General features: G+C 73.6%; 51 protein-coding genes and 1 riboswitch (2 of these 52 cut by a window edge). Of the genes, 29 read left to right on the top strand and 22 right to left on the bottom strand.

Going from position 1 to position 55,591, the window contains the following annotated elements:
* The 5 genes in view from AC1RNL_RS09425 to AC1RNL_RS09405 are tightly spaced (at most 60 nt apart) and all read right to left on the bottom strand, a layout consistent with a single transcriptional unit that may run on beyond the window.
* Positions 1 to 441, bottom strand: partial view of a DsbA family oxidoreductase gene (locus AC1RNL_RS09425; RefSeq protein WP_492935063.1) — the 5' portion only. Its footprint begins 219 nt before the window's first position; only the first 441 of its 660 coding nucleotides appear in the window; it begins with the start codon at positions 439 to 441; its stop codon lies off the left edge, out of view.
* A gap of 49 nt (positions 442 to 490) precedes the next feature.
* The gene (locus AC1RNL_RS09420) at positions 491 to 973 is read right to left on the bottom strand and encodes a GyrI-like domain-containing protein (RefSeq protein WP_492935062.1); all 483 of its coding nucleotides are present in this window, start codon (positions 971 to 973) and stop codon (positions 491 to 493) included.
* Between the two features lie 58 nt (positions 974 to 1,031).
* Positions 1,032 to 1,487: a hypothetical protein gene (locus AC1RNL_RS09415; protein ID WP_246991772.1), complete on the bottom strand. Its 456-nt coding sequence runs from the start codon at positions 1,485 to 1,487 to the stop codon at positions 1,032 to 1,034.
* On the bottom strand, positions 1,484 to 2,137 hold the full coding sequence (locus tag AC1RNL_RS09410; protein WP_246991771.1) for a CDP-alcohol phosphatidyltransferase family protein: 654 nt from the start codon (positions 2,135 to 2,137) through the stop codon (positions 1,484 to 1,486). The genes AC1RNL_RS09415 and AC1RNL_RS09410 overlap by 4 nt, the downstream gene beginning before the upstream one ends.
* 60 nt (positions 2,138 to 2,197) lie before the next feature.
* Positions 2,198 to 2,845 (bottom strand): TetR/AcrR family transcriptional regulator, encoded by a 648-nt coding sequence (locus AC1RNL_RS09405; protein WP_246991769.1) that lies wholly within the window; start codon positions 2,843 to 2,845, stop codon positions 2,198 to 2,200.
* A 73-nt stretch (positions 2,846 to 2,918) separates the two neighbouring features.
* Between AC1RNL_RS09405 and AC1RNL_RS09400 the strand changes: the two genes are divergently transcribed.
* Both AC1RNL_RS09400 and AC1RNL_RS09395 read left to right on the top strand, forming a co-directional pair.
* A complete protein-coding gene (locus AC1RNL_RS09400; RefSeq protein WP_128188882.1) occupies positions 2,919 to 3,326 on the top strand; it encodes a VOC family protein in 408 nt (135 codons plus the stop codon).
* A gap of 81 nt (positions 3,327 to 3,407) precedes the next feature.
* Positions 3,408 to 4,991: an MDR family MFS transporter gene (locus AC1RNL_RS09395; protein ID WP_246991767.1), complete on the top strand. Its 1,584-nt coding sequence runs from the start codon at positions 3,408 to 3,410 to the stop codon at positions 4,989 to 4,991.
* On the opposite strand, the gene AC1RNL_RS09390 is transcribed toward AC1RNL_RS09395, so the two are convergent.
* The 4 genes from AC1RNL_RS09390 to AC1RNL_RS09375 form a co-directional block, all read right to left on the bottom strand.
* Positions 4,939 to 5,448: a YflT domain-containing protein gene (locus AC1RNL_RS09390; RefSeq protein ID WP_128188884.1), complete on the bottom strand. Its 510-nt coding sequence runs from the start codon at positions 5,446 to 5,448 to the stop codon at positions 4,939 to 4,941. The genes AC1RNL_RS09395 and AC1RNL_RS09390 overlap by 53 nt on opposite strands.
* 89 nt (positions 5,449 to 5,537) lie before the next feature.
* A complete protein-coding gene (locus tag AC1RNL_RS09385; RefSeq protein ID WP_310124208.1) occupies positions 5,538 to 6,698 on the bottom strand; it encodes an LOG family protein in 1,161 nt (386 codons plus the stop codon).
* 10 nt (positions 6,699 to 6,708) lie between these two features.
* Entirely contained in the window at positions 6,709 to 9,693 is a 2,985-nt protein-coding gene (locus tag AC1RNL_RS09380) for an AAA family ATPase (RefSeq protein ID WP_492935061.1), read from the bottom strand.
* On the bottom strand, positions 9,690 to 10,844 hold the full coding sequence (locus AC1RNL_RS09375; RefSeq protein WP_364196326.1) for an exonuclease SbcCD subunit D: 1,155 nt from the start codon (positions 10,842 to 10,844) through the stop codon (positions 9,690 to 9,692). Before AC1RNL_RS09375 ends, AC1RNL_RS09380 begins: the two co-directional genes overlap by 4 nt.
* Before the next feature lie 113 nt (positions 10,845 to 10,957).
* Between AC1RNL_RS09375 and AC1RNL_RS09370 the strand changes: the two genes are divergently transcribed.
* From AC1RNL_RS09370 to AC1RNL_RS09325, 10 genes are all read left to right on the top strand, one after another.
* Positions 10,958 to 13,795, top strand: coding sequence for a Na+/H+ antiporter subunit A (locus tag AC1RNL_RS09370; RefSeq protein ID WP_364196323.1), 2,838 nt, complete (start codon positions 10,958 to 10,960; stop codon positions 13,793 to 13,795).
* Positions 13,792 to 14,235 carry a Na(+)/H(+) antiporter subunit C gene (locus AC1RNL_RS09365; protein WP_364196320.1) on the top strand — a complete coding sequence of 148 codons (444 nt, stop codon included), beginning with the start codon at positions 13,792 to 13,794 and terminating at the stop codon, positions 14,233 to 14,235. Before AC1RNL_RS09370 ends, AC1RNL_RS09365 begins: the two co-directional genes overlap by 4 nt.
* Complete coding sequence (locus AC1RNL_RS09360) at positions 14,235 to 15,743, top strand: Na+/H+ antiporter subunit D (protein ID WP_128189788.1); 1,509 nt, start codon at positions 14,235 to 14,237, stop codon at positions 15,741 to 15,743. Before AC1RNL_RS09365 ends, AC1RNL_RS09360 begins: the two co-directional genes overlap by 1 nt.
* On the top strand, positions 15,740 to 16,270 hold the full coding sequence (locus AC1RNL_RS09355; RefSeq protein ID WP_128189789.1) for a Na+/H+ antiporter subunit E: 531 nt from the start codon (positions 15,740 to 15,742) through the stop codon (positions 16,268 to 16,270). The genes AC1RNL_RS09360 and AC1RNL_RS09355 overlap by 4 nt, the downstream gene beginning before the upstream one ends.
* Complete coding sequence (locus AC1RNL_RS09350) at positions 16,270 to 16,605, top strand: MrpF/PhaF family protein (RefSeq protein ID WP_128189790.1); 336 nt, start codon at positions 16,270 to 16,272, stop codon at positions 16,603 to 16,605. The genes AC1RNL_RS09355 and AC1RNL_RS09350 overlap by 1 nt, the downstream gene beginning before the upstream one ends.
* Positions 16,602 to 16,952 (top strand): monovalent cation/H(+) antiporter subunit G, encoded by a 351-nt coding sequence (mnhG, locus tag AC1RNL_RS09345; RefSeq protein WP_128189791.1) that lies wholly within the window; start codon positions 16,602 to 16,604, stop codon positions 16,950 to 16,952. The genes AC1RNL_RS09350 and mnhG overlap by 4 nt, the downstream gene beginning before the upstream one ends.
* Positions 16,953 to 16,981: 29 nt before the next feature.
* Positions 16,982 to 17,068, top strand: a riboswitch (glycine riboswitch).
* Positions 17,069 to 17,130: 62 nt separating this feature from the next.
* Complete coding sequence (gene gcvT / locus AC1RNL_RS09340; RefSeq protein ID WP_492935060.1) at positions 17,131 to 18,258, top strand: glycine cleavage system aminomethyltransferase GcvT; 1,128 nt, start codon at positions 17,131 to 17,133, stop codon at positions 18,256 to 18,258.
* Entirely contained in the window at positions 18,255 to 18,614 is a 360-nt protein-coding gene (gene gcvH, locus AC1RNL_RS09335) for a glycine cleavage system protein GcvH (protein ID WP_146356661.1), read from the top strand. The genes gcvT and gcvH overlap by 4 nt, the downstream gene beginning before the upstream one ends.
* Complete coding sequence (gene gcvP / locus AC1RNL_RS09330; protein ID WP_128189794.1) at positions 18,614 to 21,457, top strand: aminomethyl-transferring glycine dehydrogenase; 2,844 nt, start codon at positions 18,614 to 18,616, stop codon at positions 21,455 to 21,457. The genes gcvH and gcvP overlap by 1 nt, the downstream gene beginning before the upstream one ends.
* Positions 21,457 to 23,259, top strand: a complete 1,803-nt coding sequence (locus AC1RNL_RS09325) for an ABC transporter substrate-binding protein (protein WP_492935059.1) — start codon at positions 21,457 to 21,459, stop codon at positions 23,257 to 23,259. Before gcvP ends, AC1RNL_RS09325 begins: the two co-directional genes overlap by 1 nt.
* Before the next feature lie 18 nt (positions 23,260 to 23,277).
* Here the strand turns inward: AC1RNL_RS09325 and AC1RNL_RS09320 are convergent, their stop codons facing one another.
* Positions 23,278 to 24,087 carry a CPBP family intramembrane glutamic endopeptidase gene (locus AC1RNL_RS09320; RefSeq protein WP_492935058.1) on the bottom strand — a complete coding sequence of 270 codons (810 nt, stop codon included), beginning with the start codon at positions 24,085 to 24,087 and terminating at the stop codon, positions 23,278 to 23,280.
* Between the two features lie 217 nt (positions 24,088 to 24,304).
* On the opposite strand from AC1RNL_RS09320, the gene AC1RNL_RS09315 reads away from it, so the two are divergent.
* From AC1RNL_RS09315 to AC1RNL_RS09305, 3 genes are all read left to right on the top strand, one after another.
* The gene (locus AC1RNL_RS09315) at positions 24,305 to 26,137 is read left to right on the top strand and encodes an ABC transporter family substrate-binding protein (protein WP_240671356.1); all 1,833 of its coding nucleotides are present in this window, start codon (positions 24,305 to 24,307) and stop codon (positions 26,135 to 26,137) included.
* Between the two features lie 163 nt (positions 26,138 to 26,300).
* Positions 26,301 to 27,872, top strand: a complete 1,572-nt coding sequence (locus AC1RNL_RS09310; RefSeq protein ID WP_492935057.1) for an ABC transporter permease — start codon at positions 26,301 to 26,303, stop codon at positions 27,870 to 27,872.
* Positions 27,872 to 29,011, top strand: coding sequence for an ABC transporter permease (locus AC1RNL_RS09305; protein ID WP_128189798.1), 1,140 nt, complete (start codon positions 27,872 to 27,874; stop codon positions 29,009 to 29,011). Before AC1RNL_RS09310 ends, AC1RNL_RS09305 begins: the two co-directional genes overlap by 1 nt.
* Positions 29,012 to 29,021: 10 nt before the next feature.
* Here AC1RNL_RS09305 and AC1RNL_RS09300 read toward each other — a convergent pair whose 3' ends face one another.
* Complete coding sequence (locus AC1RNL_RS09300) at positions 29,022 to 29,606, bottom strand: PH domain-containing protein (RefSeq protein ID WP_492935056.1); 585 nt, start codon at positions 29,604 to 29,606, stop codon at positions 29,022 to 29,024.
* 74 nt (positions 29,607 to 29,680) lie between these two features.
* Here AC1RNL_RS09300 and AC1RNL_RS09295 point away from each other — a divergent pair, with 74 nt between their 5' ends.
* Entirely contained in the window at positions 29,681 to 31,381 is a 1,701-nt protein-coding gene (locus AC1RNL_RS09295; protein WP_128189800.1) for an ABC transporter ATP-binding protein, read from the top strand.
* Between the two features lie 90 nt (positions 31,382 to 31,471).
* Complete coding sequence (gene typA, locus AC1RNL_RS09290; RefSeq protein WP_128190585.1) at positions 31,472 to 33,376, top strand: translational GTPase TypA; 1,905 nt, start codon at positions 31,472 to 31,474, stop codon at positions 33,374 to 33,376.
* A gap of 107 nt (positions 33,377 to 33,483) precedes the next feature.
* On the opposite strand, the gene AC1RNL_RS09285 is transcribed toward typA, so the two are convergent.
* Together AC1RNL_RS09285 and AC1RNL_RS09280 are read right to left on the bottom strand one after the other, a co-directional pair.
* Positions 33,484 to 34,386, bottom strand: coding sequence for an endonuclease domain-containing protein (locus AC1RNL_RS09285; RefSeq protein ID WP_400529691.1), 903 nt, complete (start codon positions 34,384 to 34,386; stop codon positions 33,484 to 33,486).
* 161 nt (positions 34,387 to 34,547) lie between these two features.
* The gene (locus tag AC1RNL_RS09280) at positions 34,548 to 35,933 is read right to left on the bottom strand and encodes an LLM class flavin-dependent oxidoreductase (protein ID WP_492935055.1); all 1,386 of its coding nucleotides are present in this window, start codon (positions 35,931 to 35,933) and stop codon (positions 34,548 to 34,550) included.
* Between the two features lie 121 nt (positions 35,934 to 36,054).
* On the opposite strand from AC1RNL_RS09280, the gene msuE reads away from it, so the two are divergent.
* The 6 genes from msuE (at position 36,055) to AC1RNL_RS09250 (ending at position 42,100) form a co-directional block, all read left to right on the top strand.
* Positions 36,055 to 36,624, top strand: a complete 570-nt coding sequence (gene msuE, locus AC1RNL_RS09275; RefSeq protein WP_492935054.1) for an FMN reductase — start codon at positions 36,055 to 36,057, stop codon at positions 36,622 to 36,624.
* Positions 36,625 to 36,671: 47 nt separating this feature from the next.
* On the top strand, positions 36,672 to 37,793 hold the full coding sequence (locus AC1RNL_RS09270) for a PIG-L family deacetylase (RefSeq protein WP_492935053.1): 1,122 nt from the start codon (positions 36,672 to 36,674) through the stop codon (positions 37,791 to 37,793).
* A complete protein-coding gene (gene fdxA, locus AC1RNL_RS09265) occupies positions 37,790 to 38,107 on the top strand; it encodes a ferredoxin (protein WP_128189925.1) in 318 nt (105 codons plus the stop codon). Before AC1RNL_RS09270 ends, fdxA begins: the two co-directional genes overlap by 4 nt.
* Before the next feature lie 15 nt (positions 38,108 to 38,122).
* On the top strand, positions 38,123 to 39,199 hold the full coding sequence (gene dapC / locus AC1RNL_RS09260; protein ID WP_492935052.1) for a succinyldiaminopimelate transaminase: 1,077 nt from the start codon (positions 38,123 to 38,125) through the stop codon (positions 39,197 to 39,199).
* Positions 39,200 to 39,326: 127 nt separating this feature from the next.
* Positions 39,327 to 40,583: a citrate synthase gene (locus tag AC1RNL_RS09255; RefSeq protein ID WP_128189928.1), complete on the top strand. Its 1,257-nt coding sequence runs from the start codon at positions 39,327 to 39,329 to the stop codon at positions 40,581 to 40,583.
* Positions 40,584 to 40,648: 65 nt separating this feature from the next.
* Entirely contained in the window at positions 40,649 to 42,100 is a 1,452-nt protein-coding gene (locus AC1RNL_RS09250; RefSeq protein WP_128189923.1) for an NCS2 family permease, read from the top strand.
* An 18-nt stretch (positions 42,101 to 42,118) separates the two neighbouring features.
* On the opposite strand, the gene AC1RNL_RS09245 is transcribed toward AC1RNL_RS09250, so the two are convergent.
* The 3 genes from AC1RNL_RS09245 to AC1RNL_RS09235 are packed head-to-tail and all read right to left on the bottom strand — an operon-like array spanning position 42,119 to position 45,374.
* Positions 42,119 to 43,696 (bottom strand): hypothetical protein, encoded by a 1,578-nt coding sequence (locus AC1RNL_RS09245; protein WP_492935051.1) that lies wholly within the window; start codon positions 43,694 to 43,696, stop codon positions 42,119 to 42,121.
* The gene (locus AC1RNL_RS09240) at positions 43,672 to 44,463 is read right to left on the bottom strand and encodes an ABC transporter ATP-binding protein (protein ID WP_492935050.1); all 792 of its coding nucleotides are present in this window, start codon (positions 44,461 to 44,463) and stop codon (positions 43,672 to 43,674) included. Before AC1RNL_RS09240 ends, AC1RNL_RS09245 begins: the two co-directional genes overlap by 25 nt.
* The gene (locus tag AC1RNL_RS09235) at positions 44,463 to 45,374 is read right to left on the bottom strand and encodes a tetrahydrodipicolinate N-succinyltransferase N-terminal domain-containing protein (protein WP_492935049.1); all 912 of its coding nucleotides are present in this window, start codon (positions 45,372 to 45,374) and stop codon (positions 44,463 to 44,465) included. The genes AC1RNL_RS09240 and AC1RNL_RS09235 overlap by 1 nt, the downstream gene beginning before the upstream one ends.
* 23 nt (positions 45,375 to 45,397) lie before the next feature.
* On the opposite strand from AC1RNL_RS09235, the gene dapE reads away from it, so the two are divergent.
* The 3 genes from dapE to AC1RNL_RS09220 all read left to right on the top strand — a co-directional run bounded on the left by dapE (position 45,398) and on the right by AC1RNL_RS09220 (position 47,903).
* Positions 45,398 to 46,480, top strand: coding sequence for a succinyl-diaminopimelate desuccinylase (dapE, locus tag AC1RNL_RS09230; protein ID WP_492935048.1), 1,083 nt, complete (start codon positions 45,398 to 45,400; stop codon positions 46,478 to 46,480).
* Positions 46,462 to 47,646, top strand: coding sequence for a hypothetical protein (locus tag AC1RNL_RS09225; protein WP_492935047.1), 1,185 nt, complete (start codon positions 46,462 to 46,464; stop codon positions 47,644 to 47,646). Before dapE ends, AC1RNL_RS09225 begins: the two co-directional genes overlap by 19 nt.
* An 83-nt stretch (positions 47,647 to 47,729) precedes the next feature.
* Complete coding sequence (locus AC1RNL_RS09220) at positions 47,730 to 47,903, top strand: DUF3117 domain-containing protein (RefSeq protein ID WP_128189917.1); 174 nt, start codon at positions 47,730 to 47,732, stop codon at positions 47,901 to 47,903.
* Between the two features lie 81 nt (positions 47,904 to 47,984).
* Here the strand turns inward: AC1RNL_RS09220 and AC1RNL_RS09215 are convergent, their stop codons facing one another.
* Positions 47,985 to 48,626: an O-methyltransferase gene (locus AC1RNL_RS09215; RefSeq protein WP_128189916.1), complete on the bottom strand. Its 642-nt coding sequence runs from the start codon at positions 48,624 to 48,626 to the stop codon at positions 47,985 to 47,987.
* Positions 48,627 to 48,723: 97 nt separating this feature from the next.
* Between AC1RNL_RS09215 and AC1RNL_RS09210 the strand changes: the two genes are divergently transcribed.
* Entirely contained in the window at positions 48,724 to 49,086 is a 363-nt protein-coding gene (locus AC1RNL_RS09210; protein WP_246991717.1) for a twin-arginine translocase TatA/TatE family subunit, read from the top strand.
* Positions 49,087 to 49,099: 13 nt separating this feature from the next.
* Here the strand turns inward: AC1RNL_RS09210 and AC1RNL_RS09205 are convergent, their stop codons facing one another.
* The 3 genes from AC1RNL_RS09205 to AC1RNL_RS09195 are packed head-to-tail and all read right to left on the bottom strand — an operon-like array spanning position 49,100 to position 51,889.
* On the bottom strand, positions 49,100 to 50,185 hold the full coding sequence (locus tag AC1RNL_RS09205; RefSeq protein WP_492935046.1) for an Mrp/NBP35 family ATP-binding protein: 1,086 nt from the start codon (positions 50,183 to 50,185) through the stop codon (positions 49,100 to 49,102).
* Positions 50,182 to 50,613 carry a DUF1003 domain-containing protein gene (locus AC1RNL_RS09200; RefSeq protein WP_128189927.1) on the bottom strand — a complete coding sequence of 144 codons (432 nt, stop codon included), beginning with the start codon at positions 50,611 to 50,613 and terminating at the stop codon, positions 50,182 to 50,184. The genes AC1RNL_RS09205 and AC1RNL_RS09200 overlap by 4 nt, the downstream gene beginning before the upstream one ends.
* A 46-nt stretch (positions 50,614 to 50,659) precedes the next feature.
* Positions 50,660 to 51,889, bottom strand: a complete 1,230-nt coding sequence (locus AC1RNL_RS09195; protein WP_128189914.1) for a magnesium transporter MgtE N-terminal domain-containing protein — start codon at positions 51,887 to 51,889, stop codon at positions 50,660 to 50,662.
* Positions 51,890 to 51,975: 86 nt separating this feature from the next.
* Between AC1RNL_RS09195 and AC1RNL_RS09190 the strand changes: the two genes are divergently transcribed.
* The gene (locus AC1RNL_RS09190; protein ID WP_492935104.1) at positions 51,976 to 52,572 is read left to right on the top strand and encodes a YflT domain-containing protein; all 597 of its coding nucleotides are present in this window, start codon (positions 51,976 to 51,978) and stop codon (positions 52,570 to 52,572) included.
* On the opposite strand, the gene AC1RNL_RS09185 is transcribed toward AC1RNL_RS09190, so the two are convergent.
* Positions 52,555 to 53,436: a LysR family transcriptional regulator ArgP gene (locus tag AC1RNL_RS09185; RefSeq protein ID WP_492935045.1), complete on the bottom strand. Its 882-nt coding sequence runs from the start codon at positions 53,434 to 53,436 to the stop codon at positions 52,555 to 52,557. The genes AC1RNL_RS09190 and AC1RNL_RS09185 overlap by 18 nt on opposite strands.
* 85 nt (positions 53,437 to 53,521) lie before the next feature.
* Here AC1RNL_RS09185 and AC1RNL_RS09180 point away from each other — a divergent pair, with 85 nt between their 5' ends.
* Positions 53,522 to 54,190, top strand: coding sequence for a LysE/ArgO family amino acid transporter (locus AC1RNL_RS09180; RefSeq protein WP_492935044.1), 669 nt, complete (start codon positions 53,522 to 53,524; stop codon positions 54,188 to 54,190).
* A 3-nt stretch (positions 54,191 to 54,193) separates the two neighbouring features.
* On the opposite strand, the gene AC1RNL_RS09175 is transcribed toward AC1RNL_RS09180, so the two are convergent.
* Positions 54,194 to 55,591, bottom strand: partial view of an aminopeptidase P family protein gene (locus AC1RNL_RS09175; RefSeq protein WP_492935043.1) — the 3' portion only. The gene runs 54 nt beyond the window's last position; only the last 1,398 of its 1,452 coding nucleotides appear in the window; the start codon falls outside the window, past its right edge; the stop codon is at positions 54,194 to 54,196.

Raw genomic sequence — 55,591 nt, 5'->3', positions numbered from 1 at the left:
GAGGCCCGCCTCCGCGCCCAGCGCCGCGAGGGCGTCGACGTCGCCGATGTCGATGCCGCGCTCGAAGTGCGCCGAGAGCAGCGCCTCCTTCACGGCGTCGCCGCGCCCGTGCGCCTTCGCGAGGTGCAGCAGCTGGTGCGCGCGCAGGCTGTTGGCGACCACGAGCCGGTCGAAGTCGTAGCGCAGGCCCTCGCCGGCCGCCTGCTCGCCGACGTGCTCGATCATCTGACGCACCTGCTCGACGGGCATCCCCTTGCGGGTCGAGAGGTACTCGACCTCGGTGCCGTCGTAGCGCTCGGGGAGGCTCGGGTCGAGCTGGAACGAGTGCCACGTCACCTCCACCTCGTCGCGGTGCTCCCAGGCGGCGAGCGCCGCCTCGAACCTCCGCTTGCCGATGAAGCACCACGGGCACGCCACGTCTGACCAGATGTCGATCTGCATGCTGACGGCCAACGCGCGGCGGGCCGCCCGGATTCCGCATCCGCCCGGATCAGGATCCGGCGGGCTCCTGCAGCGGCCACGTGATCAGGGTGCGCATCGAGGCGGGGTCGACGTCGGGCCGCGGCTCCGTGAGGTACGTCTCCCACATCACCGGCCCGAGCGGCAGCCCCTGCTCCTCGGCCCAGGCCGCGAGCCGGTCGTACGACGCCCGCATCGTGCCGTAGGCGCCGGCATGCGTCAGCTGCACGGCGCGGCCGGCGGGCAGCCGCTCCGCCGCGACGCCCTCCTCGGACGCGTCGGCCGCGTCGGCGGGGAAGCCGGCGCTCATCTCGATCGTGTCGGTCGGCGCCGACCAGTAGACGCCGACCGGCGCGCCGGTGGGGTGGATGTCCTGGCTCGCCATCACGCGCACGACCGTCCGGTAGGCGCGGTCGAAGAAGTCGGTGATGCCCGCCATCGGGACGGTCTCGCGGATCGCCGCGATCGTCGTCGGCTGCAGCGTCACGAGCCGGGGGTCGGTGCTCTCGGTCATGCGGCCAGCGTCGCACCGAAGCGGCGCGACGGCCAGGGCCGGATCGCGCGGCGCCCGCTCAGGCGGGCAGCTCGTCGATGAGCGCGTCGGCCTCGGGGTCGTCCCAGTCGTCGAGGTCGAAGTCGTCGTCATCGTCGTCGTCGTCCGCCGCTGCGGAGGTGTCGACGGCCGCGTCGCCGTCGCCGTCGGCGTCGTCGCCGAGCCACGCGTCGGCGGCGGCCTCGAGGTCGTCGTCCTCGTCGTCGTCGAGGTCGTCGTCGTCGCGGTCGGCGTCCTCGGCCAGCTCGTCGCGCAGCCACTGCGCGAGCTCGCCCTCGGCCTCCGCGTCGACCATCTCCTCGACGCTCTCCTCGTCGAGCGGCAGGATCGCCGCCACCCGGTCGCCGTCGCGGGCGACGAGCGTGTCGGGCTCGCCGTCCTCGCCCGGCACGCGCTCGACCGACTCGTGCCAGCCCGCCAGCAGGTCCTCGACCTGCGCCGCGAGCCGCTCGCGGTCCTCGTGCCACTCGGTCATCGCGCCTCCTCGGTGTCGTCCTGCGCGTGCGCGTCGCCCGCAGCGGGCCGCGCCAGTGCACCAGTCTGCACCCGTCGCAGGCGACGCGCCTGCAGGATGTAGTCGACGCACGCGATCACGTGCAGGCCGAGCCCGAGCAGCATGAGCGTCATCGCGATCGGCGTCACCCATGGCAGCACCGTGTGGCCGACCAGCAGCAGCACGACGGCCGTGAGCATGAGCGCGGTGCGCACCTTCCCGAGCCACGACACGTGGATGCTGCCGTCGCGCGCCGCGCGCCCGGCGAAGGCGACCGCGATGACGTCGACGCCCGCGATGACGGCGAGGATCCACCAGTCGACGGCGCCCGCGATCGCGAGCGACAGCGTCACGCCGATGATGCCGATGCGGTCGGCGACCGGGTCCATCACCTCGCCGACGCGCGACGTCTGGTCCATGGCGCGCGCGAGCACCCCGTCGATCCAGTCGGTCGACGCCCAGAGCGCCAGCAGCACGACCGGCAGCCACGACCCATCCGCACCCGCGACGATCAGCCAGCAGACGGGGGCCAGCAGGAGCAGCCGCGCGAGCGTGATGACGTTCGGCAGCGTGAGGACCCGCGTGAAGTACGGGTCGTCCGGGTCGCGCTCACGTGCCGGGGCGGGGGCCATGCCCTCTTGATAGCACAGCGCGCGGGCGCAGTCAGGAGGCGGCGGGGGAGCCGGCTCCGCTCACGCCGGCCCCGGCTCCGGCGCCGTGGCCGAGAGGCCGAGCCGCACCATCTCGACGATCCGCCACGACAGCGCCTCGCGCGTGCGCTCGTCGAGCGAGCGCAGCGGGCCCTCCACGGTCAGCGTCGCGAAGCCGTGCACGGCCGACCACGCGAGCGCCTCGGCGCCGGGCCGCTGCTCGCGGGGCAGCTCGCCGACGGCCTCGAGCGCATCGAGCGCGCGCTCGAGCTGCTCGTAGGGCGTGCGCCCGCTCGCGCCGCGCGCCGCCTCGTCGTGCGCCGCCTCGAGGTCGCCGTGCGCGCGGAAGGCGAGGCGGAAGAGCCCGGGCTCCCGCCACGCGAACCGCACGTACCCGAGCCCGACCGCGGCGATCGCGCCGTCGGCCCACGCGGTCGCGTCGCCGGTCGGCACGCGCGCGAGCTCGTCCTCCATCGCATCCGCGACCATCGCGAGCGAGCGGCGCGCGATCGCGCCGATGAGCTGCTCGTGGCTCGCGAAGTGCCGGTACACCGCCGAGGGCGCGACGCCCACCGTGCGCGCGAGCTCCCGCAGGCTCACCGCCTCCGGGCCGCCCGCGCGCGCGGCATCGAGGCCCGCGTCGAGGAGGGCGCGGCGCAGGTCGCCGTGGAAGTAGCCGGATCGTGCCACCCCTTGACGCTACCCGGCCGCCGGGCCTAATGTGAACGCCGTTCACACGATGGGCGAGGTGTCAGGAGCGACCATGGCGGTCCGGATGGTGTTCCCCAACTACGCGGTCGAGGAGATCGCGCGGTCGACGGCGTTCTACGAGGCGCTCGGCTTCACGCGCAACCCCGACTTCAGCGACGAGACGACGAGCTGCATGACGGTCAGCGACGAGGTCGCGATCATGCTGCTCGAGCGCGACCGCTTCGACGGGTTCCTCGTCGGCGACCAGCAGCGCGCCCCGCGCGGCTCCCTCGAGAACCTGCTCGCGATGCTGCTCGGCAGCCGCGAGGAGGTCGACGCGTTCGGCGCCGCCGGCGCGGCGGCGGGCGGTACGCTCTCCAAGCCGGTCGAGGAGAACGAGTGGGGCATGTACGGCGGCCAGCTCACGGATCCCGACGGCCACATCATCGACTTCTTCCACATGGAGGGCCCGCCGGCCTGACCGGCCCTCCGACTTCCCACGCAGCGACGCGAACCCCGCGGGAATGCTCCGGCCGGGTTCGCGTTGCCATGACGGAGCACCATGCAGACCCACACCGAACCCGCCGGCAGCAGCGACACGCGCCCGGCACGCGCCGCATCCGATCGCCTCGCCCCCGGCGGGGCGATCATCATCGCCACCCTCCTCGTCTCGGCCTTCGTCGTGATCCTCAACGAGACGGCGATGAACGTCGCCATCTCGGCCCTCGTCGAGGATCCCCAGCTCGGCATCGACGAGCGCGCCGCGCAGTGGCTCACCACCGCGTTCATGCTCACGATGGCCGTCGTCATCCCCACGACCGGCTGGCTCATGGCCCGCTTCTCGACCCGCACGCTCTACATCGCGGCGATGGGCTCGTTCGTGCTCGGCACGCTCATCGCCGGCATCGCGCCGTCGTTCGCGCTGCTGCTGCTCGGCCGCGTCGTGCAGGCCTCCGGCACCGCGATCGTCTTCCCGCTCCTCATGACCACCGTGATGCAGCTCGTGCCGCCCGCCCGCCGCGGCGCGTTCATGGGCACCATCTCGCTCGTCATGTCGGTCGCGCCCGCGCTCGGCCCGACGCTCTCAGGCGCGATCCTGCAGATCGCCTCGTGGCGCTGGATCTTCCTCGGCGTCGCGCCGCTCGCCGTCGTCATGCTGCTCGTCGGCTGGCGCACCCTGCGCCGCGGCGACGCGCAGACGCCCCCGCGCCTCGACGTGCTCTCCATCCCGCTCGCGGCGCTGGGCTTCGGCGGCCTCGTCTACGGGCTCTCGCTCATGGGCGCGGAGGGCCTGCCTGCCTGGCAGCTGCCGGTGGCGCTCGGCGTCGGGGTCGTCGGCCTCGTGGCGTTCGTGCTCCGCCAGGTGCGCCTGCAGCGCAGCGACGCGGCCCTGCTCGACCTGCGCACGTTCCGCCACCCGCTCTTCACCGCATCCGTCGTCGTCATGATGATCGCGATGGCGGCGATGTTCGGCACGCTCATCCTGCTGCCGCTCATCCTGCAGGACGCGCTCGGGCTCGAGCCGCTGCAGGTCGGCCTCATCACGCTGCCGGGCGCGCTGCTCACGGGCCTGCTCGGCCCCGTCGTGGGCAACCTCTACGACCGGTGGGGGCCGCGCCCGCTCGTGATCCCCGGCGCGCTCGTCGTGCTCACCGCGCTCGTGCTCTACTCGCAGCTGCAGGTGACGACGCCGTGGTGGGTCGTGCTGCTCATGCAGATGGTGCTGAGCCTCGGCTTCGCGTTCACGTTCCCGCCGCTGTTCACCGTGTCGCTCGGCTCGCTGCCGCACCACCTGTACGGGCACGGCTCGGCGGTGGTCGGCACCGTGCAGCAGGTCGCGGGCGCCGCGGGCACGGCCGCGTTCGTGACGATCATGGCGACCCGGCAGGCGCAGCTCGTCGCCGAGGGCGTCGCGCGCGGCGACGCGCTGCTCGAGGGCGCGCGCATCGCGTTCACGGGCGCCGCGGCGCTGTGGGTGTTGGGCGTGATCGCCACGCTCTGGCTGCGGAAGCCCGCCGACGCGGTGCCCGCCGAGCCCGACCACCGCGACCCGGCGACGGGTCCGCTGCCCGCGGGGCCCGAGCCTGCGGCGGCTACGCCTGCGGAGCCGGCGGCGCGGTCGGTGCCTGCGGAGCCCGCCCCATGACGCGCACCGCCTCGGCGGCGTGCTCGTTCGTGACCTGCACCCCGTAGCGCTCGGCCTGCAGGCCGCGGATGCTCGTGAAGTCGCGCTTGCCGCCGGTCATGGCGTGCTGCACGACGGCCGCGATCATGCCGAACGCGGCGCCCATGAGCACGGCCCAGATCACCCACGCCCACGAGTCGGCGATGATCAGGCCGAAGAGCAGGCCGATGAAGAGGCCGAACCAGGCGCCGCCGAGCGCGCCCGAGAGCGCGGCGCGGCCGTAGGTCATGCGGCCGAGCACCTGCTCGACCGTGGTGAGCCCGGTGCCGACGATGCGCACGTGCTGCACGGGGAACTGCGCGTCGCTCAAGCGGTCGACGAGGGCCTGCGCCTCCTCGTACGTGTCGAACTCGGCGATCGTGGTCGACGGCGGCGTCGGCTCGGTGCGGCCCCGCAGCGGGTCCTGGATGTCGGTCATGATGCCTCCTCGCGGCCACTCCGGGCCTCTCCGTGCATCCTCGCACCCGTTGCTGAGTGCGCGCCCGGAGCGATTCGGGCGGCTGGGGCCTACCGCCGGTCCTCGGGTGCCGGGCGGTGCATGGCCGCCGACCCCGGGGCCGGATCGAACGCCGCGATCGCGGCCACGGCATCCGCCACGTCGTCGACGAGCGCGATGCCGGCCTCGCCCGGCTTGCCGCGCATGACCGCCTGCAGCAGCGGCCAGGCGGGCAGCTGCTCGGTCCAGTAGCGCTCGCCCAGCAGCACGAGCGGCGCCCACGCGCCCTCCTCGGCGTAGGAGTTCTCGCACGCGTCCTGGAAGATCTCCTGCACCGTGCCGCCGCTGCCGGGCAGCACCACGATGCCGGCGTTCGCGACGCGCAGCAGGATGTCCTCGCGCACGGAGTTCTGGAAGTACTTCGCGATGGAGGTGGCGAACGAGTTGGGCGGCTCGTGGCCGTAGTGCCAGGTCGGGATGCCGAGCGAGACGCCGTCGCCGACGCGCTCGGCCACGCGACGGGCGGAGGCGATCCACTCGGGGATGGAGCCGTGGAACGACGGCACGGCCGCGAGCTCGTCGATCGCCTCGTCGAGCTCGGCGGGCGAGAGGGCGACCGCGCGGGCGCCGAGGTTGCCGGCCTCCATCGCACCCGGCCCGCCACCGGTGGCGACGATGCGGCCGGCGCGGGCGAGCCCGTGCGCGAGGTGCGCGGCCTGCCGGTAGGCCTCGGAGTCGCGCGCCAGGGCGTGGCCGCCCATGATGCCGACGATCGCCCTGCCCTGCACCCACTCTGTGAGCGCGTCGTCGATGGAGTGGTCGTGGAGCGCCGCGGCGAGGGTGTGCGCGATGTCGTGGTGGCGCGTGCGCGACCAGGCGTAGACGCGGGCGTCGAAGCTCTCGGCGTAGCCGTGCTCGAGGCCGTCGACGAGGTCGTCGGGGGAGTAGAGCGTCGACCGGTAGGCGTTGAACGGCACCTCGGGCACGTCGTCGAACACGAGCGCCCCCTGCCCGGTGAGGCGCTCCTTCGCGCCCTCGGGGAGGTCGGAGCCGAGCACGAGCGCGCCGTAGCCGTCGAGCCGCGCGAGCACGTCGCCGCGCTCGCGCAGGTCGACGTCCTGGATGCGCCAGCCGTACATGCTGTGCGCCCGCGCGGCGAAGCGGTCGAACGCCTCGAGGGTGCCGATGTCGAGCAGTCGGCCGTGCTGCGGTCGCTCGTCGGAGTCGTGCATGCCGGGGAGCCTACCGAGCGGGCTCCGCGATGCCCTGAGCGCTCGGCGGCGACACCTCGATGCGGCTGCCGCCGCCGGGCAGCGGCACCACCCGGATGCGCGACGGGATGCGCTCCTGCATCTGCTGCACGTGGCTGATGACGCCCACCGTGCGTCCGCCCGCGCGCAGCTCGTCGAGGGTCGCCATCGCCGACTCGAGCGTGTCCTGGTCGAGCGACCCGAAGCCCTCGTCGACGAAGAGCGTCTCGAGCGACACCCCGCCTGCCTCCGCCTGCACGACGTCGGCGAGGCCCAGCGCGAGCGAGAGCGAGGCGAGGAACGTCTCTCCGCCCGACAGCGAGCGGGTCGGCCGGGCGAGGCCCGTGTGCGCGTCGAGCACCGCGATGCCGAGCCCGCTCGCGCGGCCGTGCGAGGCGCGCGCCTCGTCGAGCACGAGCGTGAACCGCCCGTCGGTCATCGCCGCGAGGCGCAGGTTCGCCGCGTCGATGATGGTCGCGAGGCGCGTCGCGAGCACGTAGGTCTCGATGTCCTGCGCGCGCTCGTTGCGGCCGTCGAGGGCGCGCGCGAGCCCGCGCACGGCGTCGGCGTGCTCGGCGCCCTCGGCGAGGGAGCGGATGGCCTCCCTCGCGGCGGCGAGGTCGGCGGCGGCGAGGTCGCGGGTCGTCTCGGCGGCCGCTGCCGCCCGGTTCGCGCGCGCCGCGGCCGCGCTCGCCTCACCGAGCGCCGCCTCGAGCGGCTCGAGCTCCGGCGGCTCGCCGAGGCCGTCGAGGTCGGGCTGCGCGAGCACGCCGCGCGCGCTCGCGACGGCAGCGTCGTGGGTCGTGATGCGCGCGAGCAGCGCCTTCCTCGCGGCGGGCTCGAGCCGCATCGCGGCCGTCGCCTCGCGATCGGGCAGCGCGTGCTCGGCGAGCGCTGCGGCACCGGCGCTCGCGGCCGCATCGTGCTCGGCGCGGGCGGCGCCGGCGTGCGCGTCGGCGTCGAGCCAGCGGCGCAGCGCATCGCGCCGACCGGTCGCGGCGGCGAGCAGCGCGCCGGCGTCGGGGTGCTCCCCGAGCTCCTCCGCGAGCCGATCGCGCGCGTCGTCCCGTCGGGCGGCCGCGGTCGCCGCCTCGGCGGCGCTCGCGGCAGCGACCTGCTCGAGCTCGGCGACCTCGGCGTCGAGCCGCTCGGCGGCCGCGTCGTGCTCGGCGAGCCGCCGCTCGGCCTCGTCGCGCTCGACCGCGGCGTCGGCGGCGACGCGCACCGCCGCCCGCGCATCCTCGAGCGCGCGCTCGATCGACGCCCGATCGTCGCTCCCCGCGCGGGCCTCGGCGGCCGCGAGCCGCTGCTCGAGCGCGGCGAGCGCCTCGTGCGCCGCGCTCGCCCCGGCAAGCGCGCGGTGGCTCCGCTCGAGCGCGGCCGCGACGTCGTCGGCCGTGACCGCCTCGCTCGCCGGCGCGTGCGGCACCGGGTGCTCGATCGAGCCGCACACCGGGCACGGCTCGCCGTCCGCGAGCTCGCTCGCGAGCTCGCCCGCCATGCCATCGATGCGCGCGGCCTGCAGCCGGTGCAGCTCGTCGGCCGCGGTGTGCTGCGCTGCGGCGCTGCGCACCGCCTCCGCCCGAGCGGCGGCGAGAGGCTCGGCGAGCGCGTCGGCGGCGTCGCGCGCCGCGAGCCGCTCGAGGACGGCGTCGACCTGCCGGGCTGCCGCGTCGGCGCCGGCGGCGAGCGCGGTCGCGGCCTCGCGCGCGTCGCTCAGCAGCCGGCGGGCGGCCGGCGCGTCGGCGCGGCGCCGCTTCGCCGCGTCGACCGCGGCCTGCGCCTGCGCCGCCGCCTCCTCGGCCGCCGTCGCCTGGCGGTCGAGCCCCGGCAGCGACGCCTCGAGCGCTCGCGTCTCGGTCGCGCGGGACGCGACGCGCACCGCGGCCTCGTGCTCGGCCTCGACGATCGGGCGCTCGGCCGCGACGTCGGCGGGGAGCGCGGCGGTCGCCGCGTCGAGCTCGACGACCGAGCGCTCCACGCCGGTGTCGGCGCGCGCCCAGCGGTCGAGCTCCGCCGCGACCCCGGCGGCGCGATCGGCGTCGGCGAGCCGCTCGCGGTCGGCGTCGATCCCCGCGGCGGCCTCGGCGAGGTCGGCGAGCGCCGACAGTGCCGCGTCGCGCCGCGCGATGCGCTCGAGGAGCGCCTTCGCCTCGTCGCGCGCCGCCCGCGCCTCGCGCTCGGTGGCTGCGGCTGCCGTCGCGACCTCGGCCGCCTGCGCGACCCGGTCGTCGATCACCGCCTCGAGCGCAGCGAGCGCCGCCTCGTCGGCGCCGTCGGGCAGCGCCTCCTCGTCGTCGTCGCGCAGCGACGTGGCCGCGTCGCGCACGCGGGCGGCGCGGTCGTCGCGCTCGCGCTCCAGCGCCTCGCGCTCGGCCGTGATCGCCTTCGCGTCGGCGACGAGCAGCTCGCGCAGCCGCCGCATGCTCCCGGTGCCGAAGAGCCGCTCGAGCAGCGCCTTGCGCTCGTCGCTCGAGGCCGCGAGGAACTCGGCGAACCCGCCCTGCGCGAGCAGGATGACCTTGAGGAACTCGTCCTTGCGCAGGCCCAGGCTCCGCACGACCTCGGTGCTCGCGTCGTCGACGCTCGTCGCGAGGGTGCGCCACCCGTCGCCGTCGCGCTCCCACAGCGTCGCCGTCGCGCGCTCCTTCGTCAGCCCCGTGCCCCGCAGCTTGGGCCGCTCGTACTCGGGCGTGCGCCGCACCCGCAGGACGCGGTCGCCGACCGCCACGTCGAGCTCGACCCAGGTGAGGTCGGCGGGGCCGGCGAGGTCGCTCCGCAGGTGCGCGGCGCCCTTCGCGTAGCGCGGGGCGCCGCCGTAGAGCGCGTACGTGATGGCGTCGAGGATCGTCGACTTGCCCGCGCCCGTCGGGCCCGCGATGAGGTAGAGGCCGTCGGCGTCGAACGCCGCGAAGTCGATCTCGAACCGGTCGCGGTACGGGCCGAAGCCGGCGAGCTCGAGCCGCAGCAGCCTCACTGCGCGGACTCCGCGGCGACCGCGCGCGCGAGGCCGTCGCGCACGAGCTCAGCCTCGGCGTCGGTCGCGCCGGCCCCGGCGCGCACGTGCTCGAGGAAGTCGCCGACGACCTCCGCCTCCGAGCGGCGGGCGAGCCGCGCGCGCACCTCGATCGCGGGCAGGTCGTCGCCGCCGAGCCACTGCACCTCGGCCGCGTGCGGCCAGCGGGCGCGGAGGCGCCGCATCGCGTCCATGGGCCGCACGCGGTCGGTGAGCCGGGCCCGGATCCAGTGCTCCTCGGTGCCCTCGAGGCGCGCATCCGCGAGCAGCGCGTCGAGCTCGCCCTCGATCGTCGTGAGCTGCCGCGGCACGGGCAGGTCGACCCACTCGACCTCGGCGAGGCCATCGGCGTCGAGGTCGACGAGCCAGCCGCCGCGCAGCGGCGAGCGCTCCTTGAAGGAGTAGTGGAGCGGGGCGCCCGAGTAGCGCACCGAGCGGGAGAGCTCCTGCCGCGAGTGCAGGTGGCCGAGCGCGACGTAGTCGACGCCCTCGAACCGCGAGGCGGGCACGACGTCGAGGCCGCCCGCGGTGATGTCGCGCGGGGCGTCGTCCTCCGGCGCGGCGACACCCGCGGCGAAGCAGTGCGCGAGCACGACCGAGCGCGCGGGAGACTCGGCGAGCGACGCCCGCACCGCGGCCATCGCCCACGCGATCGCGTCGTCCTGGCTCGCGATCCCGGCCTCGGGCAGCGACGAGCGCAGCGCCACCGGCTCGAGGTACGGCACGGCGAAGACGTGCACCGGCCCGTGCTCGTCGGCGAGCTCGACGCGCCACGACTCGGGCTCGAGCGCGAGGGTGCTCAGGTGCAGTCCGCCCGCCCGCGCGAAGCCGGCGTTCGCGCCCAGCCGCGCGGCCGAGTCGTGGTTGCCGCTCGCGAGCACGATCTCGGCCCCCGCGGCGCGGATCTCGCCGAGCGCGAGCGTCAGCGCCTCGACGTGGCGGCCGGCGGGCATCGCCGAGTCGTAGACGTCGCCCGCGACGAGCACGGCGTCGACCCCGCGGTCGCGGACGATGCCCGCGATCGCGCCCAGCGCATCCGCGAGCGCGTCGAGCGTGTCGGCCCCGTGGAACGTGCGCCCGACGTGCCAGTCGGAGGTGTGGAGCAGCCGCATGCACCCACGCTACGGGCGGCCGCCGACGTCGGGTCGCACCGGCGCGCGCCGGTAGGCTGGATCCAAGCCCCTGCCCGCGCGCTCGAAAGGGACTGCACCACGTGCTGCTCACTGTGACGACACTCGCCGTTCTCGGCGTCGTCGCGAGCGCCCTGAGCAGCCGCATGGGCCGCTGGGTGTTCCTGCTGCCCGCCGCGGCGAGCCTCGCCGCCGCCGTCTGGTTCGGCCTGCAGGGCCCGGCCGTCGCGGCCGGAGCGGTGCTGCAGGAGCGGGTGGAGTGGATGCCGTCGCTCGGCATCGCGATCGACCTGCGGCTCGGCGCGCTCCAGTGGCTGCTCGCGATGGTCGTGCTCGGCGTCGGCGGCCTGATCTTCGTCTACTGCGCGTGGTACTTCGAGTCGCGCACGCTCGCGGCGCGGACGGTGGGGCTCCTCACCGGCTTCGCCGCCTCGATGCTCCTGCTCGTGCTCGCCGACGACCTCATCGTGCTGACGATCGGGTGGGAGCTCACGACGATCTTCAGCTACCTGCTCGTCGGCCTCAACCACCGCTCGTCGAGCAACCGCCGGGCCGCGCAGACGGCGCTCATCGTCACGACCGTCGGCGGGCTCACGATGCTCACGGGCATCATGCTGCTCGAGGCCGAGACCGGCACGTTCTCGCTCGCGGCGACCCTCGCCGACCCGCCGCGCACCGCCGCCGCGGCGTGGGCGGCGGCGCTCATGCTCGTCGGCGCGCTGTCGAAGTCGGCGATCGTGCCCTTCCAGTACTGGCTGCCGGGCGCGATGGCGGCGCCCACCCCCGTGTCGGCGTTCCTCCACGCCGCGGCGATGGTGAAGGCGGGCGTCTTCCTCATCGCGGCGCTCACCCCCGCCTTCGTCGAGCTGCCCTGGTGGCGTTGGGGGCTGGTGACGCTCGGCATCGCGACGATGCTGCTCGGCGCGGTGCGGGCGATGCGGCAGCTCGACATCAAGGTGCTGCTCGCGCACGGCACCGTCAGCCAGCTGGGGCTGCTCGTGACGGTGCTCGGCATCGGCACGCAGGCGTCGATGCAGGCGGGCCTCGCGCTGCTCGCAGCCCACGCGGTCTTCAAGGCGGCGCTGTTCATGGTCGTCGGCGTCGTCGACCGCGGCACCGGCACCCGCGACCTGCGCGAGCTCGGCGGGCTGGGGCGGCGGATGCCGGTGGCGGCCGGGGCCGCGATCCTCGCGGCCGCGTCGATGGCGGGCATCCCGCCGATGATCGGCTTCCTCGGGAAGGAGGCCGCGCTCGACGCCGCGCTCGCCGACGCCCAGGGCTCCCTCGTCGCGATCGGCTGGGTCGCCTTCATCGGCATCGCGGCGGGTGCGGCGCTCACCGTCGCCTACTCGCTGCGGCTCATCGTCGGCGTCTTCTTCGGCCGCCCCGGCGCCGAGGTCGCGAAGCGCTCGCCCATGCTCGTCGCGGCGCCCGCGGCGCTCGCGCTCCTGGGGCTCGCGCTCGGCTTCGCCGGCGACGCGATCTCCGCGGCGCTGCTGCCGCACGCCGCGACCGTGCCTGCGGGCGAGGAGGCGCCGCACCTCGCGCTCTGGCACGGGCTCACCCCGGCGCTCGGCGCGTCGGCGCTCGCGTGGCTCGCGGGCGCCGGGCTGCACGTCGCGCTCGGCGGCCGGCGGCGCGCGCCCCACGGCCAGGACCCGTTCGAGCGCGGCTACCACGCGAGCATGCGCGGCCTCGACCGCCTCGCGGTCGAGGTCACCGGCCGCCTGCAGTCGGGCTCGCTGCCGCTGCACCTGACGACCATCCTGCTCGTCGTCGTCGCGGGCCCCGGCGTCGCGCTGCTGCTCGCGGGCGCCCTCACCGCCGACCTGCGCGCCTACGACACGCTCGGGCAGGTCGGCACCGCGATCGTCATCGTCGTCGCCGCGGTCTTCGCCACCACGACGCGCGGGCGCCTCAAGGCCTTCATGCTGCTGTCGGTCGTCGGCTACGGCGTCGCGTTCATGTTCCTCCTGCACGGCGCGCCCGACCTCGCGCTCACGCAGGCGCTCAGCGAGACGGTGTTCCTCGTCATCCTGGTGCTGGTCCTCCGGCGCCTGCCGAAGTACTTCACCGACCGGCCGCTGCGCGCCGCCCGCTACCTGCGGGCGCTGCTCGGCATCGCGGTCGGCACGTTCGCGGCGCTCGCGGCGCTCGCGGCCCTGCAGGCGCGCACGGCGACGCCCAGCTCCGCCGCGTTCTACGAGTGGGCGTACGACTTCGGGCACGGCTCCAACATCGTCAACGTCACGCTCGTCGACATCCGCGCGTGGGACACGCTCGGCGAGGTGTCGGTGCTGCTGGCCGCCGCGACGGGCGTCGCGAGCCTCATCTTCGTGCGGCGCCCGGTCGCGGGCGGCTCGGGCGTGCTGCGGCAGCCGTCGAAGGCGTCGCGCAGCCGCGGCTTCCTCGCGGGCTCCTTCGGCGACGCGTCCATGGACTCGCCGGTGCTCGAGATGATCACGCGCCTGCTGTTCCCGATCATGATGCTCGTCTCCATCTACCTGCTGGCGGTGGGCCACAACGAGCCCGGCGGCGGCTTCGCGGGCGGGCTCGTCGCGGGCATCGCGCTCGCGGTGCGCTACCTCGCCGGCGGCCGGGAGGAGCTCACCGAGGCCGTGCCGTTCGACGCGGGCAAGCTGCTCGGCGGCGGCATGGCGGTCGTCATCGCGAGCGTCGTCTGGCCCATCCTCATCGGCGGCAGGATCGGGGAGTCGTACGCGATCGAGGCGACGCTGCCGCTGCTCGGCGACCAGAAGCTCGTCACGACGCTCTTCTTCGACATCGGCGTCTGGCTCATCGTGATCGGCGCGATGCTCGACTTCGTCCGCTCCCTCGGCGCCGGCATCGACCTGCACGGCGAGCAGGACCTCGCGCCCCGCCCGGCATGGCGCTCCGACCGCTCCCTGCCCGGCCGGGAGGTCGCACGATGACCCCCACGCTCATCCTCGCCGTCGCGGGCGGCGCGCTCATCGCCGCGGGCGTCTACCTGCTGCTCGAGCGCAGCCTCATGCGCATCCTCGCCGGCCTCATGCTCGCCTCCAACGGCGTCAACCTGCTCTTCCTCGTGGCGGCGGGCCCCGCGGGCCTCGCCCCGATCGTCGGCCAGGACCCGGAGCAGATCACCGACCCGCTGCCCCAGGCGATGGTGCTCACGGCGATCGTGATCACGCTCGCCGCGAGCGCGCTGCTGCTCGCGATGTCGTACCGCTCGTTCCAGCTCGAGGGCCACGACGAGGTCGCCGACGACGTCGAGGACGCCATCGTGCGCCGCCGCGCCGAGGCCGACCTCTCGAGCGAGGCCTACGTCGAGCTCACGCCCGAGGCGCAGCCCGACACCGAGTCCGGCGGCCGGGCGGGGGACGCCCGCTGATGGATCTCGCGAACCTCGTCCCCATCCCGGTGCTGCTGCCGCTGCTCGCGGCCGGCATCACGCTCACGCTGGCGCGGCGGCCCGCGCTGCAGCGCATCGTCTCGGGCACGACGCTCGGCCTCGTCGCGGTGCTCGCGCTCATCCTGTGCCTCGGGGCGGATGCGCAGGGGCCGATCGTGCTGTGGGTCGGGGCCTGGCCGGAGGGGCTCGGCATCGTGCTCGTCGCCGACCGGCTGTCGTCGCTGCTCGTGCTCGTGTCGAGCATCGTCACCGCGATCGTCGTGATCTTCCCGTCCCGCCGCGACATCGCCGACAGTGCCGACGGGGCACCGGTGTCGGTCTTCCACCCGACGTTCCTCGTGCTCACGGCGGGCGTCTCGCACGCGTTCCTCGCCGGCGACCTCTTCAACCTGTTCGTCGGCTTCGAGATGCTGCTGTTCTCCTCGTACGTGCTGATCATGCTCGGCGCGACGAAGGAGCGCGTGCGCGCAGGGTCGACGTACGTGACGGTGAGCCTGCTGTCGTCGACGCTCTTCCTGCTGGCGATCGCGATCGTCTACGCTGCGACCGGCACCGTGTCGTTCGCGCAGCTGCCCGAGCGGCTCGCGGCCCTCGACCCGGGCCTGCAGCTCGTCATCCAGCTGCTGCTGCTCGTCGTCTTCGGCATCAAGGCCGCCATCTTCCCGCTGCAGTCGTGGCTGCCCGACTCGTACCCGACGGCCCCCGCGAGCGTCACCGCCGTCTTCGCGGGCCTGCTCACGAAGGTCGGCGTCTTCGCGATCATCCGCCTGCAGACGCTGCTGTTCCCGCACAGCCCGCTCACCGAGCTGCTGCTCGCGGTCGCCATCCTCACGCTCGTGCTCGGCATCCTCGGCGCGCTCGCGCAGGGCGAGATCAAGCGACTGCTGTCGTTCACGCTCGTCAGCCACATCGGCTACATGCTGCTGGGGGTCGCGCTCGGCACCGAGGCGGGGCTCGCGGGCGCGATCTTCTACATCGTCCACCACATCCTCGTGCAGACGGCGCTCTTCATCGTCGTCGGGCTCATCGAGCGCGTGGGCGGCTCGACGAGCCTCGCGCGCCTCGGCGGGCTCGCGTCGGTGCCGCTGCTCGCGGCGCTCTACCTCATCCCGGCGCTCAACCTCGGCGGCATCCCGCCGTTGTCCGGCTTCCTCGGCAAGGTGGCGCTCATGGATGCGGCGCTCGAGGTGCCGACGCCGCTCGCGGTCGCGGCCGTGGTCGCGGGCGTCGCGACGAGCCTGCTCACGCTGCTGGCGGTCGTGCGGGTCTGGCAGCGCGCGTTCTGGCAGGACCGCGGCGAGGACGACGACCGCGTGCACTCGCTGCGCGTGCTCCCGCGCGTGTGGGTCTTCGCGTCGACGGCGCTCGTGCTCATCACCGTCTCGCTCACCGCGCTCGCCGGGCCGCTCACCGACTACGCGCAGCGCGCGTCGGTCGACATCCGCGGCGGCGCCTACCAGGTCGCGGTCGAGGAGGCGACGCCATGAGCCGGCCCGAGCTGCGCACGCGCGTCTCGATCTTCGCGACGATCGGCCTCGCCCTCATCTGGATGCTGCTGTGGGGCGACCTGTCGCTCGGCGCGGCGCTCTGGGGGGTCGCGATCGCGCTCCTCATCCAGGTGCTGTTCCCGCTGCCCGACGTGCCGGAGCTCGAGTCGTTCCGCCCGCTCGGCTTCCTGCGGCTCGTGGTCGTCACGATGTGGGGCCTGCTCGTCTCCTCGTTCCAGGTGGCCGCGAAGGTGCTGGCGTTCTGGCGCCCCACCCGCAACGCGATCATCCTGGTGCGCCTGCGCAGCGACTCCGAGTTCATCACCGCCATCACCGCCGAGCTCGTGACGCTCGTGCCCGGCTCGGTCGCGATCGACGCGCGCGACGGCGAGCTGCTCGTGCACGTGTTCGACGCGGGCTCCGAGGCGGCGATCGCCCACGCGCGCGAGCGCGTGCGCTCGACCGAGGCGACCGTGCTGCTCGCCTTCGGCACCCCCGAGGACCGCGCGCTGCTGGAGGAGGACTGATGGATGCCGTGCTCAGCGTCGCGGGGCTCATGCTGTTCGCGGCCGCGGTGCTCACGCTCGTGCGGATCGTGCGCGGTCCGGGGCCGAGCGACCGGGTCGTCGCGACCGACGTGCTCATCGCCGTGGTCGCGGGGGCGCTCGTCGTCGAGGCCGCGATCAACCGCCATCCGCACACGATCGCCGTGATCCTGGTGCTGTCGCTGCTCGCCTTCGCGGGCACGGTGTCGATGGCGCGGTTCGTCGCCGGCAGGGAGGGCGTCGTCGGCACCGGTCCGGCCTCGGCGAGCGGGCTCGAGGGCGATGCGCCGACGGACGAGGACGGGGGCACGCGATGAGCTGGGAGCCCGTGCTCGACGTCGTCGGCAGCGTGCTGATCCTGATCGGCGCGGCGCTCGCGCTCACCGCCGCGATCGGGCTCGTGCGGCTGCCCGACGTGCTCAACCGCATGCACGCGGCGTCGAAGCCGCAGACGCTCGGCTTCCTGCTGCTGTGCGTCGGGCTGTCGCTCATCCTGCGCGACGGCGCCGCCTCGGCGCTCCTCGCCCTGGCGTGCGGCCTGCAGCTGGTGACCGCGCCGGTCGCGACGCAGATGATGGGCAGGGCGGCGTACCGCACGGGGCAGTTCCGCCGCGACCTGCTGGTGGAGGACGCGGGTCGCGATCGCGACGACGAGACCCGATAGGATCGCACCGATAGCACAGCCGGCCGCTGCACGCCCGTGCGGGAGAGCCCCTCCGGGGGCACCGAAGGAGCAAGCCTCCCCGCCAAACTCTCAGGTCCTCGAACCGCACGGGAAGGCCACACTGGAGCCGTTCGAGACGATCGGCGACAGTGGGGGAGTCCAGACCACAGGAGGACTCATGACCGCGCAGGGATCCATCGATCGCACGGCCCCGGTGACGCCGCTGCTCGCCGTGCACGAGGCGGCCGGCGCCCAGCTGATCGACTTCGCCGGCTGGCAGATGCCGGTGCGCTACGGCTCCGACCTCGCCGAGCACCAGGCGGTGCGCGAGCGCGCGGGCCTGTTCGACCTCAGCCACATGGCCGAGCTGCGCGTGAGCGGCCCCGACGCGGGCGCGATGCTCGACCACGCGCTCGCCGGCCGCCTCTCGGCGCTCGAGCTGTGGCAGGCGAAGTACTCGCTGCTGCTCGCCGAGCACGGCGGCATCGTCGACGACCTCATCGTGTACCGCACCGGCGACGCCGAGTTCCTCGTCGTCGCCAACGCATCCAACCGCCACGCCGCGCTCGACGCGCTCGTCGAGCGCGCCGCGGGCTTCGACGCGACGGTCGTCGACGAGACCGAGCAGACCGCGCTCATCGCCGTGCAGGGACCGGCGGCCGCGGCGATCGTCGGTGCGATCGGGCTCGAGTCCGAGCCGCTCGACGCGCTGCGCTACTACCGCAGCCTGCCGGCCGTCTTCGAGGGCGAGGACGTGCTCGTCGCCCGCACCGGCTACACGGGCGAGGACGGCTTCGAGCTGTACATCGCCGCGCACGCCGCGGAGGACCTCTGGCGCGCCATCGAGCTCGCGGGGGAGGGCCACGGGCTCGCCCGCTGCGGCCTCGCCGCGCGCGACACGCTCCGGCTCGAGGCGGGCATGCCCCTCTACGGCCACGAGCTGTCGCTCGACGTGCTGCCCGCGCAGGTCGGCCTCGGCCGGGTCGTGGCGCTCAAGACGAAGGGCGACTTCGTCGGCCGCGCCGCCGTCGAGGCGGGGCCCGCGGCCGACGCGCCCGTGCTGGTCGGCCTCACGGCCGAGGGCCGACGCGCGCCTCGCGCCGGCTACCCCGTGCTCGACGGCGACCGCGTCGTCGGCTCGGTCACGAGCGGCGCGCTGTCGCCGACCCTCGGCCACCCGATCGCGATGGCCCTCGTCGAGCCGGGCTCGGCGACCTCCGACTCCCTGTCCGTCGAAGTCCGGGGCACGCAGCTGCCGGCGTCCGTCACCGCGCTGCCGTTCTACACCCGAGAGGCCCGAGCATGAGCGAGACCAAGTACACCGCAGACCACGAGTGGATCCGCGTCGAGGGCGACACCGCCACGATCGGCATCACCGACTACGCGCAGGCCGCGCTCGGCGACGTGGTGTTCGTCGACCTGCCGGGCGTGGGCCGCAGCTTCGCCGCCGGCGAGGCGATCGGCGAGATCGAGTCGACGAAGTCGGTGGGGGAGCTGCTCGCCCCCGCCGCCGGCGAGGTGCTCGAGGTCAACGACGAGGTCGCGGGCGACCCGACGCTCGTGAACTCCGCCGCCGAGGGTGCCGGCTGGCTCGTCAAGGTGCGCTTCTCGGAGGAGCCCGAGCTGCTGGACGAGGCCGCCTACCGCGAGCTCACCGCCTGATGCGCCCGTTCGTCGACCGCCACATCGGCATCGATGCGGCGGCCGAGGAGCGCATGCTCTCGGCCGTCGGCTTCGAGTCGCTCGAGGCGCTCATGGACGCCGCCGTGCCCGCGGGCATCCGCAGCGCCGGCACGGGCATCGGCGAGGCCGCCACCGAGACGAAGGCGCTCGCCGAGCTGCGCGCCCTCGCCGCCCGCAACCGGGTGCGCCACAGCGCGATCGGCCTCGGCTACCACGGCACCGTCACGCCGCCGCCCATCAAGCGCCTCATCCTCGAGAACCCGTCCTGGTACACCGCCTACACGCCGTACCAGCCCGAGATCAGCCAGGGCCGCCTCGAGGCGCTCATCAACTTCCAGACGATGGTCGCCGACCTCGCGGGCCTCGACATCGCCAACGCGTCGATGCTCGACGAGGGCACTGCCGTCGTCGAGGCGATGCTGCTCGCGCGCCGAGCCTCGAAGGCGTCGTCGTCGGTCTTCGTCGTCGACACCGACCTGCTGCCGCAGTCGAAGGCGCTGCTGCGCCACCGCGCGCACGCGACCGGCATCGAGCTCGTCGAGCTGCCGCTGGCGGAGACCGACCCGGCCGACCTGCCCGACGCCTTCGGCCTCATCGCGCAGCTGCCCGGCGCATCCGGCCGCGTGTGGGACGCGAGCGGCGCCTTCGCCGCGGCGACCGAGATGGGCGGCGTCCCGGTGGCGGCCGCCGACCTGCTGTCGCTCGCGCTCATCGAGGCGCCCGGCAGCCAGGGCGCCCGCATCGTCGTCGGCTCCTCGCAGCGCTTCGGCGTGCCGATGGGCTTCGGCGGGCCGCACGCGGGCTTCATGGCCGTCGCCGAGTCGCTCACCCGCCAGATGCCGGGCCGGCTCGTGGGCGTCTCCGTCGACGCCGACGGCTACCCCGCCTACCGGCTCACGCTCCAGACCCGCGAGCAGCACATCCGCCGCGAGAAGGCCACGAGCAACATCTGCACCGCGCAGGTGCTGCTGGCCGTCATGGCGTCGATGTACGGCGTCTACCACGGCCCCGACGGCATCCGCGCGATCGCCGAGGGCGTCCACGCGGTCGCGACCCGCTTCGCGCGCGCTGCCCGCGACGCCGGCGTCGAGCTCGTGCACGACGCGTTCTTCGACACCGTGCGGATGCGCGTGCCCGGCCGGGCGGCCGAGCTGCGGTCGGCGGCGGCCGAGGCCGGCATCCTCGTGCACGCGGTCGACGACGACGTGCTGCACGTCTCGTTCGACGAGACGTGGGCCGAGGAGGGCACGGGCGTGCTGCTCGACGTGCTGCTGCCCGCGCTCGGCCTCGCCGACGCGGGCGAGGGGGAGCGCGCGATCCCGTCGACGCTCGCCCGCCGCGGCGAGTTCATGACGCACGAGGTCTTCCACGCGCACCGCTCCGAGACGCAGCTCATGCGCTACGCGAAGCGGCTCGCCGATCGCGACTACGCGCTCGACCGCGGCATGATCCCGCTCGGCTCCTGCACGATGAAGCTCAACGCCGCGGCCGAGATGGAGGCCATCACGTGGCCCGAGTTCTCGCAGCTGCACCCCTACGCGCCGCTCGAGGACGCCGAGGGCTCGCTCGCGCTCATCGACCAGCTGGGCGACTGGCTCGCGCGCATCACCGGCTACGACACCGTCTCGCTGCAGCCGAACGCGGGCGCGCAGGGCGAGCTCGCGGGGCTCATGGCGATCCGCGGGTACCACGACTCGCGCGGCGATCGGCACCGCGACGTCGTGCTCATCCCCGCCTCGGCGCACGGCACCAACGCGGCGAGCGCCGTGCTGGCGGGCATGCGCGTCGTGGTGGTGGCGACGAGCCAGAACGGCGACGTCGACGTGGCCGACCTCGAGGCCAAGATCGGCACCCACGCGGGGCAGCTCGCGGCGCTCATGGTCACGTACCCGTCGACGCACGGCGTCTACGAGTCCGAGATCCGGCGCGTGACCGACCTCGTGCACGAGGCCGGCGGGCAGGTCTACATCGACGGCGCCAACCTCAACGCGCTGCTCGGCCACGCCACCTTCGGCGACATGGGCGGCGACGTCTCGCACCTCAACCTGCACAAGACGTTCTGCATCCCGCACGGCGGCGGCGGTCCGGGCGTCGGTCCGGTGGCGGCGAAGGCGCACCTCGCGCCCTTCCTGCCGCGCGACCCGCGCGAGGAGTCCGAGCTCATCGACGGCCTGCGCGTCGGCGCCAACCCGATCTCGTCGGCGCCGTGGGGCTCCGCGTCGATCCTGCCGATCTCGTGGGCGTACGTGCGCATGATGGGGCTCGACGGCCTGACGAAGGCGACCGCGAGCGCCGTGCTCGCGGCCAACTACGTCGCCGCGCGCCTGCGCGAGCACTTCCCGGTGCTCTACACGGGCGAGCACGGCCTCGTGGCGCACGAGTGCATCCTCGACCTGCGGCCGCTCAAGGAGGCGACCGGCGTCTCGAACGACGACGTCGCCAAGCGCCTCGTCGACTACGGATTCCACGCGCCGACGATGTCGTTCCCCGTCGCGGGCACGCTCATGGTCGAGCCGACGGAGTCGGAGGACCTCGGCGAGCTCGACCGCTTCGTCGACGCGATGATCGCGATCAAGGCCGAGGCGGATGCGATCGGTCGCGGCGAGACGCCGCTGGCCGAGAGCGCGCTGCGGCGCGCGCCGCACACGGCGGGCTCGATCGTGCACGGCGACTGGGACCGCCCGTACACGCGCGAGCAGGCGGTCTTCCCCGTCGCGGGCGTCGAGCGGGCGAAGTACTGGCCGCCGGTCGCGCGCGTCGACCAGGCCTACGGCGACCGCAACATCGTCTGCAGCTGCCCGCCGGTGGAGGCGTTCGCCTGATGCTCCGCGGCCGTCGCTCGATCGCCGCCCGCACCGCGTCCGCGGTGGCCGGGGCGGCGGTCGTCGCGATGGCGCTGAGCGCGTGCGGGCCGCAGGTCGAGGCGCGCGTCGTGCCCGGCTCGAGCGTCGACGTGGCGTGGGAGGGCGAGCTCACGGCGGCGAGCGCGGCGAGCGTGCCGGCCGCCACCGCCGGCAACCGCGACGTCGCCGCGCTGACGCGCGCGGCGTTCGCGACGGTCGGCGCCGACGGCGAGCTGCGCGAGGACCCCTCCTTCGGCACCGCGACCGTGGTCTCCGAGGCGCCCTTCACCGTGCGCTACGACCTGGCCGACGGGGTGCGCTGGTCCGACGGCGTGCCGATCGACGCCGCCGATCTCGCGCTCGCGTGGGCCGCGTCGTCGAACGCGCTGTCGACGCCCGACCTCGATCTCGCGGCGCTGCGGGGCGAGGACGGCCGCCTCGACCTGCCCGAGGACGCGGTGTGGTTCGACGTCGCCGATCCCGGCGGGCTCGTGCACGCGGTGGAGGCGCCGGTGCGCGACGACTGGGGGCGCGCGATCGACGTGGCGTTCGCGCAGCCGGTGCCCGACTGGCGCGAGGCGCTCGAGGTCGCGGTGCCGGCCCACGTGCTCGGGCAGCAGGTGCTCGGCGTCGCGGACCCGATGGAGGCGAAGCAGCGCGTGCTCGACGCGATCGACCGCGCCGACCCGCTCGCGCTCGCGCCGATCGCCGAGGCCTGGAGCGCCGGGCTGCCGATCAGCGCCGCCGACCCCGCGCCCGGGGCGCTCGTGGCGAGCGGCCCGTACCGCCTCGAGCAGCTGCGCGACGGCCGCGTCGAGCTCGTCGCGAACGACCGGTACGTGGGCGCCCAGCTGCCGCAGGTCGAGCGGCTCGTGCTGCACGACGTCGCCGACGACGCGGCGGCGCTGCAGGGGCTGACCTCCGGCGCGCTCGACGTGGCCGCCGTGCAGCCGGCCGACGGCGACCGCACCACCATCCGCGACCTCGAGCGCGACGACGCGACGCTCATCGCGGGGGCCACCGGGCTCCGCTGGGAGCTCGCGCTGCGCGCCGACCGCGCACCGCTGCGCTCGGCCGAGGCGCGCCACTCGCTGCTGCAGTCGATCGACCGGCAGGCGCTCGTCGAGGCGGCGCTGGGGGAGCGGGCCGACGAGGCCGACCGCGTCGACGCGCTGCTGTTCCGCCCCGGCACGCGCGTCTACGAGTACGCGCTCGAGGACGCCGGCCTGCCGCAGGCCTTCGGCGGCGCCGAGCCCGAGGCCGCCGCCGCCGAGCGCGACCGGCTCGGCATCCCCGCAGGCACCGAGGTGTGCGTGCGCTACGACCGGTCGGATGCGTTCGCGGCGGCCGCGCTCCCTGCCATGGCCGCGCAGGCGGCCGAGGCCGGCTGGCAGGTGCGCGACTGCGGCGTCGACGACCTCGCCGCCGGGCTCGCGGGGGACGACTGGCACGCGGTGCTGCGCGTCGTCGCGGCGCCGGCCGACGCCGAGGCGGTCGCCGACCGCTGGCGCGGCGGCGGCATCACGGGCGCCGAGAGCCCCGCGCGCGAGGCGCTGCTCGACGAGGCGCTCTCGACGGCCGACCCCGACGCGCTCGAGCAGACGCTGCTCGAGGTCGAGACGTCGCTCGTCGCTGACGCGCTCGCGCTGCCGATCGCCGAGCCCATCCGCCTCACCGTGAGCGCCGCGGGACTCCAGGGCGTCGCGCCCCGCCCGGCCCCCGCATCCCTCACCTGGAACGCGTGGGAGTGGAGCCTCGAGAGCGCGACGCCCGCACCCTGAGGCGGCCCGGTCCGGCGGCTACCGCGCGAACAGCTGCGGGAACGCGCCGTACGCCCACGGGTAGCCGATGAAGACGGCCACGTCGATGAGCGTGTGGGCGACGATGAGCGGCACGAGCCTGCCGGTGCGGGTGTAGAGCCAGCCGAAGAGCACGCCCATCGCGACGTTCCCGAAGAGCGCCGGCACGCCCTGGTAGAGGTGGTAGACGCCCCGCAGCACCGCCGCGGCGACGATGATCGGCCAGGCGCCGAGCCTGCCCGCGCCCCACCCGAGCCGCCGCAGCCGCTCGAAGACGTAGCCGATCACGATCACCTCCTCGGTGAGGCCGGCGCGCAGCGCCGACAGCAGCAGCACGGGCACGGTGAACCACTGCGCGTCGAGCGGCGACGGCACGACGTCGACGGTGAGCCCCATCGCCCGCCCCGCGAGGTAGAGGGCGAGGCCGGGGACGCCGATCACGAGCACGAGGGCCGCGCCCGAGACGGTGTCGCGCACCGGCCGCGTCACGTCGATGCCGAGCGCGCCCAGGTGCGGTCGCCGCGAGCGCCAGAGCAGCCAGCACACGAGCGCCACCGGCACGAGGTCGAGCGCGATGCCGGTGAGCTGGTACGAGAGGTCGAGCCACGCGCGGTCGGAGCGCGCCGGGTTGAGGGCCACCTGCTGCTCGCCGATGGGCGTCGCGCGCGTCGAGACGTCGAGGAACTGCAGCACCGACCAGAGCGCGCTGGCGCCGAGCGACAGCAGCAGCACGATCGCCAGCTCCCACCACAGGCGGCGCTGCGAGGGGGCGTGCTCGCGGACGGGTTCGAGGCGGATGGGCTCGGTCACGGCTCCAGGGTAGGGCCGCGACTTCTGCGCGCCGATCGGGGCCGCTGTGCACATCTGTTGCGCGAGATCGGCGGCGGCGCATTCGATCACGGTTCTGCACCGACTTGGTAACGATCCGGTTGCCGCGCCCGATCGGGCTTGCTCTCGGGCCTACAGTGGCACTCATCCAGAGCACAGCGGCTGTCTGGCCGCGCGCTCACCTTGCACAGGAGGAACATTGAGGATCAAGCGATTCGCTGCGGGCGGCGTGCTGCTCGCGACGGGCGCGCTCGTCCTCTCCGCTTGCACGCCGACTACGGCGCCAGGAGCGGAGATCGTCGAGGGCACGTCCATCACGGCAGCGTGGAACCAGCCGTTCTACTCAGCGAACGGCAACACGTCGTTCGGCAACGCCACCGCGAACAACAACATCAACTACATGACCTACTCGGGGTTCAACTTCTACGACAACACCCCCGAGCTCCAGCAGGACACCTCCTTCGGCTCGTACGAGCTCGTGTCGGAGGACCCGCTGCAGGTCCAGTACACGATCAACGAGGGCGTCCAGTGGAGCGATGAGGTTCCCGTCGACGCCGCCGACATGCTGCTCAACTGGGCAGCCATCTCGGGCGCGTTCAACACGGAGGACTTCGCTCCGGAGGAGTACCAGGACCCGGAGACCGGTGAGTTCACCACCGAGTTCCCCGAGGGCACGGTCTTCTTCGACTCGGGCGCCACGCCCACGTCGGGCCTCGGCCTCGTGCAGGAGACCCCGGAGATCAACGAGGACGGCCGCGGCATCCTCATGACGTACTCCGACTTCTACGTCGACTGGGAGCTCGCGTTCGGCGCCGGCCTGCCCGCGCACGTCATCGCGATGAACGCGCTCGGCATCGAGGACCCGACGGAGGCCAAGCAGGCCGTCATCGACGCCATCCAGAACGAGGACATGGGCGTCATCGCGCAGCTCGCGTCCTACTGGAACACGGGCTTCAACTTCACCGAGATGCCCTCCGACACGTCGGTGCTGACGGCCAACGGCCCGTACATCATCAGCGACTTCGTGGCCGACCAGTACATCACGCTGCAGGCCAACGAGAACTACGTCGGCGACCACCAGCCGCAGGTCGAGACCATCACGGTCCGCTTCATCACCGACGCCATGGCTGCGGTGACGGCGCTCCAGAACGGCGACGTCGACATCATCCAGCCGCAGGCCACGCCTGACGTCCGCGCTGCCCTCGAGGGCACCGAGGGCATCACGGTGAACTACGGCGAGGGTGCGACGTACGAGCACGTCGACCTGCAGTTCGACCAGTCGAAGAACCCGGGCGTCTTCGAGACGCTCGAGGCTCGCCAGTCGTTCCTGCTGACGATCCCGCGCCAGGAGATCATCGACCGCCTCATCATCCCGCTGAACCCGGAGGCCACGGTCCGCAACTCGGCCGTCTTCGTCCCGGGCGCCGAGGGCTACGACGAGTCGGTCGAGAACTCGGGCATCCTCGACATGTACTCCGAGGTCGACATCGAGCAGGCCACGGCGCTGCGCGAGCAGGCCGGTCTGGAGGAGGGCACCGAGGTCTGCCTCCTGTTCGCCTCGACGAACCCTCGTCGCGTGTCGGAGTTCGAGCTCATCCGCGAGTCGGCTGCTGAGGCCGGCTGGACCGTGACCGACTGCTCGTCGCCCGAGTGGGGTGGCCTCCTCGGCGCTCCCGGTGCGTACGACGCGTCGCTCTTCGGATGGCAGTCGACCTCGCTCGGCGTCGCCTCGGTCGGTCCGAACTTCGAGACCGGCGGCATCAACAACCTGTCCTACTACTCCAACGAGGAGATGGACGCTGTCGTGCAGGAGCTCAACACCACCGTTGACACCGAGCGCCAGATGGAGCTGCTGATGGAGATCGACCGCATCCTCGTCGAGGACGCGTTCGGCATCACCATCTTCCAGTTCCCGGAGGTCACCGCGTTCTCCGACCGCATCACGGGCATCGACTCGTCGCCGCTCGCCCCGACGATCTTCTGGAACGTCTGGGACTGGACGCCGACCGAGACGAACGCCTCGGAGGGCTGATCCACCACACCCGCCTCCAGTCCCATCCACTGCTAGTGTGATGTGGCTTCAGGCAGAGAGGCGCCGGACCACCTGGCCCGGCGCCTCTCGCATGAACTCTTCCGACTCGCTCGATCAGCGATCTCGGATCCACCCGTAGACCGGAACTCAAGGAGGCGAACCGGTGGCGACATTCATCGTCAGGCGCCTGATCGCGGCAGTGCTCATCCTGCTCGCCGCGACTTTCCTCATGTACAACATGGTGGCCTTCTCAGGCGACCCGCTCGAGGATCTCCGCGGCGTCCAGACCCCGCAGACAGCGCAGCTCATCGAAGCCCGCATCCGACTGCTGCACCTCGACGTGCCGCCGCCGCTGCGCTACTTCATCTGGCTCGGGGGCATCGGCGGATGCTTCATCGGCCAGTGCGACTTCGGCATGACCATCCAGCAGCAGCCCGTGCTCAACGTGCTCCTGAACTCGATGGACCAGACCCTCCGCCTCGTGACCATCGCCACGATCGTCGCCATCATCCTCGGCATCGTCATCGGCATCACGACGGCGCTGCGCCAGTACTCCTCGTACGACTACGGCGTGACGTTCATCTCCTTCCTCTTCTTCTCGCTGCCGATCTTCTGGTTCGCGGTGCTGCTCAAGCAGTTCCTCGCCATCGGCGCGAACGACTGGCTGCAGACCGGCGCGCAGATCGACTGGTGGGTGATCGTGGTCGTCGCGCTCGTCTCCGGCCTGTTCTGGATGTCGGTGCTCGGCGGCGATCCGAAGCGCAAGGCGATCACCTTCGCCCTCGGCACGCTCGCCGGCGGCCTCGTGCTCGGATACATGAGCATGTCGGGCTGGTTCCTGAACCCCCGCTTCATCCTCTTCGGGCTCGACTTCTCGCTGCTCGCGATCGCGTTCCTCATGCTCTCGGTGGCGCTCATCGTCACGGCGATCCTCGCCGGCATCAAGAACCGCCGCTCGCTCATGATCGGCCTCGGCGTCGCCGTGGTCGGCATCGCGCTGTACTACCCGGTGAACTACTTCCTGTTCAACCCGCAGGTCGTGCCGATGAACTTCTGGATCCTCGCCGGCCTCGCGGTCGTGACGATCCTCGTGGGCGTCGGCGCCGGCTGGGTCTTCGGCGGCGACAACAAGTCCGTCAACATGAAGATCGGCGGCTGGACGGCGTTCCTCGTCGGCGCCGTCATGGTCGTCGACCGGCACATGCAGCTGTGGCAGGCCTACTCGCAGTCCGGCTACATCCGCGGCCGCCCGATCGCCACGATCGGCGCGAGCAACCCGGGCTTCTCGCAGTCGTCCTTCTTCGTGCAGGGCGTCGACGCGTTCACGCACCTGCTGCTGCCGACGATCGCGCTGATGGTCATCTCCTTCGCCGGCTACACGCGGTACACCCGCGCGAGCCTGCTCGAGGTGCTCAACCAGGACTACATCCGCACCGCGCGGGCGAAGGGCCTCACCGAGCGCACCGTCATCGTGCGGCACGCGTTCCGCAACGCGCTCATCCCGATCACCACGATCGTGGCGTTCGACATCGCCGGCATCATCGGCGGCGCCGTCATCACCGAGCGCGTGTTCGGCTGGACCGGCATGGGATCGATGTTCATCAACGGCCTCAACCAGGTCGACCCCAACCCGGTGATGGCGTTCTTCCTCGTCACCGGAGCGCTCGCGCTCCTGTTCAACATGCTGGCCGACATCGCATACGCGGCCCTCGACCCCCGGATCCGGGTGAGCTGATGACCACGAACATCCCGCAGACCAACGAGCCGCACGTCACCGACGCCGAGGCCAACCTCGAGCTCAAGGAGATCGAGGGCCTCAGCCAGGGCCAGATCGTCCGGAAGCGCTTCTTCCGGCACTGGGGCGCCGTCACGTCGATGATCGTGCTCGCGCTCATCATCATCCTGGCGTTCACGTCCGTCGGCATCTCGGCCGGCCCCGTCCGCATCCCCGGCTGGTGGGCCTGGGACTGGACGCAGAACCCGCGCCCGGTCAACGGCGGCACCCCCTCGTGGGAGCACCCGTTCGGCCAGGACTCGATCGGCAAGGACCTGTTCGCGCTGGTCATGCGCGGCACGCAGCAGTCGCTCATGATCATGGTGCTCGTCGGCCTCATCGGCGCGACGATCGGCATCGTCATCGGCGCGCTGTCGGGCTTCTTCCGCGGCTGGGTCGACTCCGTGCTCATGCGCTTCACCGACGTGATCATCACGATCCCGTTCATCGTGATCGGCGCCGTGATCGGCTCGACCTTCGGCAAGCTCGGCGCCTTCGTGCTCGCGATCGTGCTCGGCCTGTTCTCGTGGACGGGCCTCGCTCGACTCGTGCGCGGCGAGTTCCTGTCGCTCCGCGAGCGCGAGTTCGTCGACGCGGCCCGCGTGGCCGGCGCCTCGAACGGCCGCATCATCTTCAAGCACATCCTGCCGAACGCCATGGGCGTCATCATCGTCAACACGACGCTGCTGATGGCCGGCGCGATCCTGGCGGAGACGGGCCTGTCGTTCCTCGGGTTCGGCGTGCAGCCGCCCGACACGTCGCTCGGCCTCATCATCAGCCTCAACCAGGAGGCGTTCCAGACGCGGCCCTGGCTGTTCTGGTGGCCCGGTGCGTTCATCATCGTGATCGCGCTCTGCATCAACTTCATCGGCGACGGCCTGCGCGACGCGTTCGACCCGCGCCAGAAGCGGATGCCGTCCGAGCGGGCGATGCGCCAGGCCGACGTGGCCGCGGCCGACGCGGCCGCCCTCCGCGGCCACGAGGCCGAGGACCCGGCCTTCGCGGCTGCGGCCGACGGTCAGGCGCCGGGGCCGGACGCCCGTGCGCCGCGCGCCGAGGGCGACACCGCGGGCGACCGCGGCGACCGCGACCGGGGCTGACGTGCTGCGCTCAGCGAAGCACGAGGCCCGCGGCGGCCAGCAGCGCCGGCACGGCGACGATCGCGATCGTCGGCCAGTGCCAGCTGCGGGTCGCCGTGGCCGACTCGTCGAGCAGGCCCTCGTCGCGCAGCTCCTCCCAGTGGGTGCGGGTGACGTGCGCGGCCGCGCCGGAGACGCTGTGCACGGCGTCGCCGGGGCGGATCGCGCCGCCCACCGTGCTCGACTCGCGGGCGAGGCGGATGTCCTCGGTCGTGACGCGCGCGATGCCGTAGCGGCTCGGCGCCGGCGCCGCCCACGCGGTCAGGCGACGGTCCTCGAGCGTGAGCTCGAGCGCCCACTTGGTGTCGATGCGCTTGATCGCGCCCCACGGCACCTCCCAGGTGCTGAAGGGGTTCACGACCTCGACGCCGCCGTGGTCGATCGTGACCCGCGGGCGCCACATGAAGGCCCACGTGACCGCGGCGCCGAGCAGCGGCCACGGCGCGGACCACAGCAGGCCCACCGGGTCGTCGGCGAGCAGGATGCTCGCCAGGGCGAGCGCCATGAGCACCCCGATCACCACCGTGATCACCCTGCCGAAGGACGATCGGAACACCGCTCGCTGATAGGCCATCCATCCAGTTTCGCAGACCACCACTGCACTGCAGACAACGCAGGAGAGGAGCTCCCGTGACCGACACGGCAGCCGCCCCCGTCGCCGACCGCGACGTCATCCTCGAGGCTCGCGACCTCAACGTCGACTTCTGGGTCGACGGCAAGTTCTACCCGGCCGTCAAGGACGCCGAGTTCAAGGTCCACGCCGGCGAGGTGCTGGCGATCGTGGGCGAGTCGGGCTCCGGCAAGTCGACGACCGCGATGGCGCTCATCAGCCTGCTCCCGCCGAACGCGCGCGTGAACGGCTCGGTGCGGCTCAAGGGCAAGGAGATCCTCGGCATCCCCGAGCGCGACCTCCGCCACATCCGCGGCAACGAGATCGCGGTGATCTTCCAGGAGCCGATGACGGCGCTCAACCCCGTCTACACGATCGGCTTCCAGATCTCCGAGGCGCTTCGCAGCCACTACGACCTCACGGTCGACCAGGCGAAGGAGCGCGCGATCGAGCTGATCGCGAAGGTCGAGATCCCCGACCCGCCGACCGCGTTCAACAAGTACCCGCACCAGCTCTCGGGCGGCCAGCGCCAGCGCGCCATGATCGCCCAGTCGCTCGCGTGCGACCCGGCGCTGCTCATCGCCGACGAGCCGACCACCGCGCTCGACGTGACGGTGCAGGCCGAGGTGCTCGACCTGATGCGCAAGCTGAAGGACGAGCTCGGCTCCGCGGTCATCCTCATCACGCACGACATGGGCGTCGTCGCCGACCTCTCCGACCGCATCATCGTCATGCGCAACGGCGAGATGGTCGACCGCGGCTCGGCGCTCGACGTCTTCCAGCGCCCCTCGCACCCGTACACGAAGGAGCTGCTGGCCGCCGTGCCGTACCTCGGCGTGCATGAGGACGAGACGGGCCGCGCGTTCGAGGCGTCGAAGGTCTCCGACACCGTCGACCCGATCCTGCGCTTCGCGGACGTCGTGATCGAGTACCCGAAGCGCGGCCGGGTGCCGGCGTTCCGGGCCGCCGAGGACATCGACCTGTCGGTGTACCCGGGCGAGATCGTCGGGCTCGTGGGCGAGTCGGGCTCCGGCAAGACGACGCTCGGCCGCGCCGCGATCGGCCTGCTGCCCATCAAGTCGGGCACGCTGACCGTCGCCGGCCACGACATCTCGGCCGCCTCGATGCGCGACCTGCGGCCGCTGCGCGAGAAGACCGGCATCGTCTTCCAGGACCCGTCGTCGTCGCTCAACCCGCGCATGCCGATCGGCGAGTCGATCGGCGAGCCGATCCTGCTCTCCCGCCGCGCGGCGGGCGACGCGATCGACCACAAGGCGCTCGACAAGCGCGTGCAGGAGCTGCTGGAGTCGGTCGAGCTGCCGACCTCCTACCGCAACCGCTACCCGCACGAGCTCTCCGGCGGCCAGAAGCAGCGCGTCGGCATCGCCCGCGCGCTCGCGCTCGCCCCCGAGCTGCTCATCGCCGACGAGCCGACCTCCGCGCTCGACGTGTCGGTGCAGGCGCGCTTCCTCGAGCTGCTCACGGGCATCCAGCAGGAGCTGCAGTTCGCGTGCCTCTTCATCAGCCACGACCTCGCGGTCGTCGACTCGCTCGCGCACCGCATCGTCGTGATGCGGAAGGGGCGCATCGTCGAGGAGGGCACGCGCGACCAGATCCTGCGCAACCCGCAGGACGCGTACACGCAGCGCCTCATCTCCGCCGTGCCGCTGCCCGACCCGGTCGCGCAGGCCGAGCGCAGGGAGTCGCGCCGGGCGAGCTGACCGGCACCCCGCACGCACGGCCGCGGCCGCCCGCTAGGATGGGCGCCGCGGCCGTTCGTCGCGAACTCCCCAGAACCGGAAGGCACCTGCATGCCGATCGCCGCGCGATCCGACCTCCGCAACGTGGCGATCGTCGCCCACGTCGACCACGGCAAGACGACTCTCGTCGACGCGATGCTGACGCAGACCGGCTCCTTCGGGGCCCACGACACCCACGACGAGCGCGCCATGGACTCGAACGAGCTGGAGCGTGAGAAGGGCATCACGATCCTCGCCAAGAACACGGCGATCCGCTACACCGGCGCGCACGCCGCCGACGGCCCCGTCACGATCAACGTCATCGACACCCCCGGCCACGCCGACTTCGGCGGCGAGGTCGAGCGCGGCCTGTCGATGGTCGACGGCGTCGTGCTGCTCGTCGACGCCTCCGAGGGCCCGCTGCCGCAGACGCGCTTCGTGCTCCGCAAGGCGCTCGAGGCCAAGCTCCCCGTGATCCTGCTCGTCAACAAGACCGACCGCCACGACGCGCGCATCGACGCGGTCGTGGGGGAGAGCCAGGACCTCCTGCTCGGCCTCGCCTCCGACCTCGCCGACGACGTGCCCGACCTCGACCTCGACGCCGTCCTCGACGTGCCGGTCGTCTACGCATCCGGCAAGGCCGGCCGCGCGTCGACCGCGAAGCCCGCCGACGGCTCGCTGCCCGACAGCGAGGACCTCGAGCCGCTCTTCGGGGCGATCCTCGAGCACATCCCGGCGCCGACGTACGACGACGAGGCGCCGCTGCAGGCGCACGTCACCAACCTCGACGCATCCCCCTTCCTCGGCCGCCTCGCGCTGCTGCGCATCAAGGCGGGCACGCTCAAGAAGGGCCAGACGGTCGCCTGGGTGCGGCACGACGGCGAGGTGCAGAACGTGCGGGTCACCGAGCTGCTCGAGACGAAGGCGCTCGACCGCGTGCCGGCCGAGAGCGCCGGCCCCGGCGACATCGTCGCGGTCGCCGGCATCGCCGAGATCACCATCGGCGAGACGCTCGCCGACCCCGACGACGTGCGCCCGCTGCCGGCGATCACCGTCGACGAGCCGGCCATCTCGATGACGATCGGCACCAACACGTCGCCGCTCGCCGGCAAGATCAAGGGCTCCAAGCTCACCGGCCGCATGGTGAAGGACCGCCTCGACCGCGAGCTCATCGGCAACGTGTCGCTGCGCGTCGTCGACATCGGCCGGCCCGACGCGTGGGAGGTGCAGGGCCGCGGCGAGCTCGCGCTCGCCATCCTCGTCGAGCAGATGCGCCGCGAGGGCTTCGAGCTGACCGTCGGCAAGCCGCAGGTGGTCACGCGCAAGATCGACGGCGTGCTGCACGAGCCGTTCGAGCACCTCACGATCGACGTCCCCGAGGAGCACCTCGGTGCCGTGACCCAGCTGCTCGCGGGCCGCAAGGGCATCATGGACGGGATGACGAACCACGGCACCGGCTGGGTGCGCATGGAGTTCGTCGTGCCGAGCCGCGGCCTCATCGGCTTCCGCACCGAGTTCCTCACGAGCACGCGCGGCACGGGCATCGCCAACGCGATCGCGCACGGCTGGCAGCCGTGGGCGGGCGCCATCACGACGCGCAACAACGGCGCGCTCGTCGCCGACCGCACGGGCGTCGCGACGCCCAACGCGATCATGGCGCTGCAGGAGCGCGGGGTCTTCTTCGTGAAGCCCGGCGACGACGTCTACGAGGGGATGGTCGTCGGCGAGAACGCGCGCTCCGACGACATGGACGTCAACATCACCAAGGAGAAGAAGCTCAACAACATCCGGTCGTCGACCGGTGAGGAGCTCGAGCGCCTGACGCCGCCGAAGACGCTCTCGCTCGAGGAGTGCCTCGAGTGGGCGCGCGACGACGAGTGCGTCGAGGTGACGCCGCACGCCGTGCGCATCCGCAAGGTGACGCTCGACGCGACCACCCGCGCCCGCGAGGCGTCGCGCCTCAAGAAGCAGGGCTGACCCTCCCGTCGATTGGTCACGAAGTGCGGGCCGTGAGCCCTCCGGCCAGCACTTCGTGACCAATCGTTCGTGACGACCTCACGGCCGGGCGTGGGCGGGGCCTGGGCTCAGCGGTTCTCGGCGGCGGCCATGCGGAGCGCACGCACGTGCGCGATGTGCGCGAGCACGCCGCGGGCGCCGCCCCGCAGGTCTGCCTTGGTGACGCGGATGACGTACCAGCCCTCGGACTGCAGCCTCCGCAGCCGACGGATGTCGCGCTGGTACTGCGCGTCGTCGGTCCGATGCTGCTCGCCGTCGTACTCGATCGCGAGCCGCAGCTCGGGATAGGCGAGGTCGATCCGCGCCCAGACCCGGCCGTCGGGGTCGCGCAGCTCGAGCTGCAGCACCGGCTCGGGCATGCCTGCGCCGATGATGCGCAGCCGCAGCTGCGTCTCCTTCGCCGACTCGGCGCCGGGGCGCACGAGCGCGAGCGCGCGGTCCACCACCGCCATGCCGCGGGCTCCTCGGTAGCGTCGCGTCGCGTCGGCGAGCGCGTCGATCGTGAGGCTGCCGGTGCGCCGCGGATCGACGATCCAGTCGCCGACCGCCACCAGCTCCTCGACGCTGAGCAGGGTCGCGAGGTGGACGAAGGTGTCGGCGACGGCCTCCGCGCGGAGCCCGGCGACCTCGACGACCTCCGACTTGATGCGGTGTCCGACCACGCCGGGCCGGCGCATCCGCCCGGTGAAGGAGGGGGATGCGAGGTGCACCGGTCCGCGCTCCAGCCGGCGCGGGATCGGCATGCCGTGGAGGAGCGCTGCGGTCGCGTGGGAGAAGAACTGGTCGGGCCTCGCGAGCGCCGTGAGCGCGGCGATCAGCTCGTCGCGGCCCTCCTCGACGGTGGTCGGCGGCGGCCCGACGACGCGGCACCCGCTCGCCGGGCGTCGGAACGCCGCTCCGCGCAGCTGCGCGACCGTCAGGCCGGACGCCTTCCCCTGCCTCGTGGTGAACACCGTGCGCTCCGCATCCATCCCCGGACCATGCCCGATCGGGCGCCGCACCCGCCGCGCCGAGCGACCCCGCTGTGGATCGCCCTGGCGTCCCGCTCCACCCCGCCCGAGGCGCCCCCGATCGATTGGTCACGAATCGCTGTTCGCGGGGCCGCGCGACAGCGATTCGTGACCAATCAGGGTCAGGCGGGGGTGGGGGCCGGGCGGATGCGGTGGGACGCGCCGCGGTGCTCGTCCGGGAGGCGGGCACCGCGGCCGTGCAGCTTCTGCCGCAGCGTGCCCTCGGCGTACGCCTCCGGGTAGGCGCCCCGCTCGCGCAGCACCGGCACGACGTGCTCGATCACGTCCTCCCAGGTGCCGGGCGTGACGGCGTAGGCGAGGTTGAACCCGTCGACGTCGGTCTCCTCCACCCACTCCTGCAGCGCATCCGCGATCTCCTCGCCGCTGCCGACGAGCGTCGGCCCGAGCCCGCCGATCGCGGCGTGGCGGCCGAGGTCGCCGACCGACCACTCGCGGCTGAGCTCGGCCTCGGCCTGCAGGTGGTGGAGCACCGACTGGATCGCGTTCGACTCGACGTCGCCCACCGGGTCCGCGGGGTCGTAGGCGGCGAGGTCGACGCCCATCCACCCCGACATGAACACGAGCGCGCCCTCCTCGCTCGCGTAGGAGCGGTACTCCGCCTCCTTCGCGAGCGCCTCCTCGCCGGTCGCCGCGGTGATGATGGTGAGCAGCGTGTAGATGCGGGCCGAGCGGCGGTCGCGGCCGGCCGCCTCGAGGGCGTCGCGGATGCGCCGCACGGTGCCGGCGAGGACCTCCTTCGAGGGGGCCGCGACGAAGATCGCCTCGGCGTGCTCGGCCGCGAACGCGACCCCGCGGGGCGAGGCGCCCGCCTGGTAGATGACCGGCGTGCGCTGCGGCGACGGCTCCGAGATGTGCGCGCCCGGCACGGTGAAGAAGCGCCCGCGGTGGTCGATGTCGTGCACCTTCGCCGGGTCGGCGAAGACGCCCCGCTCGCGGTCCTCGACGACGGCGTCGTCCTCCCACGAGCCCTCCCACAGCTTGTAGAGCACCTCGAGGTACTCGTCGGCCTGGTCGTAGCGGTCGTCGTGCGCGAGCTGGTCATCCTGCCCCATGTTGCGCGCGGCGCTCGGGAGGTAGCCGGTGACGACGTTCCAGCCCACGCGGCCGCCCGTGAGGTGGTCGAGGGTCGTCATCCGGCGCGCGAAGGGGTAGGGGTGCTCGAACGCGGTGCCGGCGGTGATGCCGAACCCGAGGTGCTCGGTGACCGCGGCCATCGCGCTCACGAGCAGGATCGGGTCGTTGACCGGCACCTGCGCGCCGTTGCGCACGGCCGCCTCGCGGGTGCCGCCGTAGACGTCGTAGGTGCCGAGCACGTCGGCGATGAAGAGGCCGTCGAAGGCGCCGCGCTCGAGCAGCCGGGCGAGGTCGGTCCAGTAGCCGATGGTGTTGTAGTGCCGCGACCGGTCGTCGGGGTGGCGCCACAGCCCGGAGGACTGGTGCGCGACGCAGTTCATGTCGAAGGCGTTGAAGCGGATCTGGCGTGTCATGCCCGGCATCGTGGCGGGCGCCGGAGGGGCGGGGCAACGGATGGGCGACGCCCGGCGTCATGGCGCGTCACGGTGCGTCACACTCGCCCGACCGGGGCCGCGCGGGCCTACCGTTGCCGCCATGACGCATCCGACCCTCCGCATCGTCGCCGTGAGCGGCAGCGTGCACCGGCCGTCGTCGACGACGGCGCTCGTCGCCGCGCTCGCCGACGCGGTCGCGCGGCGCACGGACGCGACGATCGAGCTCGTCGAGCTCGTCGACGTCGGGCCGCACCTCGGGGGCGCGCTGCGGCGCGAGTCGCTGCCGGCCGAGGCGGAGCGGGCGATCAGCGCCATCGAGGAGGCCGACCTGCTCGTGGTGGGGAGCCCGGTGTACCGGGCGAGCTTCACGGGCCTGTTCAAGCACCTGTTCGACTTCGTCGACCAGCGCGCGCTCGTCGACGTGCCGGTGCTGCTCGCCGCGACGGGCGGCTCCCACCGCCACGCGCTCACGATCGAGCACCAGCTGCGGCCGCTCTTCGCGTTCTTCCAGGCGCTCACGCTGCCCGTCGGCGTCTACGCCTCGAGCGAGGAGTTCGAGCACGGCCGCGTGCGCTGCGCCGCGGTGCTCGACCGCATCGAGGCGGCCGCCGACCGCGCGCTGCCGTACCTGCACGCCGTACCGGCCCCGGTGCGCCCCGCCGCGTTCTGACGCGCGCGCGTCATCGGAGGGCGTGCGGCGGTGGTTGGATGAGAGGAATGGACCCCCGCCTCGAGCGCGTGCTGTTCGTGCACGCGCACCCCGATGACGAGACGCTCTCGACCGGCGCCGCGATCGCGACCGTCGCCGCGGGCGGCGGCGACGCGGTCGTCGTGACGTTCACGCTCGGCGAGCGCGGCGAGGTGCGCGCCGAGCGCCAGCCCGACGTCGACCACGTCGGCGTCGGCGAGGTGCGCCGGCAGGAGCTCGAGCAGGCGCTCCGCGCGCTCGGCGCGCGCGGCCGCCGCATCCACGGCTGGGACGACTCCGGCATGTCGTGGATCCGCAGCGGCGTCGCCGGCCCCGCGCCCGACGCGCCGCCGACCGCGATGGGCATGGCCGACCCCGACGACCTCGCGGATGCGCTCGGCGTCGTCATCGAGGAGACCGACCCGACGGCGATGGTCACCTACGACGCCGACGGCGGCTACGGCCACCCGGACCACGTGGCCGCGCACCGCGCATCCGTCATCGTCGCCCGCCGCTACGACCTGCCGCTCTACGTGCGCACCGACCGGCCCGCCGACGTCGCCTTCCCGCTCGAGCCCGTGCGCCAGCGCGTGCTCGACGCGCTCGCCGCGCACCGCTCGCAGCTCACCGTCGAGGGCGACGACGTCGTGCACGTCGGAGGCCAGCGCCGGCCGCTCGACGCGGTCGAGCACTACCGGCTGATCGAGACCCGGCCGCCGCGCCGCACCCGCTGGCTGCTGCGCGCCGGCGCGCTGCTCGCGGGCATCGTCATCGGCGTCGTCGGCACCTTCTCGCACCAGCAGGTGCCGTGGGGCATCCTGCTGTCGCTCGTCGCCGCCGTCGGCTTCATCGGCGGCGTGCGCGCGGCATCCGGCTCCCGGCCCATGACGATCGCGGCCGTGCTCGGCGTCGTGGGCGTGATCGCGCTCATCGCGATCGACCCGCTCGGCCGCGGCACGTTCGGCACCGAGCGCGCGCTCGTGCCGACCAACCTGCCCGGCTGGCTCTGGACCATCGTGCCGGCCGCCGCATCGCTGCTCGCCCTGGCGTGGCCGGACGCCGAGGCCACGCGCCGGATTAGGATGGCAGCGATGAGCCAGGCGCAGCAGCGCCGGCCGGACACCGAGCCGACGGAAGGGGACCGGCAGTGACCTATGTGATCGCGCTCCCGTGCGTCGACGTCAAGGATCGCGCCTGCGTCGACGAGTGCCCCGTCGACTGCATCTACGAGGGGGAGCGGATGCTGTACATCCACCCCGACGAGTGCGTCGACTGCGGCGCGTGCGAGCCGGTGTGCCCGGTCGAGGCGATCTTCTACGAGGACGACACGCCGGAGGAGTGGGCCGAGTACTACGAGGCCAACGTGCACTTCTTCGACGAGATCGGCTCGCCCGGCGGGGCCGCGAAGGTGGGCGTCATCAAGCACGACCACCCGATCGTGGCCGCGCTGCCGCCGCAGGCCTGAGCCGCGGCCGAGCCGATGCTCCGCCTGCCCGACTTCCCCTGGGACACCCTCGCCGACGCCAAGGCGCTCGCGAGCGCGCACCCCGGCGGCCTCGTCGACCTGAGCGTCGGCTCGCCGGTCGACCCGACGCCCGAGCTGCTGCAGCGGGCGCTGCGCGAGGCGACCGACGCGCACGGCTACCCGACGAACTGGGGCACGCCCGAGGCGCGCCGGGCGATCGTCGACTGGTTCGCCCGCGTGCGCGGCGTGCCGGGCCTGAGCGACGAGAGCGTGCTCGTGACGGTCGGCTCGAAGGAGCTCGTCGCCGGACTCCCGCAGCAGCTCGGCCTCGGCCCGGGCGACGCGGTCGTGCACCCGGCCGTCGCCTACCCGACCTACGACATCGGCGCGCGGATGGCCGGCGCGACGCCGGTGCCGGCCGACGACCCAGGCGCGTGGCCCGAGTCGACGAGGCTCGTGTGGCTCAACTCGCCGTCGAACCCCACCGGTGCGGTGCTGGGCGTGGATGCGCTGCGGCGCGTCGTGCGCGCGGCGCGCGAGCGGGGCGTCGTGGTGGCGAGCGACGAGTGCTACGCGCTGCTGCCGTGGGAGGTCGACGAGGCGCCCTCGATCCTCGACCCGCGCGTCACCGACGGCGACCTGTCGGGCCTCATCGCCGTCTACTCGCTCAGCAAGCAGTCCAACCTCGCCGGCTACCGCGCCGCGTTCGTCGCCGGCGACCCGGCCGTCGTGCAGCGGGTGCTCGCGGTGCGCAAGCACCTCGGCCTCATGGCGCCGAGCCCCGTGCAGCACGCGCTCGCGGTCGCGCTCGGCGATGCGAGCCACGTCGACGAGCAGCGCGAGCGCTACCGGGCGCGGCGCGCGCTGCTGCTGCCGGCGCTCCGCGAGCGGGGCTTCGCGGTCGAGTCGGAGGCGGGCCTGTACCTGTGGGCGACCGACGGCACGGATGCGCTCGCGCAGGTCGACGCGCTCGCGCGGCTGGGCATCCTGGTCGCCCCGGGCACCTTCTACGGCGACGCGACCCACGTGCGGGTCGCGCTCACCGCATCCGACGACGACATCGCGGAGGCCGCGGCGCGCCTGCGCGGCTGAGCACCGGCGGCGTGAGAGGGCGCCGCCGGAGGGCGGGTAGGCTGTCCTGGTGACGACCGAGGACACCGCAACCAGCCCTGCCATCTCGACGCGGGCGAGCGACGCCGGCACCGCCGCCGGCCGCAGCGTGACGCTCCAGCACGACGGCCGCTCCACCGAGCTGCAGGTGCTCGAGGCCTCGGACGGCCGCTCCGCGATCGACGTGTCGAAGCTCACGCGCGACACCGGCCTCACGGCCCTCGACTACGGCTTCGTCAACACCTCCGCCACCCGCTCGTCGATCACCTACATCGACGGCGACGAGGGCATCCTGCGCTACCGCGGCTACCCGATCGAGGAGCTCGCCGAGCAGAAGACGTTCCTCGACGTCGCGCACCTGCTCATCTACGGCGAGCTGCCGAGCGAGGACGAGCTGGCCGGCTTCGACCAGCGCGTGCGCCGCCACACGCTGCTGCACGAGGACCTGCGCCGCTTCTTCGACGCGCTGCCGCGCGATGCGCACCCGATGAGCGCGCTCTCGAGCGCCGTCAGCGCCCTGTCGACGTACTACGAGCACGACCACGACCCGCGCGACGCCGACAAGGTCGACAAGCAGACCATCCGGCTGCTCGCGAAGATGCCGGTCATCGCCGCGTACGCGCACAAGAAGTCGATCGGGCAGGCGTTCCTCTACCCCGACAACTCGCTCTCGTTCGTCGAGAACTACCTCAAGCTCAACTTCGGCATCCAGGCCGAGGAGTACATCCAGAACCCTGTGATGGTGCGCGCGCTCGAGCGACTGCTCATCCTGCACGCCGACCACGAGCAGAACGCGTCGACCTCGACCGTGCGGCTCGTCGGCTCGACCGACGCCAACCTGTTCGCCTCGGTCTCGGCCGGCATCCACGCGCTCTCGGGCCCGCTGCACGGCGGCGCGAACGAGGCCGTGCTCGCGATGCTGCGCGGCATCCGCGACTCCGGCGACGGCGTCGAGCGCTTCGTCGAGCGCGTGAAGCGCAAGGAGCAGGGCGTGAAGCTCATGGGCTTCGGGCACCGCGTCTACAAGAACTACGACCCGCGCGCGAAGCTCGTCAAGGCATCCGCCGAGGAGGTGCTCGCGCAGCTCGGCGTGCGCGACCCGCTGCTCGACATCGCGCAGGAGCTCGAGCAGGTCGCGCTCGCCGACGACTACTTCAAGGAGCGCAAGCTCTACCCGAACGTCGACTTCTACACCGGCGTCATCTACAAGGCGATGGGCTTCCCGGAGCGCATGTTCACGGTGCTGTTCGCCATCGGCCGCCTGCCCGGCTGGATCGCGCACTGGCGCGAGATGATGCTCGACCCGCAGACGAAGATCGGCCGCCCGCAGCAGCTGTACGTCGGCCCCACCGAGCGCCACATCTGACCCACCCCGGCCTGCGGCCCCGCCGCTCGCCCCCGTGCCGCCTGCGCGGCTGACCCGGAGCATCCATGACCAGCACCACGCAGGCGACGCCCACCGGCGCCGTCGACCGCTTCTTCAAGATCTCCGAGCGCGGCTCGAGCGTCTCGCAGGAGATCCGCGGCGGCCTCGTCACGTTCTTCGCGATGGCGTACATCATCGTGCTGAACCCGCTCATCATCGGCGGGTTCTCGGCCGACCAGGCGGCGACCGACGTCGAGGGCGGATGGCTCCCCAACGGCCAGGTGGCGGCCGTCACGGCGCTCGTGGGCGGGCTGATGACGCTCGCGATGGGCCTCATCGCCAACGTGCCCTTCGGCCTCGCGGCGGGCCTCGGCATCAACTCGTTCCTCGCCTTCGGGCTCGTGGGCGAGCTGACGTGGCCGGAGGCGATGGGCCTGGTGCTCATCAACGGCCTCATCATCGTGCTGCTCGCCGCGACCGGCCTGCGGCGGATGATCTTCGACGCCGTGCCCGCGGCGCTCAAGAGCGCGATCGCGGTCGGCATCGGCCTGTTCATCGCCTTCATCGGCTTCGTCGACTCGGGCTTCGTGCGCTCGACCGGCATCGCCGCGCCGCCCGTGCAGCTCGGCGACGGCGGCTCGATCACGTCGCTGCCCACCGCGACGTTCGTCATCGGCGTGGTGCTCATGGGCATCCTCATGGCGCTGCGCGTCAAGGGCGCGCTGCTCATCGGCATCGTCGCGACCACGGTCATCGCGATCGTGCTCGAGTCGATCTTCCGCGTCGGCCCGTCGCTCGGCCAGGACCCCGACGCGTGGAACCTCAACGCCCCGGCGCTGCCGACGAGCATCGTCGCGCTGCCCGACCTCTCGCTCGTCGGCCAGGTCTCGTTCGGCTCGTTCGAGCGGATCGGCATGCTCGCGACGACGATGTTCATCTTCACCCTGCTGTTCCTCAACTTCTTCGACGCGATGGGCACCATGACGGGCCTCGCGCGCCAGGCGGGCATCGCGACGCCCGACGGCCAGTTCCCGGGCCTGAAGCGCGCCCTCGTGGTCGAGGGCGTCGGCGCGATCGCGGGCGGCGGCGCGAGCGCCTCGTCGAACACGGTCTTCGTCGACTCGGCCGCCGGCATCGGCGAGGGCGCCCGCACCGGGCTCGCCTCGGTCGTGACCGGCGTGCTGTTCCTGGCCGCGATGTTCCTCACGCCGCTCACGCAGATCGTGCCGCTCGAGGTCGCGGCCGCGACGCTCGTCGTGGTCGGCGCGATGATGATGAGCCAGATCGCCGACATCGACTTCACCGACTTCCGCGTCGCGCTGCCCGCGTTCCTCACGATCGTCGTGATGCCGCTCACCTACAACATCGCCAACGGCATCGGCGTCGGCTTCATCGCATGGGTGATCATCAACGCGGTCTCCGGGCGCGCGAAGACGATCTCGCCGCTGCTGTGGATCGTCGCGGCGCTCTTCGTCGTGTTCTTCGTGCGCGGCCCGCTGCAGGCGCTCATCGGCTGACGCCGTCGGGCGCCGGGCTCAGTGCGCCTTCGAGACCTGCGCCAGCACCTCGGGGCCGCGGCGGTCGAGCGCGGCGCCGCCGAGGCGGATGCCGAGCCACGACGCGAGCCCGCCGATGACGAGCGCCGCCGCGAGCGCGACCCAGCCGAGCCACGGGATCCACAGCGCGGCAACCGCCGGCAGCAGGAACGGCGCGCCCGCGATGCCGAGCACCGGCAGCGAGAGCGCCACGCCCGCGAGCGACTGCACGCCGCCCGACGAGCCGCGGCCGAGCGGGTTCGAGCCGGGCGGCGGCGCCTCGCCCGGCAGGTAGGCGCCGAGCCACAGCAGCGCGCCGCCGACGAGCCCGTACGTGCCGACGCCGACGGCGAGGCTCGCGGGCAGCACGTCCCAGCGGCCGGCGGCCCAGCACGCGAGCACCGCGGTGATCGCGAGCGCCGGCACGAAGACGACCGAGGTGCCCAGCAGCCGGCCCGCGCGGTCGTCGACGCCGCGCACCCCGGCGAGCAGGTGCCACGCGAAGGCGCTGCTGTCGTAGGCGGCGTCGATCTGCAGCATGCTCGCCGCCACGACCGCCATCAGCAGCGGCAGCAGCGCGATGGGCTCGCGCGGCACCTCGTCGGCGACGAGCTGCAGCCCCGCGATCATCGCGGGCACGATGAGCACCGCGATCACGTTCATGAGGTGCCGCACGTCGCGGCGGCGGTAGCGGATGCTCCTGGCCGCGATCGCGCCGGCCGGGGTGGCGGGGAGCAGGCGGTCGAGCAGGCGCCCCTCGCGCACCCGTCCGCCGCCGCGGAGCACGATCGGGTTCGTCAGCCGCTCCGCGAGCATGCGGCCCCACGCCCACCAGCACAGCGCGACCGTGGCGAGGGCGATCGCGAGCTTGGCGGCGGCCTCCGGCCAGGCGCTCGCCGCGACGGCGCGCGGCACGTCGAACACGGCCCCGAGCGGCGTCCACCCGACGACGCGCGACGCATCCGCCACCACCGGCGCCGCGTCGCCCAGCTCGCCGACCCCGGCGGCGAACGACTGCGTGCCGAGCGCCGCGGCGGCGATCGCGACGAGCAGCAGCAGCGCCATCACGTCGCGGGCGCGTCGGCTCGCGAGCTGCCGGGCGAGCAGGTCGGCGATCACGCGGGTGACGAGCAGCACCGTGAGCACCGCGACCGGCAGCAGCAGCGCGCCCGCGACGAGCGCCGCCGCCGAGGTCGACCAGACGATGAGGCCGATCGCGACCGCGAGCACCGCGACCGCGCCCCACGGGTCGAGCAGCGAGGCGGCGAGCAGCCCGCGCCGCAGCTGCGGCACGCGTACCGGCAGCAGGCTGAAGCGCTCGGGCGCGAGCGGGTCGCTCGTGCCGACGAGCACGGCGATCGCGGTGAGTCCCACGGTGAGCGCGGCGCCGGCGAGCACGGCGGCGTGCGCGCCGAGCTCGGGCACGAGCACGCGGATCGCGATCGCGCCGAGCGCGCTCGAGCCGAGCAGCGACAGCGCGCCGAGCACGCTGAGCACGAGCGCGACGACCGCCCACGGGCTCTGCCGCAGCGAGCCGACGAGCAGCCGGTACCTCAGCGCGATGCAGAGCGCAGCCACGCGAGCGTCTCCGTCCCGAGCGCCTCTCGGCCCACCAGCTGCACGAAGCGCTGCTGCAGGCTCGTGCCGGCGCGCACCTCGTCGAGCGTGCCGGTCGCGAGCAGGCGCCCCTCGGCGACGACGGCGACGCGGTCGCAGAGCGACTCGACGAGCTCCATCACGTGGCTCGAGAGCACGACGGTGCCGCCGGAGGCGACGAAGCCGCGCAGGATGGCGCGGATCGCCTCGCCGGAGACCGGGTCGACCGACTCGAACGGCTCGTCGAGCACGAGGAGCCGCGGGGCGTGGATGAGCGCGCACGCCAGTGCGATCTTCTTGCGCATGCCGGCGGAGTAGTCGGCGACCGCCGTGCCGCCCGTGCCGTCGAGGCCGAGCGCACCGAGCAGGTCGGCCGCGCGGGCGACGACGTCGGCCTCGGGCATGCCGCGCAGCAGCCCCGTATAGCGCAGCAGCTCCGCGCCGGTGAGCCGGTCGAAGAGGTGCACGCCGTCGGGCAGCACGCCCATGATCGCCTTGGCGGCGGCCGGGTCGTGCCAGACGTCGTGCCCCAGCACCGCGGCGCTGCCGTGATCGGGGCGCAGGAGCCCCGTGGCCATCGACAGGGTCGTCGTCTTGCCGGCGCCGTTCGGCCCGACGAGCCCGAAGAGCGAGCCCTGCGGCACGGCGAGCGTGAGCCCGTCGACCGCGACCTTCTGCCCGAAGCGCTTCGCGAGCTGCTGCAGGTGCAGCGCGGGGACGGGCGCCGCGGCGGGCTCCGCCGCCTCCATCAGTGCAGGGCCGCGTTCAGCTCGACGCCGCGGCCGTCGCGCGCGACGACCTCGACGGCGCCCGAGACCGAGTTGCGGCGGAAGAGCAGCCCCGGACGGCCCGAGAGCTCGACCGCCTTCACCGTCTCACCGCCGGGCTGGACCGTGACCTTGGTGCCCGCGGTGACGTAGAGCCCCGCCTCGACGACCGAGTCGTCGCCGAGCGAGATGCCGACGCCCGCGTTCGCGCCGAGCAGCACGCGCTCGCCGAGCACCACCCGCTCGGTGCCGCCGCCCGAGAGCGTGCCCATGATCGACGCGCCGCCGCCGATGTCGGTGCCGTCGCCGACGACCACGCCCTGCGAGATGCGGCCCTCGACCATCGAGGCGCCGAGCGTGCCCGCGTTGAAGTTCACGAAGCCCTCGTGCATGACGACGGTGCCGGGCGCGAGGTGCGCTCCCAGGCGGATGCGCGCGGCGTCGCCGATGCGGACGCCCCCGGGCAGCACGTAGTCGGTCATGCGCGGGAAGCGGTCCAGCACCTGCACCTGGATGCCCGCGCGCTGCAGCTGCACGCGGTGGGCGGCCGCCCACGCGGGGTCGACGGGGCCGGCGCTCGTCCACGCGACGAGCGGCAGCGCGCCGAAGATGCCGTCGAGGTTGATCGAGTTCGGGCGCACGAGGCGGTGGCTCAGCAGGTGCAGGCGCAGGAAGGCGTCCTCGACCGACGACGGCGGCGCATCCAGGTCGATCTCCACCAGGCGGTGCTCGACGTCGACGCCGCGCTCGGGGACGGGGCCCGCCTGCTCGGCCAGGCCCGCGGGCGCGGCGGCGCCGTCGGCCGCGCCGAGCGCCGGCGCCGGGTACCAGGCGTCGAGGGTGCGCCCTTCGAAGACGGTGACGAGCGCATGTCCGTGTGCGGGGCGAGCCATGCTCCGAGTCTAGGCTGGAGGCCATGGCCGCTCCCTCGCTCGACCTGTCCGCGACCGCCGTCGACCTCACCCGCCAGCTCTGCGACATCGACTCCGTCTCCGACAACGAGGGACCCCTCGCCGACGCGATCGAGGCGGCCGTGCGCGCGCACCCGCACCTCGAGGTGTCGCGCGTCGGCGACACCGTCGTGGCGCGCACGCACCTCGGGCGCGACCGGCGGGTCGTGATCGCCGGGCACATCGACACCGTGCCGATCAACGGCAACGTGCCGGTGCGCGACGTCGAGGTCGACGGGGAGCCGCACCTGTGGGGCCGCGGCACCGTCGACATGAAGGCGGGCGTCGCCGTGCAGCTCAAGCTCGCCGTCGAGCTCGCCGAGCCGAACGTCGACCTCACGTGGATCTGGTACGACCACGAGGAGGTGGGGGAGGACCGGAACGGCCTGCGCCTGCTGGCCGCCGCGCATCCCGAGCTCATGGAGGGCGACTTCGCCATCCTGGGCGAGCCCTCCAACGGCCACATCGAGGGCGGCTGCAACGGCACGCTCCGCGCCGAGATCCGCACGCGGGGCGTGCGCGCGCACTCGGCGCGCTCGTGGGTCGGCCACAACGCCATCCACGACGCCGCCGAGGTGCTGCAGGTGCTGCAGTCGTACCGGCCGCGGTCGATCGAGGTCGAGGGGCTGACGTTCCGCGAGGGCCTGAACGCCGTCATGATCTCCGGCGGCGTCGCCGGCAACGTCATCCCCGACGAGTGCGTCGTGCAGGTCAACTACCGCTTCGCGCCGTCGCGCTCGGTGCAGGAGGCGACCGAGCACGTCGTCGACCTCTTCGAGGGCTTCGACGTGCGCGTCGTCGACGCGGCAGCGGGCGCCCGCCCCGGCCTCGACGCGCCGCTCGCGCAGGAGTTCATCGACGCCGTCGGCGCGACGCCGCAGCCGAAGTACGGCTGGACCGACGTCGCCCGCTTCTCGGCGCTCGGCATCCCGGCCGTCAACTTCGGCCCCGGCGACCCGACGAAGGCGCACGCCGACGACGAGTCGGTGCCGGTCGCGCAGATCGTCGCGACCGAGGAGAGCCTCCGCACGTGGCTCTCGCGGGCCTGACCGACCGGGGCGCCCGCCTCGCCGAGCGCTGGTGGCTGTGGCCGCTCGCGCTCTGGCTCGTCTCGCGGCTCGTGAGCACGGCGTTCCTCGGCGCCTTCGCGGGCGTGCAGGGGCGCTCGTTCTGGACGCCCGCGGGCCCGGGGCTGCTCGACTACTCGACCATGTGGGACGCCCACTGGTACTACATCGTCGCCATGTCGGGCTACCCGGCCGAGCTGCCGCTCGACGACGACGGGCACGTGGGGGAGAACGCCTGGGCGTTCATGCCCGTCTACCCGATGCTCGCGCGCGCGATCATGGCGCTCGGGCTGTCGTGGGATGCGGCGGCGGTGCTGCTGTCGGTCGCCGCCTCGGCGGCGTTCGCGCTCGTCGCCTACCGGCTCCTCCAGGAGATCGCGCCGGGCCGCGAGCGGTTCGCGCTCGCGCTCGTGCTGCTGTCGCCCGTCGCGCCCGTGCTGCAGCTCGGCTACGCCGAGTCGCTCTTCCTGCTGCTGCTCGCGGGCGCGCTGCTCGCGTGGCGGCTGCGCGCGTGGGAGTGGCTGTGGGTGCTGGTGCCGATCATGTCGCTCACGCGCCCGGGCGGGCTCGCGTTCGCGCTCGCGCTCGGGCTGTGGTTCCTCGTGCGATGGGCGCGGGAGCGCGATGCGTTCCCACCGAGGGAGCGGTGGATGCTCGTGGCGCTCGGGGCGTGGAGCGCGCTGTGGGGCTTCGGCTGGCTCATCGCGTGCACCGTGGTCACCGGCAGCATCGACTCCTACCTCGAGACCGAGCTCAGCTGGCGGTCGGCGTACATCGGCCGGCAGGAGCTCGTGCCGTTCACGCCGTGGCCGATCGGGCTCGAGTGGTGGTTCGGGCCGTGGTGGCCCGTGTGGCTCGTCGGCATCGTCGCGGCGGCGGTCGCGCTGCTCGCCGGCCCCTGGGCGCGCGGCGTCGCGCTCGAGGGGCGGCTCTGGACGATCGCGTACCTCGTCTACCTCGCCGCGGTCTGGTTCCCGCAGTCGTCGACGTGGCGGCTGCTGCTGCCGATCTTCCCCGCCGCGGCGATCGTCGCGGCGCTGCGGCCGGGATGGGCGCGGGCGCTCGTGCTCGCCGCGTCGATCGCGCTCCAGCCGGTGTGGATCTGGTTCTGCTGGCACCACATCGCCCCGGACTGGAGCGTGCCGTAGGGCGCACGGCCATGCGCCGCGCCTGCCGGAACTGTCAGCGGGACATGAGACAATAGAGCCACGAGAACTGAAGGGGGAGCCGCATGGCCGCCATGAAACCACGCACCGGCGATGGACCGCTCGAGGCCGTCAAGGAGGGCCGGCTCATCGTCGTCCGCGTCCCGCTCGAGGGCGGAGGCCGGCTGGTCGTCTCCGTGAACGACGAGGAGGCCGCCGCGCTCCACAGGGCGCTGGGCGAGGTCGTCGTCTCCGCATGACACCGGCAGGCCGCTGAGCCCGACAGCTGAAGGGGCCGATCCACTGGCGGATCGGCCCCTTCGCCGTCGGTGCGGCGAGGCTCAGCGGGTGGGCTCGGGGAGCCGCACGATCTGCAGCAGGCCGTCGCCGACGGGCGACACGGCGGCGCGCACGGCGTCGCTCGTCGAGAGCTCCTTCAGCAGCGCCCGCACGTCGGCGACGCTGTCGTCGCGCTGCGCGGGGTCGGCGACGCGGCCGCCGAGCAGCGCGTGGGCGACGAGCACCGAGCCGCCCACGCGCACGAGCGCGAGGGCGTGCTCGACGTACTCGAGGATGCCGGCGGTGTCGGCGTCGAGGAAGACGATGTCGTAGCTCGCCTCGTTCATGCGGGGCAGCAGGTCGCGCGCCTTGCCGGTGATGAGCCGCGCGCGCGTGACCGGGATCCCCGCTTGCGAGAACGCGGCGCGCGCGTGCTGCTGGTGGTCGAGCTCGGTGTCGATCGAGGTGAGGGTCGCGCCCGGTGCGCCGCGCAGCAGCCACAGGCCGCTCACGCCGGCGCCGGTGCCGACCTCCAGGATGGCGTTCGCCTGCGTCGCCGCGGCGACGGCGGCGAGCTGCGCCCCGACGCTGGGCGCGACGGCGGTGATGCCGAGCTCGCCGGAGGCGTCTCGTGCTGCGGTGAGCACCTCGTCCTCGGCGGCGAGGTCGTCGAGGTACTTGGCGATGAGCGATGGTGTCTGCACGGTTCCTCCGCCCGCGAGCCTACCGATCCCGGCGCATCCGGCGCCCCGCGGCTCGCCGCCCGGAGGCGCACCCGCGCGGCTCGACTACCCTGGAGGGGTGTCCTTCGCCGGCATCACCCTCGACAAGCTGCTGCTCATCGCGCTGCTCGCGGCCTTCCTCATCGGCCCCGAGCGGCTGCCCGCGCTCGCCGAGAAGCTCGGCGCCCTCGTGCGTGGCCTGCGCGACCTCGCCGGCGGCGCGAAGGAGCGGATGCGCGAGGAGATGGGGCCGGAGTTCGACGAGGTCGACTGGCAGAAGCTCGATCCGCGGCAGTACGACCCCCGCCGCATCGTGATGGAGGCGCTGCGCGACCCGCCCGAGGACTTCGCGAGCGCGTCGGCGAAGGCGTCGGTCGCGACCGTGACGGGCCTGCCCGCACGACCGTCGGGCCCTATGCGGTTCGACGACGAGGCGACCTAGCCCCGCGCGGGGCTCACGCGGGGGCGAGCGGCAGGCTGCGGCGGGCGATCGGCCGCGTGCCGCGGAGCGCCTCGGCGAGCGCGATGACCGCGGCGGCCGCCGGGTCGGTCGGCTCGGCAGCGACGACCGGCGCGCCCGCGTCGCCGCCGGCGCGCAGCGCGACCGACAGCGGGATGCGCGCGAGCAGGGGCACGCCGAGCCGCCTGGCGGCCTCGTCGCCGCCGCCCGCGCCGAAGAGCTCGAGGATCGAGCCGTCGGGCTGCGCGAGCCCCGCCATGTTCTCGACGACGCCCAGCACCCGCTGCCCGGTCTGCCGCGCCACCTCGGCGGCGCGCTCGGCGACGTCGGCCGCCGCGCGCTGCGGGGTCGTCACGACCAGCACCTCCGCGTGCGGCAGCAGCTGGCCGAGCGAGATCGCCACGTCGCCGGTGCCCGGCGGCATGTCGATGAGCAGCACGTCGAGGTCGCCCCACCAGACGTCGGCGAGGAACTGCTGCAGCGTGCGGTGCAGCATGGGCCCGCGCCACGACACGGAGCGGTTGCCGTCGACGAACATGCCGATCGACACGAGCCGCACGCCGTGCGCCTCCGGCGGCATCATCATGTCGCCGACGCGCGTGGGCCGGGCGTCGGTGCCGAGCAGCGCCGGGATCGAGTAGCCGTGCACGTCGGCGTCGATCACGCCGACCGAGAGCCCGCGCGCCGCGAGCGCGACGGCGAGGTTGGCCGTGACGGTCGACTTCCCCACGCCGCCCTTGCCGCTCGCGACGGCGATGATGCGGGTCAGGGTGCCGGGGCCCAGCTGCGCCGGGCGCGAGCCGCGCAGCCGCTCGACGAGGGCCTGCCGCACGGCGGGCGCCATGACGCCGACCTCGACCTCCACGCGCTCGACGCCCGGCACCGACGCGGCCGCCTGCCGCACATCCGCCTGGATCCGATCGGCCGCCGGGCACGCGGCCACCGTGAGCTCGAGCCGGATGCGCGCGACCGGGCCGTCGAGGACGGCCTCGGGGATCATGTCGAGCTCGAGGAGCGGCCGCCGGATCTCGGGGTCGACGACCGTCGAGAGCGCCCGGGCGAGCGCAGGGTCGATCGTCACTGCGGGGCGCGCCGCTCGTCGAGGTCGTCGACGAACGACTTCAGCTCGGCGCGGATGAACTCGCGGGTGGCCATGTCGCGCATCGCCATGCGCAGCGCCACGACCTCGCGGGCGAGGTACTCGGTGTCGTTGAGGTTGCGCTCGGCGCGCAGGCGGTCCTGCTCGATCTGCACGCGGTCGCGGTCGTCCTGCCGGTTCTGCGCGAGCAGCAGCAGGGGAGCGGCGTAGGAGGCCTGCAGGCTGAGCACGAGGGTCAGCAGCGGGAAGCCCTGATCCTGCGGGTCGAACTGCGCCTCGGGCGGCATGAGCGAGTTGTAGCCGAGCCAGAAGGTGACGAAGATCGTCATCCCGATGAGGAACGCGGGCGTGCCCATCGCGCGCGCGAACGACTCGGTGAAGCGGCCGAAGCGGTCCTTCGACTCGGGCATGCGGATGCCGCGGCGCGACTTCGGGCGCGCGAACCGGTCGTCGCGCTCAGCCACGCGGCGCCTCCTCCTGCGCGCGCCAGTCCTCGGGCAGCAGGTGGTCGAGCACGTCGTCGATCGTCACGACGCCCACGAGCCGCCCGGCCGGGTCGACGACGGGCACCGACACGAGGTTGTAGGCGGCGAGCTGGCGCGTGACCTCGGCGGCGGAGGTGGAGGACAGCACGGGCTCGATCTGGTCGTCGAGCAGCGTGCCGACGCGCTCGTTGGGCGGGTAGCGCAGCAGGCGCTGGAAGTGCACCATGCCGAGGAAGCGGCCGGTCGGCGCCTCGTACGGCGGCAGCGTGACGCAGATGGCGGCGGCGAGCGCCGGCGCGACCTCGTGGCGGCGGATGAGCGCGAGGGCCTCGGCGACGGTGGCGTCGGAGGCGAGGATGATGGGCTCGGTCGTCATGAGCCCGCCCGCGGTGTCGGCGCCGAACGCGAGCAGCATGCGCACGTCCTCCGCCTCCTCGGGGTCCATGAGCTCGAGGAGCGTCTCGCCGCGGTCGGCGGGCATGTGCGCGATGAGGTCGGCGGCGTCGTCCGGCTCCATCTGGTCGAGCACGTCGGCGGCGCGGTCGTCCTCGAGCGCGTTGAGGATCTGGATCTGCCGATCCTCGTGCATCTCCTCGAGGATGTCGGCGAGCCGGTCGTCCGAGAGGTCCTCGGCGACCTCCATCATGCGCTGCTGCGGCAGGTCGAGCATCGCCGACGCGGCGTCGGCCGCGGGCAGCTCCTCGAGCGACGCGAGCAGGTGCTCGGTGTCGTGCTCGGCGCCCGGCTCGTGCTGCACCTCGTGCCAGCGCGCGAGCGCCGTCGGGCCCTTGCCGAACGGGCCGGTCTTCGGCTTGCGCAGGAAGAGCTCGTCGACCTCCCACTCGCCGGGCCCGCGCTCGGCGATCGAGAGGTCCTCGAGCGTCGCGCCCGAGCCGTCGCGCAGGCGCACCTGGCGCCCGAGCACGTCGGCGAGCAGCAGGCGCTCGCCGCCGCGCTGGCGGAAGCGGCGGTCGCTGATGGCGGAGGCGATGAGCTGCCCGCCGCCGATCGACAGCAGCCGGCCGATCGAGAGGAAGACCTTCTGGCGGCTCGTGTCCTCGACGACGAGGCCGACGACGCGCGGGGAGGCATCCTGCCGCGGCACCGTCACCACATCGCGCACCTTGCCGATCCGCTCCCCGGCGGGGTCGAAGACGCCCGCGCCGGCGAGGCGCGCGACGAAGACGGTGGGTGCGCTCATGCCGTCCAACGTACCGCGCGCGGTGACGCCGACAGCGAACCGGACCGGGCCGCGCGGGACGGGCGTGGGAGACTGGGAAGGTGAGCATGTTCCAGGGAGCAGCGCGCGGAGACCAGCAGCTGCCGCGCGGCGTGGTCGTGGCGTCGTTCGAGACGTACGAGCAGGCGCAGGCGGCGATCGCGAAGGTGTCGGGCGCCGACGCCGACCTCGCGGGCCTCGCCATCGTCGGCAACGACCTGAAGATCGTCGAGCGCATCACCGGCCGCCTCACCTGGGGCAAGGTCGCCGGCGCGGGCGCGCTGCGGGGCCTCGGCTTCGGCGCCTTCATCGGCCTCGTCTACATGCTCTTCGTGCCCGAGGCGATCAGCTCGGTGCTGCTGTTCCCGCTCCTCGGCCTCGCCTTCGGCATCCTGCTCGGCGTGCTCTCGCACGCGATGACGCGGCGCAAGCGCGACTACGCCTCGGTGCAGCAGGTGCTCGCGGGCCGCTACGACGTGATGGCGCCGCAGCAGACCGCAGGCAAGGCCATGCACATCATCGGGCAGCGCGGCACGCCGGCGCCGACCGACGAGCCCGAGGCCGCGCCGACCGCGCAGCAGCCGGCAGCGCCGCCGATGCCCGAGCAGCTGCCGCCGCCGAGCGCCTCGACCCCGCCCGAGCAGCCCTCAGACGAGCGCCGCTGACCTGCGCGCCGCCTCGCGCACCGCGTCGGTGACGAGGTCGAGCAGCGGCGAGGCGAGGTTCCAGCGCTGCCAGTGCAGCGGCACCTCGATGCCGTCGTCGGCGAGCTGCACGAGCGAGCCGTCGGCGACGCCCGCCTCGTACTGGCCCGGCAGCAGCATGCCCCAGCCCAGGCCCATCCGGATCGCCTCGGCGTACTCGGCCGAGGCGCTGATGATGTGGCGCGGCGCCTCGGCGCGGGCGCCGTGGCGCCGCGCGAAGGCCGCCTGCAGCGTGTCGTGCAGGTCGAAGTCGACGATCGGCGCGCGCTCGAGGGCGGCCCGGGTCGGCCCGTCCGCGAACCAGCGCTCGGCGAAGGCGCGCTCGGCGACGGCGACGTAGCGCATCCGGCCGAGCGGGCTCGAGACGCAGCCCGCGACGGGCGTGCGCTGCGAGGTCACCGCGGCCATGACCGAGCCCTGCTCGAGCAGCTGCGCGGTGCGCTCCTGATCCTCGCGGCGGATGTCGAAGGTGACGTCGCGCTGGGCGGCGACCTCGCCGAGCGCCGGCAGGAACCACGTGATGAGCGAGTCGGCGTTGACCGCGAGCGGGATGCGGGGAGCGGCGGCCTCCTCGCCGAGCGCGACGCGGGTGTCGTGCTCGAGGAGTGCCAGCTGCCGCGCGAGGCGCACGAGCGGCTCGCCGGCCTCGGTCGCCCGCACCGGCTTCGTGCGGCGCAGCACGACGCGGCCGACCCGCTGCTCGATGGCGCGGATGCGCTGGCTCACGGCGCTCGGGGTGATGCCGAGCTGCGCGGCGGCTCGGTCGAGCGTGCCGGCGTCGACGGCCGCCGCGAGCGTGCGCAGCTGATCGAGGGGCAGATCCACGGCTCGATCGTAGATGAAGCGCAGCTTCCGATGCTGCAGGATCCTTCGCTGGTCTGCAGGTGCCGGCGAGCATAGCCTCGAGCACGTGGATCAGCAGCTCATCGCCCTCGCCTCGGGGCTCGGCGCCTCGCTCGGGCTCATCATCGCCATCGGTGCGCAGAACGTGCACGTGCTGCGGCAGGGCATGCGCCGCGAGCACGTCGGGCTCGTGATCGCGATCTGCGCGGTGTCGGATGCGCTGCTCGAGACCGCGGGCGTCGCGGGCCTCGGCGCGGTGATCTCGGGCATCCCGTGGCTCGAGGCGGTCGCCCGGTGGGGCGGCGCGCTCTTCCTGCTCGTCTACGCGGCGCTCGCCGCGCGCCGCGCGTGGCGCGGCGACGACCGGCTCGAGCTCGCTCCGGAGCCCGTCGGGGAGGGACAGGCGGCACCGGGCGCGCCCGCCGGCACCGCGCTCGCCCGGCGCTCGGCGTCGGCGCTGTCGGTCGCGGGCACGACGCTCGCCATCACCTGGCTCAACCCGCACGTGTACCTCGACACGGTGGTGCTGCTCGGCTCCGTGTCGACCGGCTTCGCCGACGACCGCTGGTGGTTCCTGGCCGGCTCGATCGCGGGCTCGGTCGTCTGGTTCACGGCGCTCGGCCTCGGCGCGCGCCTGCTCGCACCCGTGCTCCGCACCCGGCGCGCGTGGCGCATCCTCGACGCCGGCATCGCGGCCGTCATGCTCGCGATCGCCATCGCCCTCGTCGCGGGCTGAGCGTCAGCGCTCGCGCACCCGACGCATCCACGCCTCCACCTCGTCGGCGGTGCGGGGGATCGCGCCCGAGAGGTTCCGGGCGCCGTCGGCTGTGACGACGATGTCGTCCTCGATGCGCACGCCGATGCCGCGCAGCTCCTCCGGCACGGTGAGGTCGTCGGCCTGGAAGTAGAGGCCCGGCTCGATCGTGAAGACCATCCCCTCGCGCACGACGCCGTCGTGGTAGAAGTCGCGGCGGGCGGCGGCGCAGTCGTGCACGTCGAGGCCGAGGTGGTGGCTCGTGCCGTGCACCATCCAGCGGCGGTGCAGCTGCTGGTCGGGCTCGAGGCTCTGCTCGGCCGGGATCGGCAGCAGGCCCCACTCGGCGGTGCGGCGCGCGATGACCTCCATCGCGGCGGCGTGCACCTCCTTGAAGACGATGCCCGGCCGCACGATCGCGAACGCCGCGTCGGCCGCCTCGAGCACCGCGTCGTAGACCTTGCGCTGCAGCTCGGTGAACTCGCCCGAGATGGGCAGCGTGCGCGTGATGTCGGCGGTGTAGAGGCTGTCGACCTCGACGCCCGCGTCGAGCAGGATGAGGTCGCCCTCGCGCACCCGGCCGTCGTTGCGCGTCCAGTGCAGGTAGCAGGCGTGGTGGCCGGAGGCGGCGATCGTGTCGTAGCCGACCGCGTTGCCGTCGAGCCGCGCGCGACGGTGGAAGGCGCCCTCCACGACGCGCTCGCCGCGCTCGTGCCGGGTCGCCTCGGCGAGGTCGGCGATCACGTCGTCGAAGCCGCGCGCGGTCGCGTCGACCGCGGCCTGCACCTCGGCGATCTCGTGCGCGTCCTTCACGAGCCGCAGCTCCGACAGGTCGCGGGCGAGCACGTCGCCGTCGGGGTTCGCGCCCGCGACCATCGCCTCGACCGCGGCGTCGGCACCGGTGACGACCAGTGCATCCGCCTCGCCTCCGGCCTCGAGCGCGCCCGCGAGGCCGTCGAGGTCGGCGACGCGGAGGCCGAGCTCCGCGGCGACGTGGTCGAGCGACGGGCGCGGGCCGACCCAGAACTCGCCGATCGCGGGGTTGGCGTAGAACTCGGTCGTGCCGCGGCCGGCGGGCCCGCGGAAGTAGAGGGTCGCCTCGTGGCCGTCGCCCGCGGGCTCGAGCACGAGCACCGAATCGGGCTCGGCGTCGGAGCCCCAGCCGGTGAGGTAGGTGAAGTCGGGGTGCGGCCGGAACGGGTAGTCGGTGTCGTTCGAGCGCACCTTGAGCCCGCCCGCGGGGATCACGAGGCGCATGCCCGGGTGCATCGCCGAGATGCGCGCCCGGCGCTCGGCGGCGGGGGCGGCGGATGCGCGCGGCGCGGGCGTCGTCGCCTCGCGCTCGGCCCAGCCGGTCTGCACCTGCTCGGTGAACGCCGATCC

This window comes from Agrococcus sp. GW821-FHT14H11, from assembly GCF_058803545.1.
The sequence above is the reverse complement of the archived record's forward strand: the minus strand, read 5'-3'. Positions and strand labels throughout refer to the sequence as shown.

Excerpts from the sequence above, each read along its gene's own strand:
- AC1RNL_RS09235 (WP_492935049.1), bottom strand. The coding sequence starts at position 45,374 with ATGGCTCGCCCCGCACACGGACATGCGCTCGTCACCGTCTTCGAAGGG.
- msuE (WP_492935054.1), top strand. The coding sequence starts at position 36,055 with ATGACGCATCCGACCCTCCGCATCGTCGCCGTGAGCGGCAGCGTGCAC.
- dapC (WP_492935052.1), top strand. The coding sequence starts at position 38,123 with ATGCTCCGCCTGCCCGACTTCCCCTGGGACACCCTCGCCGACGCCAAG.
- AC1RNL_RS09375 (WP_364196326.1), bottom strand. The coding sequence starts at position 10,844 with ATGCGGCTGCTCCACACCTCCGACTGGCACGTCGGGCGCACGTTCCAC.
- AC1RNL_RS09350 (WP_128189790.1), top strand. The coding sequence starts at position 16,270 with ATGGATGCCGTGCTCAGCGTCGCGGGGCTCATGCTGTTCGCGGCCGCG.
- AC1RNL_RS09240 (WP_492935050.1), bottom strand. The coding sequence starts at position 44,463 with ATGGAGGCGGCGGAGCCCGCCGCGGCGCCCGTCCCCGCGCTGCACCTG.
- AC1RNL_RS09190 (WP_492935104.1), top strand. The coding sequence starts at position 51,976 with ATGTTCCAGGGAGCAGCGCGCGGAGACCAGCAGCTGCCGCGCGGCGTG.
- AC1RNL_RS09385 (WP_310124208.1), bottom strand. The coding sequence starts at position 6,698 with ATGCACGACTCCGACGAGCGACCGCAGCACGGCCGACTGCTCGACATC.
- AC1RNL_RS09365 (WP_364196320.1), top strand. The coding sequence starts at position 13,792 with ATGACCCCCACGCTCATCCTCGCCGTCGCGGGCGGCGCGCTCATCGCC.
- AC1RNL_RS09390 (WP_128188884.1), bottom strand. The coding sequence starts at position 5,448 with ATGACCGACATCCAGGACCCGCTGCGGGGCCGCACCGAGCCGACGCCG.
- AC1RNL_RS09285 (WP_400529691.1), bottom strand. The coding sequence starts at position 34,386 with ATGGATGCGGAGCGCACGGTGTTCACCACGAGGCAGGGGAAGGCGTCC.
- AC1RNL_RS09395 (WP_246991767.1), top strand. The coding sequence starts at position 3,408 with ATGCAGACCCACACCGAACCCGCCGGCAGCAGCGACACGCGCCCGGCA.
- mnhG (WP_128189791.1), top strand. The coding sequence starts at position 16,602 with ATGAGCTGGGAGCCCGTGCTCGACGTCGTCGGCAGCGTGCTGATCCTG.
- AC1RNL_RS09195 (WP_128189914.1), bottom strand. The coding sequence starts at position 51,889 with ATGAGCGCACCCACCGTCTTCGTCGCGCGCCTCGCCGGCGCGGGCGTC.
- AC1RNL_RS09325 (WP_492935059.1), top strand. The coding sequence starts at position 21,457 with ATGCTCCGCGGCCGTCGCTCGATCGCCGCCCGCACCGCGTCCGCGGTG.
- AC1RNL_RS09280 (WP_492935055.1), bottom strand. The coding sequence starts at position 35,933 with ATGACACGCCAGATCCGCTTCAACGCCTTCGACATGAACTGCGTCGCG.
- gcvP (WP_128189794.1), top strand. The coding sequence starts at position 18,614 with ATGCGCCCGTTCGTCGACCGCCACATCGGCATCGATGCGGCGGCCGAG.
- gcvT (WP_492935060.1), top strand. The coding sequence starts at position 17,131 with ATGACCGCGCAGGGATCCATCGATCGCACGGCCCCGGTGACGCCGCTG.
- AC1RNL_RS09410 (WP_246991771.1), bottom strand. The coding sequence starts at position 2,137 with ATGGCCCCCGCCCCGGCACGTGAGCGCGACCCGGACGACCCGTACTTC.
- typA (WP_128190585.1), top strand. The coding sequence starts at position 31,472 with ATGCCGATCGCCGCGCGATCCGACCTCCGCAACGTGGCGATCGTCGCC.
- AC1RNL_RS09415 (WP_246991772.1), bottom strand. The coding sequence starts at position 1,487 with ATGACCGAGTGGCACGAGGACCGCGAGCGGCTCGCGGCGCAGGTCGAG.
- gcvH (WP_146356661.1), top strand. The coding sequence starts at position 18,255 with ATGAGCGAGACCAAGTACACCGCAGACCACGAGTGGATCCGCGTCGAG.
- AC1RNL_RS09220 (WP_128189917.1), top strand. The coding sequence starts at position 47,730 with ATGGCCGCCATGAAACCACGCACCGGCGATGGACCGCTCGAGGCCGTC.
- AC1RNL_RS09360 (WP_128189788.1), top strand. The coding sequence starts at position 14,235 with ATGGATCTCGCGAACCTCGTCCCCATCCCGGTGCTGCTGCCGCTGCTC.
- AC1RNL_RS09200 (WP_128189927.1), bottom strand. The coding sequence starts at position 50,613 with ATGCCCGAGTCGAAGGACCGCTTCGGCCGCTTCACCGAGTCGTTCGCG.
- AC1RNL_RS09400 (WP_128188882.1), top strand. The coding sequence starts at position 2,919 with ATGGCGGTCCGGATGGTGTTCCCCAACTACGCGGTCGAGGAGATCGCG.
- AC1RNL_RS09355 (WP_128189789.1), top strand. The coding sequence starts at position 15,740 with ATGAGCCGGCCCGAGCTGCGCACGCGCGTCTCGATCTTCGCGACGATC.
- dapE (WP_492935048.1), top strand. The coding sequence starts at position 45,398 with ATGGCCGCTCCCTCGCTCGACCTGTCCGCGACCGCCGTCGACCTCACC.
- AC1RNL_RS09420 (WP_492935062.1), bottom strand. The coding sequence starts at position 973 with ATGACCGAGAGCACCGACCCCCGGCTCGTGACGCTGCAGCCGACGACG.
- AC1RNL_RS09250 (WP_128189923.1), top strand. The coding sequence starts at position 40,649 with ATGACCAGCACCACGCAGGCGACGCCCACCGGCGCCGTCGACCGCTTC.
- AC1RNL_RS09305 (WP_128189798.1), top strand. The coding sequence starts at position 27,872 with ATGACCACGAACATCCCGCAGACCAACGAGCCGCACGTCACCGACGCC.
- AC1RNL_RS09270 (WP_492935053.1), top strand. The coding sequence starts at position 36,672 with ATGGACCCCCGCCTCGAGCGCGTGCTGTTCGTGCACGCGCACCCCGAT.